This is a genomic window from Streptomyces thermoviolaceus, assembly GCF_045209695.1.
GTDB classification, from domain to species: Bacteria; Actinomycetota; Actinomycetes; order Streptomycetales; family Streptomycetaceae; genus Streptomyces; species Streptomyces thermoviolaceus.
Window position 1 is genome coordinate 5,717,444 of the sequence record NZ_CP109280.1, and the last position, 55,577, is coordinate 5,773,020.

The following is a 55,577-nucleotide window of genomic DNA, read 5'->3' on the forward strand; positions in this document are numbered from 1 at the left end:
CCTGCTGATGCGCCACCCCTACGTGCTGCAGCTGATCATGGACTCGCTGCGGTACTGGGTGACCGAGATGCACGTCGACGGCTTCCGCTTCGACCTGGCCGCCACCCTGGCCCGGCAGTTCCACGAGGTCGACCGGCTCTCGGCGTTCTTCGACCTGATCCAGCAGGACCCGGTGATCAGCCGGGTCAAGCTGATCGCCGAGCCCTGGGACGTCGGCGAGGGCGGCTACCAGGTCGGCAACTTCCCGCCGTTGTGGTCGGAGTGGAACGGCAAGTACCGGGACGCCGTACGGGACTTCTGGCGGGGCGAGAAGCACACGCTCGGCGAGTTCGCCTCCCGGCTGACCGGCTCCGCCGACCTGTACGCGCACCACCGGCGCCGGCCGCGCGCCAGCGTCAACTTCGTCACCGCGCACGACGGCTTCACCCTGCGGGACCTGGTGTCGTACAACGACAAGCACAACGAGGCCAACGGCGAGGGCAACCGGGACGGCGAGAACGTCAACCGGTCCTGGAACTGCGGCGTCGAGGGAGACACCGACGACCCGGCCGTGCTCGCCCTGCGCGCCCGCCAGCAGCGCAACTTCCTCGCCACCCTGCTGCTCTCCCAGGGCATCCCGATGCTCTGCCACGGCGACGAACTGGGCCGCACCCAGCGGGGCAACAACAACGCCTACTGCCAGGACAACGAGATCTCCTGGGTGGACTGGAACCTCACCGAGGAGCAGCGGGAGCTGACCGCGTTCACCCGGTACGTCATCGGGCTGCGCGCCGCCCACCCCGTGCTGCGGCGCCGCCGCTTCTTCCAGGGCGAGACGGCCACCCGCGACGACCAGCCGCTGCCCGACCTGGTGTGGCTGCGGCCGGACGGCCGGGAGATGACCGAGGCGGACTGGCAGCGCTCGGACGCGCACTCGGTCGCGGTCTTCCTCAACGGCGACGCGATCGCCGAACCCGACCGGCAGGGCCGCCGCGTGGTGGACGACTCGTTCCTGCTGCTGCTCAACGGCTACTGGGAACCGGTCGACTTCCGCCTGCCCGGCCCGCTGTACGGCGAGCGGTGGACCACCCTCATCGACACGGCCGAGGACCAGGGACTCGTGGACGAGGCCGAGCACAAGCACTCCGCCGTCCTGCGCCTGGAGTCCCGCAGCCTGGTCGTGCTCTCCCGCCCGCCCCGCACGCGCCGCTGAGCCCGGCCCCGTGGGCCCGCCGCACGCGGGCCGGGGCCGGGGGCGGGACCGCTCAGACCTCGCGCCGGGACGTCACCGTGAACTGGGCGCCGTCGGCGTCCCGCAGCACGGCCTCCTCGGCGTCCTCGCGCAGCACGCTGCCGCCGTGCTGCTCCGCCGCCCGCGCGCAGGCGGCCACGTCGGCGACCCGGAAGTGGATCTGCCAGTGCGGCCGGATCGTCGGATCGGGCGCCGACTCCAGCGCCCCGGACTCGATGCGGGCCACGATCTGCCCGTGGCTGCGCAGCACCACCTCGTCGCCCTCGTAGCGGACCTCGACGCAGCCGGGCCGCTCCCGGGCCCAGTCCAGCACCTCGCCGTAGAAGATCGCGGCGTCGAAGGCGTCACGGGTGTGCAGCCGGATGAAGGCCGGCGAGGCCTTGCGCCAGGTCTCCCAGTCGGTGAACAGCTCGCCCTCCCAGACGCCGAAGGTGGCACCGTCCCGGTCGGCCAGCAGCGCGGCCCGCCCGGGCGGCAGGGAGATCGGACCCACCGCCGCGGTGCCGCCGCGTTCCTGCACCCGGGCGACGGCGTCGTCGGCGCTGGGCACCGCGAAGTACGGCGTCCAGGCGACCGCCATCTGCCACATCGAGGCCACCGCCGCGATCCCGGCGATGGGAGCACCGTCCACCAGGGCGATCCGGAAGCGGTCGCCGAGCCGGGCCCTGCGCCACTGCCAGCCCAGCACCGCCTGGTAGAAGTCCTGCGTGGCCTGCAGATCGCGACTGGTCAGGCTGACCCAGCAGGGGGCGCCGCACACCGCATGGGTGGACACCACGCCGGTGCCGCGGCGGGAGGGTTTCGTGTCGTGGTTCATCACACGTCCTGGTCTCGTCCACCGGTGGCCACCGGTACCAGTGTCCGGCCTCACCCCTGCGGCCGCCTGCCGAGTACCCTCCGGATGCCGCCGTCACGTCACCGTCCGGCTCAGCGTGTCTCGGCGAGCAGCTCCTCGCGCAGCTGGGCGAAGCAGCCGCTGAGCAGGCGGGAGACGTGCATCTGCGAGATGCCGAGCTGCTGGGCGATCCGGCTCTGCGTCATCCCCCGGAAGAAGCGCAGGTACAGGATGGTGCGTTCACGTTCCGGCAGAGCCTCGAGGCAGGGCCGCACCGCCACCCGGTCGACCACCAGGTCGTACCGCGGGTCGGCCTCGCCCAGCCCGTCACCGAGCGCGTAGCCGTCGGTGCCGGGGACCTCCGCCTCCAGTGACAGCGCGGCGAAGCAGTCCAGGGCCTCCATGCCGGTGCGCACGTCGCTCTCGCTCAGACGGGTGTATGCGGCGATCTCCGCGACCGTCGGCACGCGGCCCGGCGTCGTCTGTGCCAGCTCCTTGGCCGCCCGCCGCACCCGGTTGCGCAGATCCTGCACCCGGCGCGGCACGTGCAGGGTCCACATGTGGTCGCGGAAGTGCCGTTTGATCTCCCCGGTGACGGTGGGCACCGCGTAGGCCTCGAAGGCGTAGCCGCGCCGGGGATCGTAGTGGTCGACGGCCTTGACCAGGCCGAGCGCCGCCACCTGGTACAGGTCCTCCAGGGCTTCGCCGCGCCCCCGGAAACGGACGGCGATCCGTTCGGCCATCGGCAGCCACACCCGGACCAGCTCGTCGCGCAGTGCCTTGCGCTCGGGCCCGTCGGGCAGGCGTGCCAGGCGCTCGAACGCCGCCGCGGTATCCGGGGCGTCGTCGTGCGGGTGGGTCCTCGTTCTGCCGGTGGTACGCATACGCTGCGCCTCCCTCAGCAGGTGCTGGATGGACGGACACCATGGGAGGCGCGCGGCTCGGACCTTCCGGCAGAGGCATCGGGGCCCGGCGCGCCGGCTCCCACGGACGTGCCTCCTGTCCGAAGCACTGAAGAGCGCATTCCCGAACCGGGCATTTTCGAAACAATCGGGTCGAATCGGTCACGAAGTGCGACCGGGTGGTTCTCTTCTGTCGGTCGGGTGGAAAGGGAAGGTGTACCGGTACGCGGCGCGGGTGTGCCCGCTGTTTCCGCGCCGGCCGTCCGTGCGGGCCGAAGGGGGGCACCGACGGATCTTGACCGTCTCTTTGACCGCCGCCCATGGTCGTTACCTCTGCTACAGAGGTAACCTGCCGCGCATGGAACCCCCGTCGTACGCCGAGGAACTGGCCGACACGCTCAGCGCCCTGCAGCGCTCGCTCCGCCGCCGACTGCGCGCCGGATCGAGCGGCACCCACGCGCGCGGCGCCGAGATCGAGCTGCTGCGCCTGGTCGAGTCCCGGCCCGGCATCGGCATCTCGGAGGCGGCCAAGGAACTGCACCTGGCCGGCAACTCCGTGTCCACCCTGGTCAACCAGCTGGTCAAGGACGGGCAGCTGATCCGCCGGACGGACCCCGCCGACCGGCGGGCCGCACGCCTGAGCCTGACGGAGGCGGCCGGGGCACGGCTGAAGAACTGGCGCGAACGCCGCGCCGCGCTGGTCCGCCGCCAGGTCGAACGGCTCGACACCGCGGACCAGGAGGCGCTGCGCGCGGCGATCCCCGCACTGCGCCGGCTGGCCGAGAACCTGCGCGAGGAGACCGACCGCTCATGACCTGCGACCCCACGGACCGGCCGACCGAACCCGACGCCGTCACCTGCACCGGACTCGTCCACACCTTCGGCGACACCCGCGCCGTCGACGGCCTGGATCTGTCCGTGCGGCAGGGGGAGGTGTTCGGGCTGCTCGGACCGAACGGCGCCGGCAAGACCACCGCGATCCGCTGCATCACCACGCTCCTTCCGGTCCCTGCCGGTCAGATCCGCGTCTTCGGACACGACCCGGCCGTGGACCGCATGGCCGTCCGCCGCCTGCTCGGCTACGTGCCCCAGCAGCTGTCCGCCGACGCGAGCCTCACCGGCCGGGAGAACGTCATCCTGTTCGCCCGCGTCTTCGACGTCCCGCGCCGTGAGCGGGCCGAGCGTGTCGCCCAGGCGCTGGCCGCCGTGAACCTCACCGACGCCGCCGACCGCCTGGTCAAGACCTACTCCGGCGGCATGGTCCGCCGTCTGGAACTGGCCCAGGCCCTGGTCAGCGCACCCCGCCTGCTGATCCTCGACGAGCCGACGATCGGCCTGGACCCCATCGCCCGCACCGGCGTGTGGGAGCACATCGACGCCGTACGCGCCGTCACCGGCATGACCGTCCTGGTCACCACCCACTACATGGACGAGGCCGATCAGTACTGCGACCGGGTCGCCCTGATGCACCGCGGCCGGATCCGCGCCCTGGGCACCCCGGCCGAGCTGCGCCGGGGCCTTGCCGAGCGGCGCCGCGCCCGGGGCGAGACCGCCGACGGCGATCCGACGCTGGAGGACGTGTTCCGTGACGTGGCCGGCAGCGGCCTCGACGACACCTCAGGAGACTTCCGCGATGTCCGAAGCACCCGCCGCACCGCCCAGCGCCTCGGCTGACCGTGCCGCCGCGGACGGCGGCATCGGTCTGCTGGTGCGCCCGCCCGCGCCCCGCCCGGGCTGGCGGCTGCTGCCCGCCCGCATCGGCGCCATGTGCGCGGTGGAGCTGCAGAAACTGCGCCACGACCGCACCGAGCTGTACACCCGCGCCGTCCAGCCCGCGCTGTGGCTGCTGATCTTCGGTCAGACCTTCACCCGGATCCGGGCGATCCCCACCGGCGGCATCCCGTACCTGGACTTCATGGCGCCCGGCATCATCGCCCAGTCCGCGATGTTCATCGCCATCTTCTACGGCATCCAGATCATCTGGGAACGCGACGCGGGCGTGCTCAACAAGCTGCTGGTCACCCCGACCCCGCGCTCGGCCCTGGTCACCGGCAAGGCGTTCGCGGCCGGGGTGAAGTCGCTGGTCCAGGCGATCGTCGTGATCGTCATCGCCGCGCTGCTCGGGGTCGCGCTCACCTGGAACCCGCTGCGGCTGCTGGGGGTCGCCGTGGCCGTGATCCTCGGCTCGGCGTTCTTCTCCTGCCTGTCGATGACCATCGCCGGGATCGTGCTCAGCCGCGACCGGCTGATGGGCATCGGCCAGGCGATCACCATGCCGCTGTTCTTCGGCTCCAACGCCCTGTACCCGGTGGCCGTCATGCCCGGCTGGCTGCAGGCCGTCAGCAAGGCCAACCCGCTCAGCTACCAGGTCGACGCGCTGCGCGGTCTGCTGCTGGGCACCTCCACCCACCTGGCTCTCGACTTCGCCGTCCTCGTCGTGGCCGCCGCGGCGGGCATCACCGCGGCCTCCTCGCTGCTGGGCCGGCTCGCCCGCTGAGTGCGCCGAACGGAGTGATGTGCGGCACCCCGGCCACCGCACCGGCCGGGACCGCACACCGGTCCGCGGAAAGGGTTTGTCCAGCACACGGCTTGATCAACGATCACCTGACGGTCACATCACGGGAACACGCCGCATTCGGTTCATTTGACAGTCCGCTCGGCGCCCGGATAGGAAGCAGCTTCCGGTAGTCGAGAGGTGGACTGTGTACGAGCCGAACGTGGTCGGTGACTGGCATGAGTACGACGAGCATGCCGGTCTGCGGGTCCGCGTCCACCGGCTGGAGCCGGCCGAGCCGCCGCGCGGACGCGACGACGCCGCCGAGGGGCTGACGTACTTCCGGCTGCGGATCACCGCGGAGAACCGCGGCTCCCGCCCCTGCGGCATCCACCTGGAGGACGGCCAGATCGACGTCCGGACCGGCCCGGACGGCGAGGCCGCCTTCGTCGACTGGCGCAGCTCGCAGTTCATCGAGGGCTACGACCTCTATCCGCTGCGCCGCGCCACCGCGGTGGTGTACGCGGCGGCCCCGGAGGCCTCCCTCGCCCTCGTCGACGTCCAGATCCAGCTGCGCGTCGACGACGAGTGGACCGATCGCCGGCTGTGGACCGGCGGCATCGGCGTGGTCGAGGAGACCGTCGGGGCGAACGCCGCGGGCTGCGGAGGCCAGGGCGAGCTGGCGCACCAGGTCGCCGACTTCCTGCGCGACCAGGCCGGGCCGGGCACCACCGGCTGACCCCGGCCGCCCGCCGCGTGAGCGACCGGCGGACCGGGGCGCGCCGTCAGTGGGCGATGCCGTCGATGATCTCGCGGGCGCCCTGTCGCAGCAGCGCCACCGCGACCGAGGTGCCCAGCGTGGCCGCATCCAGCCGGCCCGCCCACTCGTGGGCGTTGAGCCGCGTCTTGCCGTCCGGAGTGAACACGCAGGCGCGCAGCGACAGTTCACCGCTGCGGTCCACCTGTGCGTAGCCGGCGATCGGGCTGTTGCAGTGCCCCTGCAGCACATGCAGGAACATCCGCTCGGCGGTGGCCGCGCGGTGGGTGTCCGGGTCGCCGAGCCCGGCGACGGCCTCGATCAGGTCGGTGTCGTCCTCCCGGCACTGCAGGGCGAGGATGCCCGCGCCGATCGGCGGCATCATCGTCTCCGGGGAGAGCACCTCGGTGATCACATCGGTCCGGCCGATGCGCTCCAGCCCCGACACGGCCAGCAGCAGCGCGTCCGCCTCCCCGGCGGCGAGCTTGTCCAGCCGGCGGTTGGCGTTGCCCCGGAACGGCACGCACGTCAGATGCGGGTGGGTCGCCGCGAGCTGCGCGCTCCGGCGCACCGCGGAGGTGCCGATCCGGGTCCCGGGCGGCAGCTCGTCCAGGCGGAGCCCGCCGGGATGCACCAGGGCGTCGCGGATGTCGTCCCGCTTGAGGAACGCGGCGAACGTCGTCCCCGCCGGCAGCGGCCGGTCGGCCGGCACGTCCTTCAGACAGTGCACCGCGAGGTCGGCCTCGCCGGCCAGCAGTGCCGCGTCGACCTCCTTGGTGAAGGCGCCCTTGCCCTCCACCTTCGACAGCTCGCCGAGCCACTTGTCGCCGGTGGTCTTCACCGGGACCACCTCGGTGCGCATCCCGGGGTGCAGCGCGGCCAGTTCGGCCCGGACCCGCTCCACCTGGGCCAGCGCCATGGGCGAGTCGCGGGAGACGATACGGATCAGTTCGGGGACGGACATGCGGACACGATAGACCCGCACACAGGACGCCCATGCGGCAGGCGCGCCGCCCCCGGGGGGCCGCGCGGACGTCCGTGCACCGGTGGCGTGCGCGCACCGGTGGCGGTGTCCGTGCGTCGGCGCGGCGGCGCCCGTGCACCCGAGGCCGTGAACCCGGGTACATGCCCGGCCGCGCCTCACCCCGCCGCGTCGTCCGGCAGATCCGCCGCCGACTCCTCCGGGGTCAGGTCCGGGCGCAGCCGCTGCCAGGACGGCTGGCGCAGCAGGCCCGCCCGGGTCCGCACGCTGTAGCGCACCTCGCCGACCAGGCGGGGGAGCACCCAGTGCGCCCCGCGGACCGTCGGCACCGGATCGAACGGGCACACGTCCGTCGCCAGCCGGGCGAGCAGTGCCGCCAGCTGCGCACGCTCCGCCTCGCTCCAGCCGGTCCCCACGCTGCCCACGCAGCGCAGTCGGCCACCGCCGCGCTGCCCGACCAGCACGGCGCCCGGCAGCCCCGTCAGCCGCCCCTTGCCCGGCAGCCAACCGCCCACGATCACGTCCTCGCTGCGCATGTTGCGGATCTTGATCCAGGCCCGCGAGCGCACCCCCGGCTCGTACACCGAGTCCAGCCGCTTGCACACCACACCCTCCAGGCCGTGCTCGCGGGTGGCGGCCAGGGCGCGCTCGCCGTGGCCGACGAGGGCGCGGGGCGTGGACCAGTGCGGCCCGTGCAGCTCAAGCGCCTCCAGATGCGCGCGGCGCCGGTGGTAGGGCCACGCCAGCAGCGACTGCCCGGCCAGGTGCATCACGTCGAACAGCACCAGGTGCACGGGGATCTGCGCGGCCCGCCGGAGCGCACGGCCGGGGGAGTGGGCCAGCCCCATGCGCTGCTGCAGCAGCTGGAAGCTCGCCCGGCCCGACGCGTCCAGCGCCAGGATCTCGCCGTCCAGCACCGCCGGTGTGGTGCCCAGCACCGAGCCCAGCGGCCGCAGCTCGGGATAGGCGCCCGTGATGTCCTCCCCGGACCGGGAGCGCAGCACCACGGTGCCGTCCCCGGCGAGATAGACCACCGCGCGCTGTCCGTCCTGCTTGGTCTCGTACGCCCAGCGGGCGTCCTGCGCGGGCGGCGGGAGCGACCCGGGCGTGGCGAGCATGGGCGGGATCGGCGGGAGGGTCACGGCTGGAATGTGCACGGCGTGCCGCGACCGCACGCGGACGTGGCCGGAATTTCCCTCCAAAGGTTCTCCCTCCGAGGCCCGCTGCCCGCCGGGGGTGCCCCGGCGCAGCCACATACTTACCGTTCAGTAGCATGCGGGGGCGTCATCCGCAGAAGGAGGAACCGTGTTCCGGTCCGCACGCTCGTCCCGGGTGCTCGCCGGCCTGCTGGCCACCGCGGGCGTCGCCCACTTCGCCGCTCCCCGGCCGTTCGACTCCATCGTCCCGCGCGCCCTGCCGGGCCGCCCCCGCACCTGGACCTACGCCAGCGGCGCCGCCGAGCTGGCGCTGGCCGCCGGTCTGGCCGTCCCCCGGACCCGGAAGGCCGCCGCGCTGGCCGCGTCCGCGTTCTTCGTGGGCGTCTTCCCGGCCAATGTGAAGATGGCCGTGGACTGGCGCCACCGTCCCGTCGCACAGCGGGCCGTGGCCTACGGCCGGCTGCCCCTCCAGGTGCCCCTGGTGCTCTGGGCCCGCGCCGTCGCCGCCGGAGCGGACAAGGGCGGCCAGCCGAAGACCTGACCCCGTCCCCGGCCCGCGGCACGTCGCGCACCGCGCGGAACGTCACCGGGCGGAACGTCACCGGGCGGCACGGCCGCGCTCTGTCGCCCGGCGGCGCATCGCTGCCACGATCGGGTGGAGCGTCACCGAGAGCAGCATCCGAGCGATGGAGCGGAGCGCAGATGACGACGAGCACGGGCACGGCGGGCGGGCCGCGAGCCGGCAGGATCGAGGTGCGTCCGGTCGCCGGGCACATCGGAGCGGAGATCAGCGGCGTCGACCTTTCGGCGGACCTCGACGACGCGGTGGTGTCGGAGATCTGGGAGGCGGTGCTGCGCTGGAAGGTGGTGTTCTTCCGCGGGCAGCACCTGGACCACGCCGCGCACGTGGCGTTCGCCCGCCGGTTCGGCGAACCGGTCGTGCTGCCGCGGCGCGGCAGCACCTCGCCGGCCGACGTCCCCGAGGTGGAGACCACCGCGGACCGCCTGGAGCTGGGCGGGCGGTACGGGATGGACCACGACGAATGGCTGCACCGGCGCCGGCACACGCTGCTGCGCGGCTGGCACTGCGACCACGGTGCCCGCGTCGACCCGCCGGCCGCGACGATCCTGCGGGCCGAGACCGTGCCGCCCTACGGCGGCGACACCACCTGGTCCAACCTGGCCGCCGCCTACGCCGGCCTGTCCGCCCCGGTGCGCGCCTTCGTCGACGGGCTGCGCGCCGAACACCGGCTCGGCGTCGGCTACCAGCCGCGGCCCGGCGACGACGCCTACGTCCGGCATCTGCTGGACCATCAGATCGCCACCGTCCACCCGCTGGTGCGCCTCCACCCCGAGACGGGGGAGCGGGTGCTGTTCGTCAACGGCTACTACGTCGAACAGATCGAAGGGCTCTCCCGAGCGGAGAGCGCCGCGATCCTGCAGATGCTGCTGGAACAGGCGGTGCGGCCCGAGTACACGGTCCGCTTCCGCTGGGAGCCGGGCAGCGTCGCCTTCTGGGACAACCGGGCCACCATCCATCTCGCGCCCGCCGACACCGCCCACCTCGGCTTCCCGCGCATCATGCACCGCGTGATGATCCAGGGCGAGGTGCCCGTCGGGGTGGACGGCACCCCCTCCCGGCCACTGACCGGCAGCCGGCCGGGCCGGTGGTGAGGGTTGGGCCGGCCCGGGGCAGCGCCCGCGCCGTCAGAGGGTGCGCCGGAGCAGGCCGAGCAGGGCCTCCCAGTGGCGCTCGGCCGCCTGCTCGTCGTAGGAGGCCGTGTCGGCCTGCGTGTAGCCGTGCGCGGCGCCCGTGTACAGCTCGCTGCGAAAGCGCACACCCGCCGCGCTCAGCGCGTCCTCCAGGCGCTTGATCTGCTCCGGCGACATGGACGGGTCGTCGTCGGCGTGCCCGAAGTACAGCTCGGCACGGACGTGTTCGGCGATCCGGTGCGGGCTGTCCTCGTCGTCGGTGGCCAGTCCGCCGCCGTGGAAGCCGGCCGCGGCGGCGACCCGGTCGGGGTGGAAGCCGGCGGTCAGCAGCGCCAGCCGGGCACCCATGCAGTACCCGGTCAGTCCCACCGGGCCGTCGGCGGCCAGCGGGCTGTCGGCCAGCCAGTCCAGAAAGGCCTTCGCGTCACGGCGCACCACGTCCCAGGTCAACTCCTGCATCATCGGCAGGATCCGCTGGAACCACGCGGGCCGCTCGGACAGGTCGATGAACTCGGGCAGCTCCACCACGGGGGCGCGACCGTGCCGGTAGAACACGTTGGGCACCAGCACCGTGTAGCCGGCTCCGGCGAGCCGGTCGGCCATGCCCTTCAGGTGCGGACGCACACCGAAGGCGTCCTGGTAGAGCACGACGGCCGGGTGCGGCCGGCCGTCCGCGGGGTGGGCGAGGTAGGCATCGGCGGTGCCGTCCTCCGTCGGGATGTCGATGTCCTGTCCCTCTACGGCGGTCATGGGCATGCTGCCTCTCTGCGCGAAGCCGCCGGCGAGAGCCCCTCGCCGGCGGAGGGGATTCCCCGGCTCGCGATGCGGCCGGGGAAGTGGATCACCACCATGCTCGCACGCGGCGTCCGCGCCCCCGCGCCGGCCCCGTGGCCAAGGCCGCCGGCGGTACCCGGCACCGGCGGCGCTCACCCGGACGAGGCCCGCCGCACGGGCAGCGGGACCCCGCTCACGCCGCGCGGGACCCCGCTCACTCGAAACGGGAGGCGTCGCCCGCACCCCGCCGGACGATCTCCGGTCGGCCCGAGGAGAAGTCGACGACGGTGGTCGGCTCGGTGCCGCAGTCACCGGAGTCGACCACCGCGTCCACCACATGGTCGAGCCGGTCCTTGATCTCCCAGCCCTGCGTCATCGGCTCCTCCTCGCCGGGCAGCAGCAGGGTGCTCGACACCAGCGGTTCGCCCAGCTCGGCGAGGAGCGCCTGGGTGGCGACATGGTCCGGGATGCGCACCCCGACCGTCTTCTTCTTCGGGTGCTGCAGCATGCGCGGCACCTCCCGGGTGGCCGGAAGGATGAAGGTGTAGCTGCCGGGGGTGGACGCCTTCAGCGCGCGGAACACGTCGTTGTCGAGCCGCACGAACTGCCCGAGCTGCGCGAAGTCCTGGCACACCAGCGTGAAGTGGTGCCGGTCGTCCAGGTGGCGGATCGTCCGGATGCGGTCCATGCCCTCGCGGTTGCCCAGCCGGCAGCCCAGGGCGTAGCAGGAGTCGGTCGGATACGCGATCAGGGCACCCTCGCGGACGCTGTCCGCGATCTGACGGACGGCCCGCGGCTGGGGGTTGTCCGGATGGACGTCGAAGTACTTCGCCATCCGCCGAGCTTATGCCGAGTGATCGCCGCCTCGCCGCGCGCGCCGCCCGACGCGCCTGCGCGCGTCGGCGCCGTGCACGTCCGGACGCACCCCGCCGGCCGCCGTGATCACCGCTGGATCCCGCCGGCCGCCGTGACGACCGGGGCGACCATCGGCGGATCCGGCACCGCCCCCGGCATGCTCCCGCCGGCGCCGTGCGGGCTCCGCGGCGGAGCCCCTGTGATCGACGCGGCGTCACCGCGCCGTACCCCTGCGCGGCCGCCGCTGATAACGTTCCCGGCCGACGGAGCCGGGTTCGGCATATGCAGACCACACGGAACGAGACGGAAGAGGAGAGCGCCCGCATGGCCGGCCGAGAGCACGGGGCCACCGCGGTCCAGGAACAGGACCGGCGGCAGACGTCCTGGGCCGAGGAACTGCTCAGCCACCTGCGTCCCGCCGGACAGGACGTACGCCGGGTGGTGTCCTGGCTGGCCGACGCGGTCCAGGGCACGGCCTGCCTCCTGGACGGCACCGGCGCCCGCCTCGCCGGCCGGTCCCTGCCGCTGAACGAACAGCTGCTCGCGGACGTCGGATCCGGTCGGCTCGCCTCCGCGGCCCTGCAGGACGGGGGCCGTCATCTGCGCGTGGTGCGGGTCGGCGGCCCGCACTCGCCCCCGCTCGCCGTGCTGGTCGTCGCCCGTACGGCCCCCTTCGACGCGGAGGCCGCGGAGATGGTCACGCACACGGCTACCGTGGTCGGACTGCTGCTGCGCGCCCGCCAGACCCAGGAGACCGGGCACCGGCTGCGGCAGGCGACGTCCGCGCTGCGCCTGGCGATCCTGCAGCTGTTGATGGTGGAGGACACCGTCTCCGCCCGCCGGGTGGCCGCCGGGCTGTGGCCCGGGCTGCTCGACACCGACACCGTGCACCTGTACGTCGTGCAGACCCGGCCCGAGGACCGGGAGCGGCTCGCCGAGGAATGCCTGGAGCTGGTCGGTGAGCAGGCCCTCGTTGTCCGCTGCCCGGCGGAGGACGGCCATGTCATCGTGCTCGCACCCGCCGAGGCGACCTGCCGGGCGCTGCGCTCGTACGTCGCCGCCCGGCCCGGCACCTGGCTCGGCGGCAGCACCCGGCAGAGCCTCGCCCGCACCTCGACGGCGTACGGGCAGGCCGTCAGCGCCCTCGCCCTCGCCCGCTGCCACCCGGACGGCACGGCCCTGTACGCCGAGCGCACCCACCCCGAGCGGTTGATGGACCGCGGTGCGCTGCACGCCTGGTCGGCCCGGCTGCTGCGGCCGCTGGACGTCCTGCCCCACCATGTCCGCGCCGAACTGATCGGCACCACCCGGCTGGGGCTGGAGTTCACGGCCGTCCGGGCCGCCCGGATCCTGGGGGTGAGCCGGAACACCGTGCGGGCCCGCATGGACCGGACGGCCTGCCTGCTCGGCGCGGACCTGTCCCGGCTCAGCGTCCGGGCCGCGGTCCACCTCGCGCTGAACACCCAGGCGGGCCGGGACACGTCGGCCGCCGCGGAGCCGGCCGTACCGCCCGGCGGAACGGTTCGCCTGCGTGATCTCCTCACCGAGCCCGCCCTGCGCACCTGGGCGCAGGAACTCCTCGGGCGGCTGTCGGCGGAACCGCGGAAGAACCTGCGCGGCACCCTGCGCGCCTGGATCGCCGCCGACGGCAACGCCGAACGCGCCGCGCAGCAGCTCGGCGTCCACGCCCAGACCGTCCGCGGCCACCTGCGGGGCGTGGAGCCGGTGCTGCAACGCCGGGTCCTCGCCACCGGAAGCGACCTGTACGAGGTCGTGCTGGCCCATCTGGCGGCGGGCGATCTGGACGCCCCGACCGTCGACGCGGACGAATGAGGGCGACCGAGGACAACGCGGACTCGGTTGTGCACACGTGAGTCCTTCGTGCGCCCCGAGTGGGCACCGGCACGCTTTCCGGTCACCGTGGTGATCACATAGGTTCGACGCGCCGCAGGGGCGGGACCGGAACGGGGGACCGGTCCCGCCTTCGGATTCTGCGAGCCGCATCACATGCCCCGCCCCGCACGGCCGGGGCTCGGCCCCTGGTGTGAGCAACACCACCGCAGGGCCGACTGCCGTGTCCCGCACGCCAGTTGAGGCGCGGGGCGGGCACGGTCGGCCACCGCGGCCGCCGACCGTGCCCGTCCGTCTGTGAGGATGGGCAGCCGCTGTGCCCGGCCGCGCCTCACCGTCGAGCCGCCCGGACGGCCGACGGCACAGCACGGAACGCTGTCCGGCTCCCTCACGCAAAGCGTCTTCCCGTGGCCTCATCCCCTTCCCTCACCTCTGCCCCCGCGCCCGCTCCGCGCCGCGTGGCCCCGACCGTCCGCCGCCTGCTCGGCCGTGGGCCGGGCCGCCGAGCGGCGGCGGAGGAGAACCGCGCCCCCTGGCGGGCGCTGCGCCACCGCGACATGCGCCTGTGGTCGGTGGCCAACCTGGTCTCCAACGCCGGCACCTGGATGCAGCTGACCGCGCAGAACCTGCTGATGCTGCAGCTGACCGGCTCCGCCGCGGCCACCGGCCTGTCCCTGTCCGTGCAGGCCGCGCCCGGACTGCTGCTGGGACTGATCGGCGGGGCCGCGGTCGACGCCTGGCCGCGCCGGCTCACCGCCGCGACGAGCCAGGCCCTGCTCGCCCTGGTCGGCCTGCTCACCGCCGCCCTCGTGGTCACCGGCCATCTCACCGTCCCGGTGCTCATGGCGCTCGCGGCCGTCACCGGTCTGATCGCCACCGTCGACGGGCCGGCCTGCTCCCTGCTCGGCAACGACCTGGTGCCGGTCGAGGACGTGCCCTCCTCCATCGCGCTCGGCTCGGTGGTCAGCAGCGTCGGACGGGTGGGCGGCACCGCGCTGGCGGGCGTGGTGATCGGCTGGTGGGGCCCCGGCGCGGCCTACGCCGCCAACGGCCTGTCCTTCCTCGCCGTGGCCGCGGTGATCCCCTTCCTGCGCCCGCATCCCGCCGCCGGCCGGCCCGCCCGTCCCGCCGCGGCCCGCTCCCGTCCCGCCGCGGCCCGCTCCCGTCCCGCCGCCGCGGCACCCGCCCGGCGCGGCACCGGCGCCCGCGACGGCCTGGCGTTCTTCCTGCGCCGGCCACGCCTGGTGGCCCTCGCCGTCGTCACCGCGCTCAGCAGCGTCTTCGGCCGCAACTACGGATTGACGCTCGCCGTGCTGGTCACCGGCCCGCTCGCCGGCGGCGCCGGCGCCTTCGGCACCGTCTCCACCGTGCTGGCCGTCGGCGGGGTGGCCGGTGCGGTGCTGGCCGGCCGGCTGCGCCGCCCCTCGGTGCGCCTGGTCGGCGGCCTGGCCGCCGCCGGTGCCGTGCTGCAGATCGCCGCCGGGCTGTCCCCGCAGTTGTGGGTGCTGCTGCTGATCGTCGCCCCGATGGCCGTGGTGGAGTCGGTGAGCGACACCGCCGGGACCACGGTTCTGCAGACCGACCCGCCGGCCCATATGCGCGGACGGGTGCTCGGTGTGTGGCGCACCCTCTCCACGGGCTGGAGCCTGATCGGCCCGCCGCTGCTGGGCCTGCTGATGCAGCTCGCCGGAGCCCGGGGCGCCCTGGTGGCGGGCGGTGTCCTCATCGCCGGCGCGGTCGGCGCCGGTGCCGTGCTGCGGGAGCGCCGCGCACGCCGTGCCCAGCAGGCCCGGACCCTCGGTGTCCCGGCCGACGGCGAGCTGGAGCCGACCGGTCCGGCAGGCCTGCCCGCGCACCTCCTGCCTGCCCAGCGGTCCGCCCCCGCTGGCCGGCCGGCCCCCGTCCACGAGAACGCGGACACGGCCTGCGCCCCGGCGGCCTGAACCTGTGCCCGGAGCCTGAGCCCGTCCCCGGCGGCCCGGACCCCGGCAGCGGTCAGCGGGCCGTGGGCGGGCCGTCGGGCGGGCAGGGGATGAGGACGAGGATGGTGACGTCGTCGCGCACCGTCCCGCAGTGCGCGAGGACATCGGCGAGAACGCGGTCGGCGACGTCGGAGGGGTTCTCGTCGGCCAGCCGGGGCAGCCGCTGCAGCACGGGGTAGAACGCGCCGTCGGCGTCACGGGCCTCGAAGACGCCGTCCGACGCCAGGAACAGCACGTCACCCGGCCGCAGCGCCACCCGGCGCCCGGCCTTGCGCGGCACCCCGCCGGACAGGCCCAGCCCCAGCGGAGTCCAGGGCTCCACCCCGATCTCGGTGGCCCGCCCGTCCCGCAGCAGGACGGGCGGCGGATGCCCACAGGTGATCACATGCACCGACCGTGCGTCGGCGGTGAACTCCAGCAGAGCGGCGGTGGCGAACAGCTCCGCCTGCCGCTCCTCGGACGTGTCCACCGCCAGACGCCGGTCCAGAGCGGCCGCGACCGCCGTCAGCTCGCTCCGGTCCAGGACCGCCTCACGGAAGCTGCCGAGCAGCGCGGCGACCGTCGCGACCGCCGCCAGCCCGTGCCCCTGCACATCGCCGAGCACCGCGCGGACGCCGTACGGTCCCGCACGCACGTCGAAGAAGTCCCCGCCGACCAGGGTCCCGCGCTGGGCCGCCCGGTACAGGCCGGCACAGCGCACCGGGCCGACCCGCGGCGGCAGCGACGGCATCACGGCCCGCTGCGCGGCCTCCGCGATCGTGCGCTCCAGGTCCAGCTGGGCGTCCCGGCGGCTGCGCACGAAGGCGAGGAACACGCTGAGGACGGCGACGAAGCACACGGTCTCCAGGTCGGTGTCACCGGGATGCCCCAGCCGGAACACCGGTGCGGTCAGCAGGACCAGCGCGACGGCACCCATCAGCGCGGTCGCCACCGGCCCGTACGACAGCACCGCCAGCGGCGGGATGGCGCCCAGCACGAAGCCGATGTCCATGGGCTCGGGGCTCAGCACCGCCACCGCGCACACCACGGCGGTCAGGCCCACCGGCAGCGCCCGGATCCAGCGGGGCGGCGGGGCTCCGCGCAGCCAGCCGCGCCGGCCGGGGTCCCGGCGCGCCGACAGGTCGGACAGCATGCGCACGCTCTTACGCTGCAACGTCCGCCCGCACCGCGCACGCCGGACCCCGGCGCGCGACCCGGCCGGTCGGCACACGCCGGCACTCGGCGCACAGACCGGCCGGCCCGCGCACGCCCGCCTTTCGGCACACGGCCCGGCCGGCCCGCCTCCGGGCTGTGCGCCCCGGCCGTCAGAACGCCGTGATCGTCACCTTGATGCCCGTCGGCGCCGAGTCCTCGATGTACGAGGCGAAGCCCGCCACGTCGTCGAAGGCGAAGCCGTAGGCCTTGCCGTCCGCGGTCACCCGGTGCATGGCCCGGGCGTAGTGGTTGGTGATGTCGTCCAGGTAGAAGGCGGAGGCGTCGGTCACCGGCTGCTCGGTGCCCGACAGCAGCGTCGAGCGGTTGAAACCGGCGCCGAGCACCGCCGCCACCGGGCCGCTCGTCCCGTCGTTGGGCGCGGCCAGCGCACCGTCGCAGAACAGCACGTCCCGGGTGGAGGGCTTGGCGAAGGAGACGTCGGCCGGTCCGGTGAAGACCAGCCGGTCGCCCTGCACCCGGCCGGTGAAGCGGCCGGCGTCGGTGGTGACCTGCAGGTCCTGGCCCGTGTACCGGTTCCAGACCGCGTCGATGTACGAGGCGTAGTAGTCCTGGGGGAACAGCCCGGCGTCCAGCCCGTGGCCGGGGGCGACGACCCGGGTGTCGTCGATGACGAGCCGGGAGAACGCGTCGATCTGCCGGACGGCGGCGAACGCCTCGGCCCGCCCGCCGTCGCGCACGGTGCCCGTGGTCTGCTGCGCGGCGCCGGTCAGGTCGATGCTCAGCGGCACGCTGAACATGTCGACCATGGTCGTGTTGCAGTACATGCCGGAGGCGTTGTACGTGAACTCCACGCAGTCGTGCAGGACCGGGTAGTTCGGGTCCGAGGAGACCCAGCCCGCCGGGTACTGCAGGGCCGGGTTGCCGTTGCCGTCGGCCACGGCCTTCAGCTTGAGCTTCTCGCCCAGGGACACGTAGATCCGGCCGGACATGTAGGGCAGGTTCAGGCTCTGCCCGCTGCCCGCCAGAGGGATCGCGTAGTCGGTGAAGCCGTCCGCGCCGTTGTCCGACAGCTCGATCGGGGCGAGCGTCCCGTCCGGGGTGACCCGCACCTGACGGCCGTCCTGGTTGCCCACGATGTACACGTGGACGGAGTCGTCGCCGAAGCTGCCGCTGTTGTTGACGACCGTGAGCGGGAGGCCGCCGCCCGCGGCGGCCGCGGAACGCTTCGCGGGGGTGTCGGCCAGGGCCTGCGGACCGATCGCGGCGACGACGGGCGCCGCCACGGCCGCCCCGCCGAGAGCGGCCAGGAACGTCCGGCGGCCGACGGTGCGCTGATGACGAGGTGCCATGTGGGGGGTGTCTCCTTGCGCTCGGCAAAGGGGGATGCACGCCGACGGCGGGCGCCTTCTGAGAGCGCTCTCACGCCGCCGGTGGGCCTGCATGGTATGCAGCGCGGCAGCCCTGGCCAAACAGTCCGGCCCCGCCCGGCACCCGCTTCGTCCGCCCTTGTCGGGGATTCCGGTCGGCCGCACGCAGCTGCTCGACGAAGTGTTAAGCCCCCTTTAAGGCGCGGGCCCGGGCGCGGAAGCACCGTGCGCCCGCCCCGGCTCGCCACGGCCGGGGGGAGAGAACCGGCGGGCGGGAGCGTGGGCTCGCCTCGCACGCGCACGGGGCCCGTCTTCACGCCCGGACCGGCCGCGCGGCGTGAAAAATACGTGACGATCGGGCACTTGGGGAGCAAAGGCGGGGCCGTTGTCCGTGCACGCTTCCGATTTGGCAGACCGCGGCTTTCCCAAGCTGTACGCTCTGTCGCACCGGCCCCGATGGTGCGGTGGATCCGGCGAGTTGGGGGAGCGATGTCCACGGAGAACCGGCTGTCCACGAAGATCGACGAGAACGTGCCGACCGCCGCGCGCATGTACGACCACTACCTCGGCGGCAAGGACAACTACGCGGCCGACCGTGCGGCCTGCGAGGAACTCGACAAGGTCGTTCCGAGTACCCGACGGCTCGCCCTGAACAACCGCCGCTTCCTCAAGCGCGCGGTGAGAACGATCGCCGAGGAGTACGGCATCCGGCAGTTCCTCGACCACGGGTCCGGCCTGCCCACCCAGGACAACGTCCACCAGGTGGCCCAGCGGGTCGATCCGGCGACGCACGTGGTCTACGTCGACAACGACCCCATGGTGCTGGTGCACGGCCGGGCCCTGCTGCAGCAGGACGAGCGCACCGCGGTCATCCAGGCGGACATGCGCAGCACCGACGAGATCTTCGACCACCCCGAGACCCGGCGTCTGATCGACTTCTCCCAGCCGGTGGCGGTGCTGTTCAACTCGGTGTTCCACTGCATCCCGGACAGCGACACCGACGGCCCGCTCGCCGTGGTCCGGCGGGTCCGCGAGCGGCTCGTGCCCGGCAGCATCATGCTCATGTGCCAGCTGGTCAGCGACGACCCCGAGGTCCGCTCCTTCGTGACCGACTTCATGGACCAGGTCACCCAGGGGCACTGGGGCCGGGTGCGGGAGCAGAAGGACGTCGACGAGTGGTTCGAGGGGCTGGACATCCTCGAACCGGGCCTGGTCGAGGTCTCCACCTGGCGCCCCGACAACGAGGTGGCGCCCCGCCAGCTGACGCACGAGTGGATCGAGTACGGCGGCATAGGCGTGGTCCGCTGACGGACCGGGCGCGCACCGCAACGGGGGATCGAGCGCGAACCGGTTCACGGTGCGCGCTCAGGACGGCGCGTACCGCTCCTCGATCGTCCTGCGCACCAGCTCGACGGACTCCTGCGGAGTCAGCGCCTCGTCGGCCAGCCGGTCCAGGACGATCCGGTACTCCTCCGTCTCGTCCCGGTCCTCGAGGAAGGTGGCGCTGCGGATGTGCTCGAGGTAGACGACGTCCGGCAGGTCGCTGCCGCCGAAACGCAGATAGGTGAGGGGGGTGTTGGGCGCGCACGCGTCGGTCACGTCCAACGGGACGATCTGTACGGTCACATGGGGCAACCGGGTCATGCGCACGAGATGTTCCAGCTGCTCCCGCATGACGTCACGGCTGCCCAGCACGCGCAGCAGCACCGACTCGTCCAGCACCGCCCACAGCTGGGGCGCGTCGGGACGGGTGAGCAACTGGGCGCGCCGGTTGCGCAGTTCCACACGCCGCTGCACCTCGCCGGCCGGGGCGTTCGGCAGACCCCGCTCCACCACGGCCCGGACGTACGCCGGGGTCTGCAGCAGACCCGGAACGTACTGGATCTCGAAGGTGCGGATCGCCGCGGCGGCCTCCTGCAGCCCGACCAGCCGGTCGAACCACTCGGGCATCAGCCGCTTGTCGTACCGCTGCCACCAGCCCGGTTCGCCCGCTCTGCGCAGCAGCTTGAGCATGACCGCGCACTCGTACTCGCCCGTGTTGTACAGCCGCAGCAGGCGACGCACGTCGGCCTCGGCGGGAGGTCTGCGCCCCTTGCCGGACTCTATGCGGGAGAGCTTCGCGGCACTGAAGCCGAGCACGCGGGCCGCCTGGTCCTGCGACATGCCGGCGTCCTCGCGGAAGCCGGCCAGCTGGACGCCGATCAGCATCTTCAGCAGCGTCGGGGCCGGCTCCGACCGGTCCAGATACGGTTCGAGACGGGAGACGCGATGCGGCTCGGCGGACATCCAGACCCCCCTGTGGACCGGCAGACTTGGGACCCACACTAGCGCACCCCTGTGCCGTCGGAGCGGCACAGGCGAAGGGTCCCAAGCCGCCAAGTCCCCTGTGTCTCACACCAGATGGTCGAACTCGCCGTCCTTGGCACCCGCCAGGAACGCCGCCATCTCCGCCGGGGTGTAGATCAGGGCGGGGCCGTCGGGGTCCCGCGAGTTGCGCACCGCGATGCCGCCGCCGTCCAGTGCGGCGATCTCCACGCAGTTGCCGGTGGCATTGCTGTGCCGGCTCTTGACCCAGCTGACGTCCAGCGAACTGGCCCGTACTCCGTTCGGTACCGCTGGCACCGCATCCTCCTTGCTGTCGCGTCGGTCCGTGCACCGTGCCCGGCCTGCCGCCGGACACCGCTCGCCGTTACTCTTCCCCGTCTCGCGCACTTTCACGAGAAATTTCGCCTGCAATTGCACGCGGTTGCGGTCGGCGTGGATAATAGCCGGGGCGTCGATCCACCTGAAGGCGCCCCGCACAGACCGATCTTGACGAGCCATCAGCTGCCGTGCCGCGTATCGCCCGCGAGCGGCGGGCCGCGGCGGCGCGGAGCCCGGAGGCCGGGCCCCGCTGCGGCGGCATCCCCCGTACGACCGCCTCGGAAAGGCCCGACGCCATGCGCACCGCACCGACGGAGCAGCCGAGCACGCACCGCACCGGCTGTGCCCTGTCCCCCGGCGGCCCGACCGCCGAGGGGGCGCTGCCGGCTCTGGGTCAGGTGCCCTGGAGCGACCTGAGGGACTCCACCGGTTCCGCCGCCGGCATCCCCCGGCTGCTGCGGGTCGTGGCGGGCGGCGACGCCGGGGCCGCCGGGGAGGCGCTGCGGGAGCTGCGCAACCGGATCTGCCAGTACGGCTTCGTGGTGGAGCAGGCCACCGCGGCCGTGGTTCCCTTCCTGTGGGAGCTGGCCCGGCTGCCCCAGGTGACCTGCCGGCCGCAGATCGTCCGGCTGCTGCGGAGCATCGCCGAGGCGCGGCAGTGGGAGTCCGTCGCCGCCGTCTACCCCAAGCTCCTCAACCACCGCGAGAACCCGGTGGTGTGGGAGCAGCGTGCCCGGCAGGCCGTGCGCGCCCGGCAGGACGTGCTGCGGATGCTGCTGACCGAGGAGGACGACGAGCTCGTCCGGGCCGCCACGGACCTCGCCGCCGTCCTGGCCGGCTGAACCGGACCCGGCCCGATCGCCCGCACGCCCGACGGTGCGGCTCCCTGTGGGCCGCTGCGGCGGACGGTCACGGGACGATGCGGCGGGCAGTCGCGGGACGAGGAGACGCGGCAGCGTACGCAATCGGCCACCTGGCGCGTGCTCCGTTCCGGAGGAGGCCGAAAAGGCCGCCGTCCAACCGCCGCTTTCGCCGCAAGACGTCCGTCGTGAGCGGCTCATGACGGCCCGTTCTCCTGTGTTCCGGCTCCGGATCGCTCCTTCGAGCTTGGCTGAACGCCCGAAAAACCCCTATATTGCGGGTACTCTGCCGGGACACGCGGTGCCCTGTCGCCGCGGACGGGGGCTGCCCGCGCAGAGGCGGCCGAGTGTCCAGCGGAGGCCACTGTGGGCTTCACCCGAGGAGATCAGCACGGCGCGCGGCCCGGCCGCGCGCCGTTTCGTCCGTCCGGCGCCGCAGCGTGCACCGGCGGGGGCCGGTCGTGAGCCGGCGCGACCGCCGGATCTGCCGCCCGGCCCGCCCCGCATCCTCCCGCCCGCCCCGTGACGGAGCGCTGTCGCCGCACCGGATAGAACGCGCCCGCGCGGCGCGCCGCCCCTGTCGTCCTGTCACGGCCCTGCCGGGCCCGCTCGCCGCCTCGGTGCGAGCACGGGCGGCAGTCGGCGGCCCGCGCGCGGGCGAGCGCCGGACGGCGGCGTTCAACAGACGCCTCACCTGCGGTCTTTGACGGCCGCCCACCCCGGCGTCGCACCACGGCCGACTTGTTGGCCGATCGTCTGGAAATCGACTGTTTCAGGACAACTATCTGCCGCGATGCGGTCGGTATGCATGGCACGGCGTGCCTGGGGCATACGCAGGAAAAATTCGAGAGAGGGGCGCTCCGTGCTGGTTCCGGACCCGAAGGTCGTCAGGACGTTGCTGACTCGCTACGCATCGCTGAAGATCGCGCAGGCGGAGAGGGAGCGGGCCGAGACGGCCCGCGAGCTGGAGGACGTCAGTTACACCTTGTGCGTCATGATGGGCACCACCAGCATCCACGACGCCATCGCCCGGGCCGACGCGCTGCTGCTGCAAACCAGTGGCACACCGGGCGGTACCGCGCAGACCGACGGGGAGGGCGATCTGTCGCTGGCCGTCTGACCGTCCGACCCCTCGGGCGATGCAGCGGGGACCTCTGCGGCCGTCTCGTGGCACTCCGTGCCGTCGCTCCTCGGCGGGGAGGGTCATGATCCGGCCACAGAGGTCCCCTTTCTTCATGCTGTGCCCGCCAGCCACGCGGCGATGGTGCGCGCGATCGGCTGACCGGTGTCCACCTCCACGAAACCGAACTGACCCGACTGATTGCACTCCAGGAACCACCAGGTCCCCTCGGCGTCCTCGACGAAATCGAAGGCACCGTAGGCGAGGTGGGCCCGCTGCAGATAGGCGTGCACGCACCGGGCCGTGTCCGCGGGCACCTCGGCCGGACGCCACGGCCCGCCCGGTGCCGCGAAACGCACGTCCACCTCGTCGGGATCCGCGTCGGGCGGGATCTCCTTGCGGGCCGCCAGCAGCGTCGTGCCGACGGCGGTCAGACGTATGTCGGCCCGCTTGGCGATGCGGCGTTGCAGCAGCGTGGGGCCGTAGGCGACGGCGGCGAAATCGGTGCCCGGCGCGACCCGGCTGGTGGGCACCGCCCGCGGCGGCTCCTGCGGGTGCGCGCCGGAGACCGGCTTGACCACCAGATCCGGAAAGCGCTCGGCGAACTCCCGCGCGGTGCCCGGCACGGTGGTGATGACGGTGGCGGGCACCGGCAGGCCGCAGCGCTGCGCCAGCCTGAGCTGCCACGGTTTGTGCCGGGCCCGCCGGGCCGCGTCGGGATCGTTCATCCAGCGCGCCCCGCAGTCGCGGAGCACCCCGTACAGGGCCTGCGCCGCCTCCTGGGTGAGCCAGGGCGACGGTTCGGCCGCCCGGGCCGCCGGCTCACCGGGCCGGCGCACCCAGACCGACCGGATCCCGTCCACGCTCACCCGCCGCCTGCCGGAGGACAGATGACCGCGGACGACGCCGTGGCCGTACTCCACGGACAGTCCCGCACCCGCCGTCAGATCGGCCGGATCGAGCCGGACGACCGGGACGTCGGAGGCGTTCAGGTGGGCCACCACCATGTCCGCCGTCACGTCCTCCTCGCCCGTGAGGATCAGTACCGTCATCGTCGGCGGCCGGGTTCAGTCGTCGAAGTGCGTCTTGGAGCCCGCCGTGGACGTGGTGGTGCCCAGCTCCCTCAGCAGCGCGTGGTCGAAGGCGGCGATACGGCCGTCGAGGAGCACGTTCAGCTGCAGTCCTGCGTCGTAGACGTACGGCGTGGCTGTCTCCCGTTCCGCTGCCGGACGGGCGTAGTTGAGCGCGAACGGTTGCATCGTCTCTCCCCTGTCGGTGCAGCCGCGATCAAGCGGTGGGTCGTCCTTGCGGTGTCGCTTGGCCCGCTGACTTCGTTTCGGGTTCCGGAGACTTATACGATTCGAACGAGTGAATGGTTTCCTTACAGAGAGTGAGAATTGCCGCGAACGGCCCTCGGGGTCCGGTCCGTCACCCCGGTGCCGTGCGTGAGTGGTCTACCCGCTGAACGTGCCCTTGTAATGGTCCGGGTAAGTCGCGTGTCTCACTCGGGGCGCGCGGGCGCGGCCGCACCCCCGTCAGGGAGCCGAGATGACCATCCGTTTCGCACCGACCCCGCAGGAGCCGTCCGTCGCCGTCGCCGAGGACACCGGCCGCGACGGCCCGGCCGCCGGCGACGAGGCCCCGGCCGCCGACGGCCCCGAGACGGACCACCCGGCCGGCCGGGCGTCCGTCTGGCCGGCCCGGATCGCCGCGGCGGCCCTCATGGTCTGCGGCGCCGCCCACGTCCCGCTGCACCGGCAGGGCGTACCGCTGCCGGTGTGCGCCCTCGCCCTCGCCGTGTCGGTGCTGTGCGCGGCACTGGCCCTGCTGCTGGCCGTGCGCCCCGGCGTGGGCGTGCTCGTCGCCTCGGCCGTGGGGCCCGGACTGCTGGCGCCGCTCGGCTGGGCCGAGGAACGGTTCGCCTCCGCCGGGTTGTCCCGCATGCTGTCCGTCCTGGCGGCTCCGCCTCCCGGCGCCGGGCTCACCGCCGCGTGCGCGTCCCTGGCCTCGCTGGCGGCCCTGTCGCTGCTGCTGATGGTGCAGGCCGCCGAGCACCCCGCGTCGCGGTCCGGGGACTGACCCGGCCGCACCGGGCGCCGCCGTCAGCCCGGCAGCGCCTCGAGCACCCGGTCCGGCGTCAGCGGCAGCCGGCCCACGTCGACCAGGGCTCAGGGCTGCTCCACCCCGAGCTTCATCAGGTCCACCAGGTCGGTGCCGCCCGCCGGACAGTGCGCCCCGGGACGCGCGGGCGAAGGCCCGGCGGGCCCGGGGGTCAGTCCTGCGTCCGGGGCGGTTCGCCGTCTCGCGCGGGAGCGTCGTCCCGGGCGGGAGCGTCGTCCCGGGCGGGCGCGGGGTCCGCGGGCGGGTCGGCCTGCGGGGCCGTGGCGCCGTCCGAGGCGTCCGTGCGTGTCGTCTCCTTCGCCGTCTCCGGCGGGGCGGACGCCGGCGCGGTGCCCGTGGGCGCGGGCTCGGCGGTGCCGCCCGGGCGGAGCGAGAGAGCCGTCTCCTTCAGCCGTCCCAGCCCGCGGGCCAGCTGCTGGAACGGCGACCCCGCGGCGGGCCGCCCCGGCTTGTCGACCGTGAGCGCGCCGGACGCCTCGGCCTCCCGATAGGCGGCCAGGGCCTCGTTGGCCCGCTCGGCGGCCTCCCGGTACAGATCCCGGGAGCGTGTCATCGCCTCCAACGCCTCGGCGTACATGGCGACCAGCTCTCGGGCGCGGGCCAGCTCCTCCTCCAGGGTCCGCAGATGCCACTGCTCGCGCAGCGCGGTCAGGGCCTGCTCGCCCTCCGGCGGCAGCGGCCGGCGCAACGCGGCGAAGCGGGTGACGGCGTCCAGCAGCTCCGCCGGCTCGGTGCCGTCCAGGAACACGCTGCGCACGGAGAACGCCTCCTGGTCGTACCCGGCCGGCGGCGGACTGCCGGGCAGGACCACGGCACCTCCGCGGGGCACCCGGGTGCCGAAGTCGTCCAGCACCCAGTTGACCGCCCGGAACCGGTGCGGGGCGGCACGGTGCTCCACGACCCGGTGCCGCAGGCTCTCCGGCAGCGACCGCAGCACGCAGGCCCGGCCGCGCTCGTCCGGCGTCATGGCCTCGTGCACGACCACGTGCACGCACCACGGGTCCCGCACCGCGTGCCGCAGGATCCGCCGCAGGTCCTTGTCGTCCTCGGGCAGCGGGTTGACATCGCCCAGCCGCAGCCCGGTGCCGGCCTCGTTGGCCCAGTCGGCGGCCTGCTCCCGCGGCCAGAACATCGTCGCCGGGGACGGCCACCGCGGATCCCAGGGTGCCTCCGCCTCCGCCGTCAGCAGCCACTGCTGGTGCCCGCCGCGCATCGGCGTCAGGGCCAGCCGGGCCCGCACGGTCACCTCGCCGGGTGCCAGCCATCGGGCCTCGAAGACGTGCTCGCGCGACCGGTCGACGTCCTCCGGTTCCAGGTGGCTGTGCAGGACGCCGTCGGCCGTGAGGTGCTCCAGGTGGCGCCGTACGGCGTCCGCCGCGGCGGGACCGGTGTGACGGCCGCGGGCCGACCAGACCGTGGGCGGGGCCGCGGGACGGGAGGTGGCAGAGTTCGACATGGGCCAATCTGCGAGCTGGGACGGCGTGTGGCTTCCAGTATCGCCGCAGCGGATCATGTCCTGTCCACGGGGCGGGCCGTCGGGGAGGGCGCTTCGGACCGGGCGTGCCCGGACGCCGGTGCGGTCCGCTGCCCCGTTCGGCCGTACCACCCTCCCGGTGAGGCTGAGATCGCTGCTCCGTTCGGCCCTGCACTGCTGTTCCCCGGTACCGGAGCGGATCACTGTGAAGACACGTGCTACTTCAAGCGACAGGAGTGCTTCATGAGGATCCGCATGACGGCCGCCGCCGTTCTTGCCGGTACCGCTCTGATGACGTGCGCGGGGACGGCCGCGGCCGACGCCACCGGCAGCGCCTCGGCGAGCAACAGCCCCGGGCTGCTCTCCGGCAACGCCATCACGGTCCCCCTCGACCTCGACCTGAACCTGTGCGGCAACTCGATCAACGTGATCGGTCTGCTCAACCCGGCGGCCGGCAACGCCTGCGCGAACAAGTAGCGCCGGCACCCGGCCCCCGGACGAGCCGCGCCCCCGCGAGCGGGCGCGGCTCGTCCGCGTCCGTGGTCGCTGCGGACGCGGAGGCTTCGACCGGTGGTGCCGACGCGCCGGTACGGCACCGCTGCCGGCGGTCGCACGTGGGGGGGCCGTGCGACCGGTGTACCTCTTCCCCTCGGCCTGCAGGCGCATGACACTGGTGCGGCTCGAGCCCGACACGGAGCCGAACCGGTCCGTACCCGAACCCGACGGGCCGCTCGCGTCGCCTGCGCGCACGCAGGCACGTGACGGCCCCTGCGCGAAAGGCCGTCGATGACCTCGTCCCGCTTCGCCGACCGCCGTACCGTCCTTTGGGGAGCGCTGTCCGCCGGCGCCGGTGCCGTGCTCGTCCCGACGCTCCTCACGACAGCCGCCCGGGCCTACCCCTGGTCGCGCACGCTCCGTCAGGGGGCGACCGGCGCGGACGTGACCGAACTGCAGATCAGAGTCGCGGGCTGGGCCGCCGACAGCCCGAGCCACAGCATCGTCGCCGTCGACGGAGACTTCGGCCCGGCCACCGCCGCCGCGGTGCGCCGGTTCCAGGCGGCCTACGGGCTCGACGCCGACGGCATCGCCGGTCCCGCGACGCAGGCGCAGCTCAATGCCCTGGAGCAGGCGGACGGCTCCACCGTGCACTTCGACTTCAGCGAGTTCACCGACCGGGTCAGCGGCACCTTCTCCGGAGGAAAACTGAGCGCCGCCGCGACCAAGGAGAACGTCCGGCGCGCGATGTACAAGCTGGAGGCCCTGCGCAAGAAGCTCGGCAACGTGCCCATCACCATCAACTCCGGTTTCCGCAGCATCGCGCACAACGCCGAGGTCGGCGGCGCGTCCGACAGCATGCACCTCTACGGCACCGCGGCCGACCTCAGCGTGCCCGGCGTGTCCAACCGGACCGTCTATCAGAAGGCCGAGACCTGCGGTTTCTCCGGCCTGGAGACGTACACCGCGGACCACCAGCACGTGGACAGCCGGGCCGATCTCGGCCGGGCGTGGTGGTGGCAGGACGGCACGATCTGACGAGCCGCGCACCCACCTCCGCGTCCTGTGGGCAGCTCGAGGCAGCGAGCCGCGCGGGCGTCACCGGTGTGCGGGCACGACGTGCCGGCCCACCGGTGACAGGGGCGGCAGCGGCATCCGGCCGGCCTTCGCGGGGGCCCGGCCGTCATCCCGAGGTCACGGCGCACCGTCCCCGGTCGGCGGTGCGCGGGCCCTGCGCGGTGGGGCGGACGTCGAAGTCGAAGATCCGCGTGGGGACGTAGAGGGTGCAGCAGGCGTTGGGGATGTCGACGATGCCGCTGATGCGTCCCTCCACCGGGGCGGAACCGAGCAGCAGGTAGGCCTGTTCCCCGGAGTAGCCGAACTTCGTGAAGTACGCGATGGCGTTGAGGCAGGCCCGGCGGTAGGCCAGCGTCGCGTCCAGGTAGTGGTTGGTGTCGGTGTCGTGATCGACGGAGACGCCGACGAAGCTGAGGAACTCCGAGTAGCGGGGCTCGACGTTGCCCGGCATGAACACCGGGTTGGTGGTGATGCCGTACGTCTCCATGCCGCCCTTGATCAGGTCCACATGGAGGTCGATGAAGCCGCCCATCTCGATGGCGCCGCAGAAGGTGATCTCTCCGTCCCCCTGGCTGAAGTGGAGGTCTCCCGCCGACAGCTTGGCGTGCGGGACGTAGACGGGGAAGAAGACCCTGCTCCCGCGCGTGAGGTTCTTGATGTCCTGGTTGCCGCCGTTCTCCCGTCCGGGCACGGTACGGGCGCCTTCCACGCATATGCGCTGCGCGTCCTGTCCGGTGGCCGTGCCGGCGAGGGCGTTGTCGGCCGTGGGCGGCAGACCGAGCGGAGGAACACGGTCGGGGTCGGTGTCGATCAGCGCCTGCTCGCGGCGGTTCCACCGGGCGAGCAACTCCGCGGACGGAGCGGTGCCGATGAGCCCGGGGTGGGTGATGCCGGTGTAGCGGATCCCGGGCAGATGACGGGACGTCGCCTGCTGGCCGTGCATGTCCCAGACCGCCTTGTAGGCGTCCGGGAACCAGTCGGTGAGAAAGCCGCCGGCGTTGCTCCTGGCGAAGATGCCCGTGTATCCCCAGCCCTGTCCCGGGGCGTCGCCGACCTGCTGGGGGACGGGGCCGATGTCGAGGATGTCCACGACGAGCAGGTCGCCGGGCTCCGCGCCGTGGACGCCGACGGGCCCGCTGAGCATATGGGCGTGGGTGAGGTCCACGTCCCGCACGTCGTCGGCGGAGTCGTTGTTGCCGATCTGCGCGTCGGTCCAGTCCCGCGTCTCCAGGCGGAACTCGTCGCCCGGCCGGACCATGGCGACCACGGGTATGTCCGGATGCCACCGGTTGTGCCCGGGAACGTCCTGCTCGCGCATGGACTTCGACTGGTCGACGCTGAAGATGACTTCGGGCATGACAGCTGCCTTTCGTGACGGCGCGCGATCCGGCCGCCGGACGGGCGGTGCCCCGGCCGAAAGGTGTGTCGGACGCCGTGGGCGTCCGTCGGTGCTCGCGGCGTCGCCGGGATCGGACGCGATCGGCGAGGCCGGGGTGATCACCTGCTCCGCGGCAGGCGTGCCAGGGCCGGATGCGCGGGCCGTGCCGTGGGGGCGGCCGCGCTGCCGCGGCGGATCACCTCGGGCTCCTCACGGCTGCGTTCCTCGTGCTCGCGCAACGTGGTGAGACGGGCCGGTGCACGGATCAGGCCCGGCGACGAGTAGACACGTCCGGCCCTGCTGCCGCAGGCGGGGCAGTCGAGCGCGGAGGGAGCGCTGCCCATCGGCAGCCGCTTCACGAACCGGCCGCAGTGCGCGCAGGAGTATTCGTACGTCGTCATCGGCCACCTCCGGTCCGCCGACGGGCACGGCCCGAACGGTACGCCCGCAACGGGAGGCTCCCGGGCACGGGCGGAGCCCCGCTATGCCGGAGTCGTCCCGTCCTCACGGTTCCGCCGGACGCCGCGCGATGCGGACACTCACCCTTTCGACGGAACGCCTCGACGGCCGCATCCGCAACCCGAGCCCCCGCCCGCGTCCCGGCGCGGTCCTCGTCCCGCGCAGAACGCCGGGGCCCGTCCGGCCGCCGACGGGCCGGCCGGACGGGACCGTGCCCGCGTCCGGCCCCGGCCGGACGCGGGCGGACGGGTCAGGCCCCGCTCGCCCGGAGCATGTCCTCCCGCTCGACGATCTTCACGCGCTCCCGGCCCTGCGGCTCGCCCAGCGCCTTCTCCGCCGCGTCCAGCTTGTACCAGCCCTCCCACGTGGTGAACCGGACCTTGCGCTCGGCGAGGAACGCGTCGACGGCCTCGGGCGCGGGCGAGGTGGGCGTGTGCAGCCGCCCGCCTGCGTGGTCGTCCAGCAGGCTGGCCACGGTCTCGTTGGCGTCGCCCTTGGTGTGGCCGATCAGACCCACCGGGCCGCGCCGGATCCACCCGGTGACGTACGCCGACTGCACATGCTTGCCCGACTCGTCGACGATCCGGCCGGCCACGTCCGGCACCGTGCCCGACGCCGCGTCCCACGGCAGCTTCGGCAGCGGGTCGGAGAGGTAGCCGACGGCGCGATAGACCGCGGTGACGTCCCAGTCCTTGAAGGTGCCGGTGCCCTTGACGTTGCCGGTGCCGTCGAGCGCGGTGCGCTCGGTGCGCAGGCCCACCACGCGGCCGTTCTCGCCGAGGATCTCGGCCGGCGCCTCGAAGAAGTGCAAAAACAGCTTGTGGGGACGGTCGCCGATGTCCCGGATCGCCCAGTTCTCCAGCGTCTTGGCGACCATGTCGGCCTGCTTGTTGGCGCGCCGGGTGGCGATGGAGCCCTCGTCGTAGTCGATGTCCTCGGGGTCGACGACGACCTCGATGGTCGGGGAGTGGTCCAGTTCGCGCAGCTCCATCGGGCTGAACTTCGCCTGCGCCGGGCCACGCCGGCCGAAGACGTGGATCTCCCGCGCCCGGTTGGCCTTCAGTCCGTCGTAGACGTTCGGCGGGATCTCGGTGGGCAGCAGCTCGTCAGCGGTCTTGGCCAGGATGCGCGCCACGTCCAGGGCGACGTTGCCGACGCCGAGCACGGCGACCTTCTCCGCGGTCAGCGGCCAGGTGCGCGGCACATCGGGGTGGCCGTCGTACCAGGAGACGAAGTCGGCCGCGCCGTAGGAGCCGTCGAGGTCGATGCCGGGTACGGGCAGCTCCCGGTCGGCCATGGCACCGGTGGCGAAGATCACCGCGTCGTAGAACGCGCGCAGGTCGTCCAGGGTGATGTCGGAGGGGTAGTCGACGTTGCCGAAGAGCCGGATCTGCGGCTTGTCGAGCACCTGGTGGAGCGCGGTGACGATGCCCTTGATCCGCGGGTGGTCCGGAGCGACGCCGTAGCGGATCAGGCCGAACGGCGCCGGCATCCGCTCGAAGAGGTCGATGGAGACGCCGGGCTCGACGGCCGCACCGGACTTGAGCAGGGCGTCGGCGGCGTAGATGCCGGCCGGGCCGGCTCCGACGATGGCTACCCGCAGGGGGCGGGGCATGATCAGGTTCCCTTCGAGCGGTGACGGATCGACTCGTCGGCCACCCTAAACTGAGGCAAACCTAAGTAGGTACGCGGGTCCGCTCTATGACGTCATAAGCCGGATCTATGGAGTGTCGTGGGCGTGGATCCGGGCGGGCAGGGCAGGACGGGACGCGGATCGTCGGGCATGGTGGACCTGTGTTCGTGTTGGCCGCGATGTTCGCCGTCCTGGGAGCCGCCAGCAACGCCGCGGGCACGGCCCTGCAGCGCAAGGCGGCCTCGGCCGTTCCGCGCGGCGGCGGTCTGCGGCTGCTGGCCGCTCTGGCCCGGCATCCCGTCTGGCTGGCCGGGATCTGCGGAGTGGTCCTCTCCGCCCTGTTCCAGGCGCTGGCCCTGGTCAACGGGCCGCTGACGCTGGTGCAGCCGCTGTTCATGATGGAACTGCCGTTCGCCCTGCTGATCGCCGCGCCGCTGATGCACCGCCGGCTGCCGGGCGCCGGCTGGCGGGCGGTGGCGGCCGTGGTCGTCGGCCTCACCCTCGTCCTGGTCTCCTTCGCGCCGTCCGCGGGCCAGGAGCAGGCCTCCATGGCGCGGTGGACGCCCGCGCTCGTGGTGTGCCTGGGGGTGATGGCCGGGGCGGTCGTGCTGGCCCGGACGAAGTGTTCCCCGCTGCTGCGGGCCGCCGTGCTGGCCGCGGCGGCCGCCACCGGCAACGCGCTGACCGCCGCGATGCTGAAGTCGGCGAGCCACACCCTCGAGGCCGACGGGTTCGACGCCTTCCTCGCCACCTGGCAGACCTACGGCTTCGCGGTCGTCGGCATCGGCTCGCTGCTGTTGCTGGAGAACGCCCTGCAGGCGGGCCCGCTGGCGGCCTCGCAGCCGGCCCTGACCATCGGCGACGCGACGGTGAGCCTGGTGCTGGGCATTCTGGTGTTCCGCGAGGAGGTCCGCCTGGGTGTGTGGCTGCTGCCGGAGCTGGTGGGGGCCGGGTTCATCGTGTGGGGGGTGCTCCGGCTGATCCGTGTGGTGCCCCATGCCGCACAGACCCTGACGGGTTCGGCGACGGCCGAGCAGCCGTCCGGCTCCCGGGCCGCATAGCGCCCGGTCGCCCCGCGGCTCACCCGGACCCGGTCGGCGTCGGCTGTGCGCACGGCCGGACCGTTCGGCCCAATCCCGACCGAGACTCCGATGAACGGTGGAAATGTTTACGTATCGGCGTAAACATGGGCAAGTCGGGCACCCGCCTGTCCCGCCGCATCGGACAGCCACCGAGCCGAAGGAGTCCATGGGCATGACGGACGTATCCAGCAAGGGCCCCGCACCGGGCGACGACCGGAAGGTCCTCACCAACCGGCAGGGCCATCCCGTCCACGACAACCAGAACCAGCGCACCATCGGCGCCCGCGGCCCGGCGACGCTGGAGAACTACCAGTTCCTGGAGAAGATCAGCCATTTCGACCGGGAACGCATCCCCGAGCGGGTGGTGCACGCCCGGGGCGTGACGGCGTACGGCTTCTTCGAGGCCTACGGCACCTGGGGCGACGAGCCGATCTCCCGCTACACCCGGGCCAAGCTCTTCCAGGAACGCGGCAAGCGCACCGACGTCGCGGTCCGCTTCTCCACCGTGATCGGCGGCCGCGACTCCTCCGAGGCCGCCCGCGACCCGCGCGGCTTCGCCGTGAAGTTCTACACCGAGGACGGCAACTGGGACCTGGTCGGCAACAACCTCGGCGTCTTCTTCATCCGGGACGCCATCAAGTTCCCGGACGTCATCCACGCCCTCAAACCCGACCCGGTGACCTTCGAGCAGCAGCCGCGGCGGATCTTCGACTTCATGTCGCAGACGCCCGAGTGCATGCACATGCTCGTCAACCTCTTCAGCCCGCGCGGCATCCCCTCCGACTACCGCCACATGCAGGGCTTCGGCGTCAACACCTACAAGTGGGTCAACGCCGAGGGCCGCACCGTGCTGGTGAAGTACCACTGGATCCCCAAGCAGGGCGTGCGCAGCATGACCGAGGAGGACGCGGCCAACGTGCAGGCACGCACCCTCGGCCATGCCACCAAGGACCTGTACGAGGCCGTGGCACGCGGCGACTACCCCGAGTGGGAGCTGCGCGTGCAGATGATGGAGGACCACGACCACCCGGAGCTGGACTTCGACCCCCTGGACGACACCAAGACCTGGCCCGAGCAGGACTTCCCGCCCAAGCCGGTGGGGCGGCTGGTGCTGAACCGGATGCCGGAGAACTTCTTCGCCGAGAACGAGCAGATCTCCTTCGGCACCGGCGTCCTCGTGGACGGCCTGGACTTCTCCGACGACAAGATGCTCGTCGGCCGGACCTTCTCCTACAGCGACACCCAGCGCTACCGGGTCGGCCCCAACTATCTCCAGCTGCCGGTCAACCAGCCGAAGAACGCCCGCGTGCACACCAACCAGCGCGACGGGCAGATGACCTACTACGTCGACGGCGCCGGGGAGAACCCCTCCGTCAACTACGAGCCGTCGATCACGGGCGGGCTGCGCGAGGCGCAGTACCCCACCCACGACGAGCAGGGCCCGGAGATCCGTGGCCGGCTCACCCGCAAGCGCATTGAGCGCACCAACGACTACCAGCAGGCCGGCCAACGGTATCTGCTCATGGAGCAGTGGGAGCGCGACGACCTGGTGAAGAACCTGGTCAACCAGCTCGCCCAGTGCGACCGGCCGGTGCAGGAGCGCATGGTGTGGCACTTCCTGCTGGTGGAGAACGACCTCGGCCTGCGGGTCGGCGAGGGACTCGGCATCGCGCCGGAGGACGTCGCCCATCTGCAGCCGCTGGCGAGCCAGGATCTCACCGACGAGGACCGCAAGCGGCTCGCCAACCTCGGCAAGAACCCGCCGCGGGACGTCGAGGGACTCACGATGACGCACTGCGTGCCCAACGAGCGGTACGTCGTCACCCGCTGAGCCACCCGCTGGACGCGCCGGACCCCGGCCGGGCTCCCACCCGGCCGGGGTCCTCGGGTCCTCTCATGTCATCACGCCTCTGACGCGAGACACCAACCACGCAGGTGTGCGGTCAGCGCGTGGTGAGCAGCTCCGCGCGCAGCCGCGCCAGCAGCCGGCCCAGCAGCCGGGAGACATGCATCTGCGAGATCCCCAGGCGGTCGCCGATCTGCGCCTGGGTCAGCTCCTCCACGAACCGCATGTGGAGGAGCTGCCGGTCCCGCTCGTCGAGTTCCGCCACCAGCGGGGCCAGAGTGTGCAGGTCCTCCACCAGCTCCAGATCCGTGTCCTCGGCGCCGATGAAGTCGGCCAGGACGTTCTCGCCGTCCTCGCTGCCGCCGACCGCCGCGTCCAGGGAGGCGGAGGTGTAGCCGTTGCAGGCCACCATCGCGTCGACGACCTCCTGCTCGGGCAGGTTCATCAGCTCCGCCAGCTCCTTGACGGTGGGCTTGCGGCCCAGCCGGCTGCCGAGTTCCTCGGTCGCCTTGGCCAGCTCGACCCGCGCCTCCTGCAACCGGCGCGGCACATGCACCGCCCAGGAGGTGTCCCGGAAGAAACGCTTGATCTCGCCCACGATGTAGGGCACCGCGAAGGACGTGAACTCCACCTCGCGGGACAGCTCGAACCGGTCGATCGCCTTGATCAGGCCGATCATGCCGACCTGGACGATGTCCTCCATCTCCTGCGGGCCCCTGCTGCGGAAACGACCGGCCGCGTACCGCACCAGGGACATGTTCATCTCGATCAGCGTGTTGCGCGCGTACTGGTACGCGGGGGTGCCCTCCTCCAAGGAGGCCAGCCGGTCGAAGAACAGCCGTGAGAGCGCGCGGGCGTCGCTGGGTGCGACCTGCGAGGGTTCGGCCACCTCCGGCAGCTCCGTCCCGGCTCCCGTCGCCTTCGCCACCGTGGTCACCGCCATCCTGCGGCCCTCCCTGTCAGCCGATGTGTTCGTCGGACCGTGCGTGTCCGCCCCATGATCAGGAACGGGCTCCGCAGCGTGTACCCCCTTCCCCAGGCCTCACACCCCATTATTTCCCCCTCACGGCATCCGCGCGCGGCGTGGCGCAGGCGCCCGGCGGGCGCGGGATCCGGCCGGGGCCGCCCCTGGACGGGGACCGACACGCAATCTCGTGCGGCACCGCACGCCGGCCGACGGCCGGACGCGGGTGTTCCGGCGCGCTGCCGGGGAACGCGCACTCTACGGTGTGCCGGCCCCTGCGGGGCCGGTGTGCCCGACAGCGACCGGAGGAGCGCACGTGAACAGCCAGACACGGTCGGACCAGGGCGGCGCCGGGCTGACGGGCGGGCGGGACCCGCGGCGCTGGCGGGCGCTGTGGGTCACCCTGACGACCGGGTTCATGAGCCTGCTCGACGTGACGATCGTGGCCGTGGCCCTGCCCTCGCTCCAGCGCGACCTGAACACCTCACCGGCCGCGGTGCAATGGGTGGTGTCCGGCTACGCCCTGACCTTCGCCCTCGCCCTGGTGCCCGCGGGCCGGCTCGGCGACGCGGTGGGCCGGCGACGCATCTTTCTGGCCGCCCTCGCCGGGTTCGTGCTGTGCAGCGCCGCCGCAGGCGCCGCACCCACGATCACCTGGCTGGTGGTGGCCCGCCTCGCCCAGGGCGTGTGCGCGGGCTGCCTCGCCCCGCAGAACTCCGCGCTGATCCAGCAGATGTTCCGCGGCGCCGAACGGGGCCGTGCCTTCGGTCTGTTCGGCGCCGTGGTCGGCATCTCCAGCGCCGTCGGGCCGATCGTCGGCGGACTGATCCTCGCCCTGGCACAGGGCACGCAGGGCTGGCGCTGGATCTTCTACGTCAACATCCCGGTCGGTGCCCTCGCCCTGGTGCTCGGCCTGCGGCTGCTCCCGCGGATCGCGCCCGGCCGCCGGGAACGGCTCGACCTGCCCGGTGTGGCCCTGCTCGGCGCCGGGGTGCTGGCCGTGATGCTGCCGCTGGTCTTCGCCGAGAGCGGCGGACTGACCCGGCTGTGGTGGCTGTTCCCCGTCGGCGCCGTGCTGCTCGCCTGCTTCGCCCGCTGGGAGGGCCGGGTCGCGCGCCGGGACGGCCGGCCCCTGCTGGATCCCCGGCTGCTGACCGGCACCCGCGGCTACGCCCTGGGCACCACCCTGGGCACGCTGTACTTCGTCGGATTCAGCGGCGTCTGGCTGGTCTTCGCCCTGTTCTTCCAGAACGGCCTCGGGTACACACCGCTGCTGTCCGGGCTCGCCGTCACCCCGTTCGCGGTCGGCTCGGCCGCCGCCGCGGTGATCTCCGGGCGGCTGGTGGAACGCTTCGGACGGCTGCTGACCGCCTGCGGGCTGCTCGGGGTGATCGCCGGTCTCGGCGCGGCGGCGCTGATCCTCAGGTCGGCGCCGGACGGCAGGGAGGCATGGCTGGCGGCGCCCGCCCTGTTCGCCGGCGGACTGGGCAGCGGCTGCGTGATCTCCCCGAACATCACCATGACACTGCGGGACGTGCAGGTCCGGATGGCCGGAGCGGCGGGCGGCGCCCTGCAGACCGGGCAGCGGCTGGGCGCGGCCGTGGGCACGGCCGCCCTGCCGGGGCTGTTCTACCTGGTCCTCGCGCACACCGGACGGGACTACCGGGCGGCGGTGGCGCTCGCCGTGGGCTCCTCCCTCGTCGCGATGCTCGCCGCCCTGGCGGTGGCCCTCCTGGACTGGCGCCGCGACGGCCGCCGTCGCCCCCTCCAGCAGGTGCCGCCGGCCACCGCCGAGACGGCACGCCATGCCTGCCGCAAGGGCGGCGGCGGGAGATGAACCGAGAAGGAACCGGACCGCCCGCGGCGGCCCGCACACACCCGCGGCGGAGCCGCGCCCGTGCGCGCGACCCCGCCGTGGAGTGCCGTGCCCTCGGTGCCCGGTGACGGGCGGAGGAGTGCGGGCCGAGCCGGTTCACGGCTTCAGCGTGTCCTTGGTCTTCTCTTTCGCCTGGCGTGCGTCGCCCTTGGCCTTCCGGGCCCGGCCCTCGGCGGTCATGCGCTCGTTGCCGACCGCGCGTCCGACCGTCTCCTCGGCCTTGCCCTTCATCTGTTCCTTCTTGGCCCTGGCCTTCTGGTCACCAGCCACGTCGCTCACTCCCGACCGTAGGGGGCTGTGTGTCACCGCTCCGGGTGTCCGGTGCGGTCACCGGCAAACCAGCCGCCGCCGGCGCGCGACAGACGGCCCCGGCGAGGCCCGGCGGTTCACCCGGTCTCCCCGTCGACGGCCCGCACCACGGGGTGTCGCCCGCGGGCAGCGCCCGCGTGACGGCCCGCATCCTCAGCGGCCTGTGCACGTCCCCGCGCCCGGTGGACGCCGTGGGCGTCATCCCGTGAACGTCCTGCCCGCCTGGCGTCTGCGCAGGTCGTCGAGTGTGCGCAGGCGATCCCGGGAGCGCTCCAGCAGCCCGTTGAGCCGGTGGGGCTCCAGACGCGGGTCGCGGTCGGCCAGGGTGCGCAGTGTCTCCCAGGTGCTGATCGCGCTCAGGGTGCCGAGCTGCAGCAGCTCCAACTCCAGCAGGGTGCTCAGCGGAGAACGCCGCAGCAGGGAGCCGTTGGTCTTCAGCCGGCCGGCGCGCTCGCCGAGCCGTCCGGCGTACATCTTGTAGCGCCGTACCGGCACGTTCAGCCGACGCATGATCGCCAGCAGTGCCCTGCGGTCCTCGGCGATCTGCGCGGCGACGGCGGCGACCGCCTCGGCGAGCTCGGGATCGCGGCAGGAGGAGGCCAGGTACCGCGAACGCCCGGCGGTCACCGTCGCGATCGCCAGATGGTCGTTGAGGTAGATCCCCAGCAGGGCACGACCGCCGCTCTGCCCGGCCGAACCCGGCCGGAAGATCCCGGAGGGCCGCTGGTCGTCCATGGGTGTGTCCGGTGCCATGGGTGCGTCCGGGGCGGTCAGCAGGGCAGCTTGGCGCGGATGCAGGCGGCCGCGGCGGCGGGCCGCGCCGGGGTGCGGACGGAACGGCGCAGACGGGCGGCCTCGCGCTGCAGGTCCCGGGCGCGGTGCCGGCCGCGCCACAGCAGCGACGGGGCCCCGCCCGTGTCGTCCGCCGCGATCAGCAGCCCGCCCATCATGGAGAGGTTCTTCAGACAGTGGACGCGCTGCTGCATCCGCTCACCGGGGTCCTCCGCCTCCCAGAATCGGTGGCCGGCCACCGTGGTCGGCGCGAGGGTCGCGGCGAGGGCCAGCGCGGACAGCCGGGGCAGTCGGCCCGTGGCCAGCATCAGACCCGCGACGACCTGCACGCCGCCGTTGAGCCTCACGACCTGCTCGGTGCGCTCCGGCAGCATCGGGAACCGCTGCCTGAGGGGCCCCACCACACGCTCGGCGGCCGGAGCGAGATCGGCGGGGCTGCGGACGGCGCCCAGACCGCCGGCGACGAACATCGAGGCGAGCATCGGACGACCGGCCAGACGCAGCAGACTCATGGTCTCTCCCAGGTGTGAGATGTGCGGCGTTGCCCGGGTTCCCGTTCCCGGACGGCTGCAACCTGGGCCGCACGGCCGCCGCGGCACGTCCTCGCGAGGGCGACATGTGTGCTGCCGTCCGCGCGTGGGTTCGTCGTGCGCTGGTGTCCGCGTCGTCCGTGTGACCGCCGTGGTAGCGGGCCTCAGGGCCTCAGCCGAGGGTTTCGATCTTCATGTCGCCCGTGGTGACCGTGCGGATGTGATCGCTGGCGAGCAGGGCGTGCGGATTGCCGAGGTCGATGGCGCTGACCTCGTCGAGGCGGGCCAGCTGGGAAGGGGTGAGGTCGACCTGCAGAGCACCCAGGTTGTCCTCCAACTGCGCGATGGTGCGGGCGCCGACGACGGGTGCCGTCACACCCGGGGCGTTCAGGGCCCAGGCCAGTGCGACCTGGGCGGGTGTGCGGCGCAGCTCCGAGGCCACCTCCTTCACCGCATCGGCGATGGCGAGGTTGCGGTCGGTGACCCATCCCAGGGCGACATTGAGGCTCTTGCGGTCGCCGGCGGTTTCGCCGACGACGGAGCCCGCCCGGTTCTGGTCCTCCCGGCTGTACTTGCCGGTGAGCACCCCGCCGCCCAACGGGGAGAAGGGGACCACGCCGAGTCCCATCTCGCGTGCCATCGGGATCAGGTCACGCTCCGCGGTGCGCTCGATCAGGCTGTACTCGGTCTCCAGCGCGACCAGTGGCGACCAGCCGCGCAGGTCGGCGATCGCCTGCATGCGCGCCACCTGCCAGGCCGGGGCACTGGAGATCCCCACGTACAGCACCTTGCCCTGCCTCACCAGGTCGTCGAGGCCCCGCAGGATCTCCTCCACCGGCGTCCGGAAGTCCCATACGTTCACGTAGAGCAGATCGATGTAGTCGGTGTTCAGCCGGCGCAGACTGGCTTCCACCGACGCCAGCATGCTCTTGCGGTGGGTCCCCCCGGAATTCGGGTCATCAGGCCGACGCAGCGTCGAGTACTTCGTGGCCAGCACCAGCTTGTCGCGGTCGGCGCGGGCGAATTCACCGAGCAGTCGCTCGGAACTGCCGTCGGTGTAGGTGCTGGCGGTGTCGAAGACATTGCCGCCGAGCTCGGTGTAGCGGTCGAAGAGCTTGCGCGCCTCGTCGCGCTCGGCGCCCCAGCCCCACTCGGTGCCGAAGGTCGCCGTGCCCAGCGCCAGCGGTGAGACCCGGAGTCCGGAACGGCCCAGCAGCCGATACGTGTCGAGAGTGAGTGCCATCGTGTTCTCCTGTGCGGTGCGGTTCATGGCGTTGACGGTGCGGATCCGTGATCGGCCCGCACGGGTTCCAGGCGCGGGCCCGTAGCCGGCGGCCACGGTGATGTCCTGGTCGGTGATGCGGTCGGCGGCGTCCGAGGAGAGGAAGGCGACTGCTGTCGCGACCTCCTGGCTGGCTTTGCAGCGCTCGAAGCGGCTCGGCCGTCGCTCCACCGATCCCGGTCGTCCCCCGGTGATGAGAGCTGTGGGCATATCTGATCTTTCGTCGCTGACGTGATGTGCGGGGGAACAATCGGGGACCTCCCCGGTTGTCTCGCCGTACACTGAACCGGGGACATCCCCGGATCATTCCCGAGCCTCAGCCGACACCCACGATCGCGAACGTCATGACATCTCCCCGCAGCACCCTGCGCGCCGACGCGCAGCGCAATCGCAAGCAGCTGATCGCCGCGGCTGCCGAAGCCTTCGCGTCCGGACACCCGATCTCGCTGGACGCGATCGCCAGACGCGCGGGAGTGGGGAACGCCACCCTGTACCGGCACTTCCCCACCCGGGAGGATCTGATCGAAGAGGTCTACCGGGACCAGATCCGGCCCTTGCGCGAGGATGCACGCACCCTGCTCGCCACCGAGCCGCCCGCTCGGGCCCTCCACGCCTGGATGCTCCGATTCGCCGACTGGACCGGTGAACGACGCGGTATCTGCGAGGCCCTGGTCGCCATGAGCGCGTCCGGCCGCTTCGGTACCGGGCCGGTCTGCGACGAGGTCCAGCAGATCCTGGCGATGATGCTCGAGGCCGGTGCCGCAGCAGGAGAACTGCGCAGCGACATCGACCCGGTCGAGGTGGGCGGCATCCTCGCCGGTTTGCTCTCCGTGGCCGGCGCGCCCGAGCAGCGCCGCCGACTGCACCGAATGCTGGACGTCGTCGTCGACGGACTCAGGCCCCGCTGAGCGGCACACCAGCGGTTCGAGGAGGCGTCGGCCCATGCCGGACGGCAGGGCCGCGGCCGCGACGGTCGCGGCACCCCACACCTGGGTGAGGACCGTCGAGATCACCGAGGCGGACCCGGATGCCGCCAGTCTTGGAACGTGGAGGCGTCAGCGCTTCCCGCGGGCGGGCGGCGGGGGTGCGTTCGGCGACGTGCCGGGCGACTGCGTCGACGCTCGGGTTGGGTGCGTGCCGTGGCCCGCCGTTCCACGGGCGTCGTGGTGTGCGCGCCGGAGCGGTGGCGCTCCCACCGGCTCGGTGTGCCTCGCGCGCACCTGCATCACCACATCGGGTGGCCGCACCCGCGTCGGTCGCTCACTTCTTCCCGGGGGCCAGCTCGGCCAGCAGCAGGGTCCGGTCGTCGGTGGCGGCGTCCTGTCCGACGGTGTCCTCCAGCAGGTGCCGGCACAGGGACGGCAGGGCGTCCGGGTGCTCCGGGTCGGACAGCTGTGCGGCACCCTCGTCGAGGGCGCGGGCCAGACGGGTGATGCCCTGGTCGATGTCGCGGGTCCGGGACTCCACCAGCCCGTCGCTGTAGAGCAGCAGCAGACTCGGCTCGGGCACATGCAGCACGGTCGGCTCGTACCGGCCCGCACCCAGGCCCAGCGGCAGGCCGGCCGTGGTCAGGGCGACCCGCCGGGCCGGGCCGCTCGGCCCGCGGACCAGCGGCGGCGGATGCCCGGCCCCGACGAAGGTGCAGGTGCACAGGTCCGCGTCCCACTCCGCATACATGCAGGTGGCGAAGGAGGCACCGGGGGTGTCACCGGCGACCGTGTCCAGGTGGCGCATGAGGTCGGCCGGGTCGAGGTCGAGCGCCGCCAGGGTGCGCACGGCCGTACGCAACTGGATCATGGCGACGGCGGACTCGGGGCCGTGCCCCATCGCGTCGCCGACGACCATGCCGACCCGGCGCCCGCGCCGCGGCAGCACGTCGAACCAGTCCCCGCCGATGACGTCCTGCCCGGCGGGCCGGTAGCCGTGCGCGATCCGGCAGCCTTCGTGGCACTGGCCGGCCTCGGGCAGCAGCGAGCGGCGGATGGCCAGCGCGGTGAGCCGTTCCCGTTCGTAGCGGCGCGCGTTGTCCAGTGCCACGCAGGCACGGGCGCCGAGCACCTCCACCGCCACCGCGTCGCCACGTGTGAACGGCGTGCGACCGGGCCCCCGGGTGCAGGCGATGAACCCCACCGCCGTGCCGCGCAGCCGCAACGGGACGATCAGGAAGGAGGCGCTGCGCACCAGGGCTTCCACGGACGCATCGCCCCGCCCGGTCCGCCGCAGGCGCTGCACGGTGTGCCCGTCCACACCGTCGAGCAGCTGGCTCTGCCCCGTGGCCACGGCCCGCGCGTACGGCGTCTCGCGGGGGAAGACCAGCACCTCGCCGACCGGCAGCAGCGACTCCCAGTTCTCCGGATTCTGTGCGCCTATGCGCAGGGCGAGACGGCGCGCCTCGATCTGGGGCGGGTCGGGCAACTGGCCGCCGTGCTCCTGGAGAAGCCAGCGCTGCAGCAGATACACGGAGGCCGCGTCGCAGAAGTACGGCGCCAGGGCGTGCACCACATGGCGGCCCGTCAGCTGCAGGTCGAGCTCGGAGCCGATGGCGTCCGCCGCGGGGGAGAAGCGCCCGCGGTGACTGCCCGGCGACGCCGCAAGGGCGTCGTCGTGATCGGGGGACTCGCTGTGTTCTGTGTACCGCAGGGTGATTGCCTTCCGGGTGGGGCAGGTCGTGGCGTGACGGGCCGGGAGGTCCTCGTCGACGTGTTGCGGGGGCGGTGCGGGGAAGGGCCATGGCGGGGCGGCACGGACGAGGAGTATGCCGTAGGCAACTATATGATTCCCAGTCAGTAATGCGGAGTCGCGAGGGAGTTGACCATGACGGACGACAGCGGGCTGCCGCGGGGCGTCGATCCCGGCAAGGCCAGTGTGGCGCGGATGTACGACGCCATGCTGGGCGGAGAGCACAACTTCGCCATAGACCGTGAGGCGGTGGCCGCCTTCACCGCCATCGACCCTCAGGTGCGCACCCTCGCCCGCGCCAACCGCGCCTTCCTTCAGCGCGCGGTGCGTTTCCTGGTGGACGCCGGTGTACGTCAGTTCATCGACCTGGGCTCCGGCATCCCCACGCAGGGCAACGTCCACGAGGTCGCCCAGTCCGCCGCCCCCGGCTCACGGGTGGTCTACGTCGACAACGATCCCGTGGCGGTCGCCCACAGCGAGGCGCTCCTCGACGGCAACCCGGACGCCACGATCGTGGCCGCCGACATCCGCCGCCCCGCCGACGTCCTCTCCGCACCCCAGGTGCGCGACCTGATCGACTTCGAGCAGCCCGTCGCCGTCCTGATGATCACGATCCTGCACTTCATCACCGCCGAGGAGGATCCGGGCGGCATCGTGGCCGCCTTCCGGGACGCTCTCCCCCCGGGCAGCTGGCTGGCGCTGACCCACGCCACCGACGACGACCGTCCCGACACGGCCGCCGCCGTGGGACAGCTGTACCGCGACCGGGCCACCTCTCCCGTCACCGCCCGCTCCCACGCCGAGATCATGGCCCTCTTCGACGGCTTCGAGCTGGTCGAACCCGGCCTGGTGCATCTGCCGCTGTGGCGCCCGGACCCGCAGGAGCGGATACCCGACGACCCCCGCCGGTACTGGGTGTACGCCGGAGTGGGACGCAAGACCGCCTGACCACCGCCGGGCCCGGGCCGGCCGCCTCCCGGCGGCCGCGCGGGGGTGCGCCCGGCCGCGGACCGTCGGCCGGGCGTGGCACCCTGAACTCATGTGCGGCCGCTATGTGTCCACCCGCGCCCCCGAGGACCTGGTCCGCCACTTCCGGGTGACGGCCTGGCGCCCTAAGGAGGCCCTGGCACCCAGCTGGAACATCGCGCCCACCGACCGGGTGTGGGCCGTCCTGGAACGCGTGCCCCGCGAGGACCCCGAAGCCGACGCGACACCCCGCCGCGAGCTGCGGCCGCTGCGCTGGGGACTGGTGCCCTCCTGGGCGAAGGACCCCCGCACCGGCGCCCGGCTGATCAACGCGCGCGTGGAGACCGTCCACGTCAAACCCGCCTTCCGCCGCGCCTTCGCCCGGCACCGCTGCCTGCTCCCCGCCGACGGTTTCTACGAATGGCAGCGCGTCGAGGACGCACACACCGGCCGGGTCCGCAAGCAGCCCTGGTTCATCCACCCCGAGGACGGCGGCATCATGGCCCTCGCCGGCCTCTACGCCCACTGGCGCGATCCGCATGTGCCGCGGGACGACGATCCCGCGGCGTGGTTGACGACCTGCACCATCATCACCACCGACGCCACCGACGCGGCCGGCCGCGTCCACCCCCGGATGCCGCTCGCCCTGGACGCCGAGCACTACGACGCCTGGCTCGACCCGCGGTGTCAGGACACCGGCGAGCTGCGGGCGCTGCTCGACACCCCGGCGGGCGGCCACCTGGACGCCCGGCCGGTCTCCCCGGCCGTCAACGACGTCCGCGCCGACGGTCCCGAGCTGGTGGCCGAGGCCGCGCCGTGACGGCTCAGCCGGCCGCGTGCTCGACGCGCATCCGCACCTGCTCCTCCAGCCGCTGCAGGCTGTCGTCGAGAGCGGACCGGGCGGCCTGTTCTCCCGGGTCGTGGCTGTCCTCGAGGAAGGACAGGTGCACGGTCACCTCGCTCGCGCCCCCGCCGATGCCGGCGATCTGCAGCCAGCCCGCGTAGCTGCCCTGCTCACGGGTGCCCCACTCGATCCGCATCTGGTCGCGCTCGGCGCGCAGCAGCGCGGGCGTGTCCTGGTCGGTGCGGTCCTCGTGCACGGTCACGGCGGGCGGGGCCGCGCCGCGCACGTGCAGCTCGTGCGGCAGCCATGCGTCGAGCTGTGACACATTGGCCGCCTGATCGAAAACCTGCTCGGGCTGGGCGGGCATTGTGCGGGAACGTTCGTACTCGGTCATCACGGCACCCATTTCGTGTGCTCTGCGGTCGTACCAGCAACCGCGTGCCCCGCCTGACGCGGCTGAAAAGCTGCTCCGCGTCCGCGGCGGTGCGCACGCCGGGTGGCCGTCCTCCTGCACAGACGACGGTGTGCGGTCCGAGGTCGGACCGCACACCGTGCTGGGTCGTCGAGATGATGTCAGGACACCGGACGGGCCGGATCAGTAGCCGCCGTGACCGCCGTGACCACCGTGTCCGCCACCGTGACCGCCGTGTCCGCCGCCGTGTCCGCCACCGTGGCCGTAGCCGCCGTGGCCGCCGTGGCCGTGGTCTCCGTCCCATCCGCCATGGCCGTAACCGCCGTGGCCGCCGTGTCCGCCACCGTGGCCTCCGCCGTGGCCGTAGCCGCCGTGGCCGCCGTGGCCGTAGCCACCGTGTCCGTCACCATGGCCTCCGCCGTGGCCGTAGCCACCGTGGCCGCCGTGTCCGCCACCGTGGCCTCCGCCGTGACCTCCGCCGTGGCCGCCCTGATACAGGGTGCTGTACCCGGAAGCCTGGTGGGAGTCGTAGCCCGACGCCGCTGCGGTACCCGCGGTGCCGATCGCGGCGCCACCGGCCATGAGGACGCCGGCCGCAGACACGGCAAAGAGGCGCTTGACGCGCTGTGCTCGCATGGGTATTACCTTTCCTTTCCACCGTCTCGCGCGGAATTGCACGCAAGATGGACGGCCGCGCTGCCTGGTCGGGGAAAGTGCGGCGCGGTCCAGAGCGTCGCCGCTCGATTGTGAAAGCACGTCTCGGTCTCCGACCGCCGCGGTGCCATCTGAGAGACTCCGCGGCTTCGGCCCCCTGAGGAGACCTCGCCGGTCGGGGCGTGCCCGTTGCGGCTGTCATTTCCCGACGCTAGTCGCCGATTCCACCATCGGCATCTCGGGCACGGTCCGCGGGAGGGGCGCACGCGTGTCCGTGGGGAAACACGCCCTCCGCGGCCGCTCGGCGAACCGTCGCCACGCAGCGGATGAGCCACTGTTTCCCCGAGGTTGCCCCGTCGTCTTCCACGGGTTGCTCCGCCGTGCGCATGAAGCGCGCCAGGCAGGGCACGCGGAGCAGTGCCCAAGGGGGTGTGTCACATGTCAACGGGAACACTTCTCGCGATCATCATCCCGGTCGTCGTCGTCCTCGCTCTGATCGCCGTCGGTGCTTCGCTGCTGACACGGCGTCGTCGGCTGCGCCGGCGCTTCGGACCCGAGTACGACCGCACGGTGGAGGAGGCGGAGAGCAGGCGGGCCGGTGAGCGCCATCTCAGGGAACGCGAAAAGCGGCACGACGAGTTGGACATCAGGCCGCTGTCCGCCGACGCGCGCGAACGGTACGCCCGCGAGTGGAGCGGTGTGCAGGAAGAGTTCGTGGACCGGCCCGAGGACGCGGTGCACGACGCCGACCGGCTGGTGACGTCGCTGATGCACGAGCGCGGCTACCCGACCGAGGGCTTCGAGCAGCAGGCCGCCGACTTGTCCGTGGAGCACAGCCGCACCCTCGACCACTACCGTGCCGCTCACGACATCGAGACGCTCACCACCCGCAGCCAGGCCACCACCGAGCAGTTGCGCGGCGCGATGGTCCACTACCGGGTGCTCTTCGACGAACTGCTCTCCGACGGAAACCGCCCTCGGCACGCCCCGTCCTGACCACCGGCCTGCCGTCGCGGCCGGCGTCCGGACACCGCTCAGCCCGGCACGGAGGAAGCCATGCACAGCGACAAGGAACCGAGCCGCAGCAGCGGCCTGTCCACCGAGGATCTTCTGCGGGAGCGGTCCGGCGGGCCGGCCTCGCGATCGGCGCCGCCGCAGACGGACGCCCCGCCGCCGGTCTATCCCGGCGAGAGCACGGGCGAGGCACCGCCGCGCCGCTCCGGCACCGGCGAGCCGTCAGGGACGCGTGAGTCGTCCGGGACCCGTGAGCCGTCCGAGACGCGTGAGCCCTCCGGGACCCGGGAGCCGTCCGAGACGCGTGAACCGTCCGCCGCCGGTGACCGGGCCGCCGCGGCGCCCGCCGCCTCCGGCGCACCGTCGGCGGAGTCCGAGACGCAGCCGCAGGACACCACGCGCTCCCCGGACGCAGGGAAGGCCGCCACCGCGGAGGAGGAGAGCCCGCGCCTGCTGAGCCCCGAGGACGAGCAGGGCTTCCGCGACCGCTGGAAGGAGGCCCAGAGCAGATTCGTGGACGACCCGCGCGAGGCGGTGCACACCGCCGACACCCTGGTCGCCGAGGTGATGCAGACCCTGGCGGCCACCTTCGCCCAGCACAAGCAGGAACTGGAGAGCCAGTGGAGCCAGGGGGAGCAGGCGGACACCGAGGCCCTGCGCAGGGCCCTGCGCCGCTACCGCTCCTTCTTCAACCGCCTGCTCAGCACCTGACGCGTCCAGCCGTCCGCCCGGCACCGACCGACGGCAGGGCGAGGGCGGCCACCGATGTGTCCGGCGTGTCGCGCGGCGGCCGGAGACGGCCACGGACGACCATGGGGTGTCCTGCACACAGCCATCAGTCCGGGCGTGGAACGGAGGGTCCGCATGGGCCGGCGGGTCGCGGAACGCGGGACGGAGCAGGAACCGGACGAGGACGGCGCACAGCCGTGCGTCACCGGCGCCGCGCTCGGTGACGCACGCCGCCGCATCCCGCGCACCGACGCGGTGTTGAAGGACCCGCGCCTCGTGGCCGCCGTCGGCCGACTGGGGCCGGGCACGGTCAAGGCGGCGGTCCGGCAGGCACAGGAGCAGGCCAGGCACGGCACCGTGCCGCCCGAGGCGGTGGCCGACACCGCGGTCGCCCTGCTGCCGCGCACCGCCGGCGGACTGCGTCCGGTGATCAACGCGACCGGGGTGCTGCTGCACACCAACCTCGGCCGTGCGTCCTTGTCGGCGGCGGCCCGGCTGGCCGTGCTGGACGCCGCCGGACCCACGGACGTGGAACTCGACCTGGTCACCGGTGTCCGGGCCCGCCGCGGCCGCAGCGTGCTGCAGGCGCTGCGCGAACGGGTGCCGTCCGCCGACGCCGCACACGTCGTCAACAACGGTGCCGCCGCCCTGGTGCTGGCCGCCACGGCGCTCGCCACCGGCCGGGAGATCGTCGTCAGCCGGGGCGAGCTGGTGGAGATCGGGGACGGCTTCCGGCTGCCGGACCTGCTCGTCTCCACCGGCGCCCGGCTCCGCGAGGTCGGCACCACCAACCGCACCCGCGTCGAGGACTACGCCGCCGCGATCGGCCCCGAGACCGCCTTCGTGCTCAAGGTCCACACCTCCAACTTCCGCATCACCGGTTTCACCCGTGCCGCCTCGGTGCGCGACCTGGCCGGGCTGGGCGTGCCCGTGGTCGCCGACATCGGCTCCGGCCTGCTCGCCCCGCATCCGCTGCTGCCCGAGGAACCCGACGCCGCCGGTCAGCTGAGGTCGGGCGCGGCGCTGGTGACCGCGAGCGGGGACAAGCTGCTCGGCGGCCCCCAGTGCGGCCTGATCCTGGGCGACGCCGGCCTCGTCGGCGCCCTGGCACGACATCCGCTGGCCCGGGCGCTGCGCGTGGACAAGCTCACCCTGGCCGCCCTGCACGCCACCCTCACCGGCCCCGAGACCCCCACCGCCCGCGCCCTGAACGCCGATCCGCGCACCCTGACCCGCCGCGCCGAACGCCTCGCCTGCCAGCTGCGCGGCCCCGGCCTGGACGTCCACGCCGTTCCCAGCGCGGCCACCGTCGGCGGGGGCGGCGCACCCGGGGTGACGCTGCCGAGCGCCGCGCTGTCCCTGCCGGAGGCCTGGGCGTCCGCCCTGCGCACCGGCCCCGTCCCGGTGGTGGGCCGGATCGAGAGCGGCCGGTGTCTGCTGGATCTGCGGGCCGTGCCGGAGGAGGACGACGCCCTGCTCGCCGAGGCCGTCCGCACGGCGGCCCGGGCACGGAGGTAGCCGGGATGCGGGTGCTGGCCACCGCGGGCCATGTCGACCACGGCAAGTCCGCGCTGGTGCGGGCGCTGACCGGGATGGAACCCGACCGGCTGGAGGAGGAGCGGCGCCGCGGACTGACCCTGGACCTGGGCTTCGTGTGGACCCGGCCCGAGGACGGTGGCGAACCGCTCGCCTTCGTCGACGTGCCCGGCCACGAGCGCTTCGTGGCGACCATGCTGGCCGGCGTCGGACCCGTGCCCGCCGTGCTGTTCGTGGTGGCCGCCGACCAGGGCTGGCAGCCGCAGTCCGAGGAGCACCTGGCGATTCTCGACGCGCTCGGTGTCCGCCACGCCGTGCTCGCCGTCACCCGCAGCGACCTCGCCGACCCCGCCCCGGTGTGCGCCGAGGCCCGGCAGCGGATGGCTCGCTCCAGCCTCGGCACCGTGCCGGCGGTCGCGGTCAGCGCCGTCACCGGCAGCGGGCTGGACCGGCTCCGCGCCGAGCTGGACCGGCTGGCCGCCGCCCTGCCCGTGCCGCCCGCCGACGCCGACGTGCGCTTCTGGCTGGACCGCGCCTTCACCGTCCACGGCCACGGCACCGTCGTCACCGGCACCCTCGCGGCGGGAACCCTGCGCGTCGGCGACCGGCTGGTCACGGGCGACGGCACCGCCGTCGCCCGGGTGCGCTCCCTGCAGTGTCTCCACCAGGAGCGGACCGCCGTCAGCGGGGTCGCCCGGGTCGCGGTGAACGTGCACGGCTGCCCCGATGGCGTGCTGCGCCGCGGCCAGGTCCTGCTCACCCCCGACCGCTGGCTGCCCACGGGGGTGACCGACGTCCGGATCACCGGGGAGCCGGCTGCCGACCTGCCGCGGGCGGTCATGCTGCACATCGGCACCGCGGCCGTTCCCGTGACCGTCCGCCCGCTGGGCGAGGACACCGCCCGACTGACGCTGAGCCGGCCGCTGCCGCTGCGGGTCGGCGACCGCGCGGTGCTGCGCGAACCCGGCGGCACCCGCCCGCCCAGCGCCGTGACCGTGCTCGACGTGTGCCCGCCGCCGCTGACCCGCCGGGGCGCCGGCCGGGCCCGGGCCAAGGAGCTGGCCACGATGACGGGATGCCCCGACCCCGCCGCCGAACTGCGCCGCCGCGGCCTGGTCCGCCGGTCGCAGCTGCGCGCGATGGGTGTGCCCGCGTCCGGCGATCCCGTCACCGGCGACTGGCTGGCCGACCCCGCCCACTGGGCGCGGCTGCGGGAGCGGCTGGCCGCCGAGGCCGAGGAGCACGCCCGGCGCAACCCCCTGGAACCGGGCCTGCCCACCGAGGCGGCACGCCGGCTGCTGGAGCTGCCCGACCGCCGCCTGGTCGACGCCCTCGCCGCCACCCCGGGACATCCCGGACTCACCTGCCGGCAGGGCCGGCTGTACGTCTCCGGCAGCCTGCGGCCCGCCCTGCCGCCGACGGTCCGGGAAGCCGTCGACGCGGTGCGCCGCGACCTGGAGAAAGCGCCGTTCCGGGCACCCGACGCCGGCCGCCTCGCCGAACTCGGCCTGCACCACAAGGCGTTGGCCGCCGCTGTCGCCGCGGGCGCGCTGCTGCGCGTCACCGACGGCATCGTCCTGCTCCCGGGCGCGGACGAGCAGGCCGCCGCCGTGCTGCGGAGCCTGCCGCAGCCCTTCACGCTCAGCGAGGCCCGCCGGGCCCTGGACACCACCCGCCGGGTCGCGGTGCCGCTGCTGGAACATCTCGACGCCCGCGGCTTCACCGAACGCGTCGACGACCAGCACCGGCGCTGCCGCGAGGACGATGACGCACGGCAGCCGGGCCCGGCCTGATCCGGGCGCGGCCTAGGGCAGTTTCGGCGGCACCGACTCGTTCGCGCTGCTCAGGGCGTCCTTGTCGTGCTCGAGGACCCGACGCAGCGCCTCGGCGTAGGCGTCCGGCGGCAGCTCGGCGCACCCCGGCGCGCCCTCCTTCCTTTCGAGGAGTGCCTCGGTGCACGCGGCGATCTCCTCCGGGGAGGCACTGCGCGTCAGCAGACTCCAGTCGGGCTCCGGCGTGGGGGTGGAGCTGCGGGTACAGGCACCCACGGCGAGACATGCGGCGACGAGCAGGACAGCGGCGGTGCGGCGCATCTTCCCCCCGTTCCGACGCGTTTGACGGTGCGTGAGGCGGGTTACAGGTCGGCGCAGACACGCTGCGGCAGCGGAGGCGGACGGGAATCGAACCCGCCTGCCCGAGATCCTCGGGCACCTCGGTTTTGAAGACCGGGAGGGCCACCAGGCACCCACACGCCTCCACCGCCCGTCAGGCTACCGGAAGGATCCGCCATGACCACCACCCGCGCAACACCCGTACGGCTCACGCAGTTCGCCCACGGCGGCGGCTGCGCCTGCAAGATCCCGCCCGGCGAACTGGAGGACGTGCTCACCGGCCTCACCGCCACGACGTCGGCCGTCGGCGCCCCGCTGCTGGTCGGGCTCGCCACCGGTGACGACGCGGCCGTCGTCCCCCTCCCCGCGCCCGCAGGCGGCCCGGCCCGGGCCCTGGTGTCCACCGCCGACTTCTTCACCCCGGTCGTCGACGACCCCTACGACTTCGGGCGCATCGCCGCCGCCAACGCGCTGTCCGACGTGTACGCCATGGGCGGCCGTCCCGCGGTCGCCGTCAACCTGCTGGCCTGGCCGCGCGACGTGCTGCCCTTCGACCTGGCCCGCGAGGTGCTGCGCGGCGGACTGGACATCGCCGCCGAGGCCGGCTGCCCCGTCGGCGGTGGGCACAGCGTGGACGACCCCGAACCCAAGTACGGCATGGCCGTCACCGGACTGGCGGACCCGGCGCGGCTGCTGCGCAACGACACCGGCCGGCCCGGGACGCCGCTGTCGCTGACCAAACCCCTCGGCATCGGGGTGCTGAACAACCGTCACAAGGCCACGGGGGAGCGCTTCGAGCAGGCGGTCGCCGCGATGACGACGCTGAACCGGGAGGCGTCCGAGGCGGCCCTGGCCGCCGGCGTCACCTGCGCCACCGACGTCACCGGCTTCGGACTCCTCGGCCACCTGCACAAACTGGCCCGCGCCTCGGGTGTGACCGCCGTGGTGGACACCGCGGCCGTGCCGTACCTGGACGGTGCCCGGGAGGCCGTCCGGGACGGCTACGTCAGCGGCGGCACCCGGCGCAACCTGGAGTGGGTCGCCCCGCACACCGACTTCGGCGACACGGACCCGCACACCCGCCTGCTGCTCGCCGACGCCCAGACCTCCGGCGGTCTGCTCGTCGCCGGGGAGATCCCCGGCGCGCCCGTGATCGGGGAACTCGTGCCGCGCGGACCGCACTCGATCGTGCTGCGGTGAGACGCTCGCGACTCCCGGCGCCCCGTCACATCTCGGTGCCCGTCCGGTCGTCGATGCCCGCCCGCACCCGGTAGGCGCGCACCAGAGCCGGGGCGGCCGGACCCCGGGGACGGCGCCCGGGGCGGATGTCCACGGCGAAGGCCTTCGCCTCCTGGATGTGCGTGTTCGGATCCAGGGACAGATGCAGCAGCTCGTTCGCCGCGTCACCGATGCTGTGGCCGTTCGGCCCCCAGTGGTAGGGCAGGCCCACCTGATGCAGGGTGCGGCCGTGCACGGTCAACGGGGGCATGCGGTCGGTCACCAGCACCCGCGCCTCGATCACACCCCGGGCGCTGACGATCGTCGCCCACCCGGTGTGCTCCAGCCCGCGCTCGGCGGCCAGTTCGGGGGGTACCTCGCAGAAGAACTCGGGCTGGAGCTCCGCGAGATACGGCTGCCAGCGCGACATGCCGCCGGCCGTGTGATGCTCGGTGAGCCGATAGGTGGTCGCCACGTACGGGAACACCTGCGCGCCGGGCTCGTCGCCGCTGGGCTGGTAGCGGTTGTCGGGCAGGGACGGCGTCAGATGGCGCACCGGGTTGCGCTGCTGCCGGTACAGCAGGTTCACGAACGGCGAGTCCTGCGGCTCGTAGTGGGTGGGCAGCGGGCCGTCGGTGAGCCCGGACGGCACGTACAACCAGCCCTTGCCGTCGGCCTGCATGACGAAGGCGTCGGTGCCCGACAGCGCCTCGGCGGCCCGGGCACCGGGCGGTGGCTGCCAGGACGGAGGACGCTCCGCGGGGAAGTCCGGGATGTCGTGGCCGGTCCACTGCCCCCGCTCCGCGTCCCACCACACCAGCGCCTTGCGCTCGCTCCACGGCCTGCCGTCCGGATCGGCCGAGGCCCGGTTGTACAGGATCCGGCGGTTGGCGGGCCACGCCCACCCCCACTCGTCGGCGACCCAGTTCTGCTCCCGGCCCGGGGTGCGGCGGGCCGCCTGGTTGACGCCGTCGGCGTGGACACCGCAGTAGATCCAGCAACCGCACGTGGTCGACCCGTCGTCCTTGAGCTGCTCGTAGGAGGCCAGCGGGTTGCCGTCGGCGTCCCATCCGTTGATCTCGGCGAGCACCGCCTCGGCGTCCGGTTCGGCGATCGCACCCTTCACCGGGTAGTCCCACGTCAGGTCGAGCACGGGCCGGTCCATCGGGTCGGTGGAGCCGGCCAGCTTCTCCCGGACGATCCGGCCCAGGTGGTAGGTGAACCACAGGTCGCTGCGGGCGTCGCCGGGCGGTTCGACGGCCTGGTGGTGCCACTGCAGCAACCGCTGGGTGTTGGTGAAGCTGCCGTCCTTCTCGGTGTGCGCGGCGGCCGGCAGGAAGAACACCTCGGTGCGGATGTCCTCGGTGCGCAGCTCGCCCGACTCGATCTCCGGGCCGTCCTTCCACCAGGTGGCCGACTCGATCAGCGAGAAGTCGCGCACCACCAGCCAGTCCAGGTTGGCCATGCCCAGCCGCTGCAGCTTGGCATCGGCCGAGCCCACCGCCGGATTCTCCCCGTACAGGACGTAGCCCTTGCAGACGCCGTCCAGCTGGGCCAGCACCGTCTCGTAGGTGGAGTGCGAGCCGGTCAGCCGCGGCAGATGGTCGAAGCAGAAGTCGTTGTCGGCGTCGGCGGCGTCGCCCCAGTACGCCTTGAGCAGGCTGACCAGGTAGGCGCGCATGTCGCCCCAGAAACCCTTGCGCTGCGCCTCCGCTCGCACGAACGACTCCAGATCCTGGTGTTCGTGGGCGTGCGGCATCGGGATGTATCCGGGCAGCAGGTTGAACAGGGTCGGGATGTCCGTGGACCCCTGGATGGAGGCGTGTCCGCGCAGCGCGAGGATGCCGCCGCCGGGGCGGCCGATGTTGCCGAGCAGCAGCTGCAGCACGGCGGCCGCACGGATGTACTGCACGCCGACGGTGTGCTGGGTCCAGCCGACCGCGTAGGCGAACGCGGTGGTGCGGTCCCGCCCGGAGTTCTGCGTGACCCACTCGCACACCTGCCGGAACAGGTCCTGCGGCACCCCGCAGATCCGCTCGACCGCTTCGGGTGTGTAGCGGGCGTAGTGACGTTTGAGCACCTGGAACACGCACCGCGGGTGGGTCATCGTCTCGTCCCGCTCGGGTTCGCCCTCCCCGATGTCCGCGCCGCCGGACCCGTGCGTCTCCCCGCGGGCCGCCTCGTCGACCGAGCGTCCGCGGCCGGTGCGCCGTTCGTCCTCCGCGTCGCGCTGTCCAGCGGCCGCCTGCACCTCCATGCCCTGGTACTGCCAGGAGGCGGTGTCGTAGCTGCGGTGCTCCGCGTCGAGCCCGGAGAACACGCCGTCGAGGTCCTCGGTGTCCCGGAAGTCCTCGCGGAGCACCACGGGCCCGTTGGTGTAGGCCACGACGTAGTCACGGAAGTACAGGTTGTTGCTCAGCACGTAGTTGACGATCCCGCCGAGGAAGGCGATGTCCGAGCCGGCCCGCAGCGGCACATGCAGATCCGCCAGCGCACTGGTCCGGGTGAACCGCGGGTCGACGTGGATCACCTTCGCGCCGCGGGCCTTCGCCTCCATCACCCACTGGAACCCGACCGGATGGCACTCGGCCATGTTCGAGCCCTGGATGACGATGCAGTCCGCGTTCTGCAGATCCTGCTGGAAGGTGGTCGCGCCGCCGCGGCCGAACGAGGTTCCCAGACCGGGAACGGTGGAGGAGTGTCAAATACGGGCCTGGTTCTCGATCTGGATCGCCCCGAGCGCGGTGAACAACTTCTTGATCAGATAGTTCTCTTCGTTGTCCAGGGTGGCTCCGCCCAGGCTGGCGATGCCCAGGGTGCGCCGGGTGCGCACCCCGTCGGCCTCCCACTGCCAGCCCGCACGCCGGGCCGCGATCACCCGGTCGGCGATCATGTCCATCGCCGTGTCCAGGTCCAGATGTTCCCACTCGGTGCCGTACGGCCGCCGGTGGAGCACCCGGTGCTCACGGGCGTCGCCGGTGGTCAGCTGCAGACTGGCCGAGCCCTTGGGGCACAGCCGGCCCCGGGAGACGGGGGAGTCGGGGTCGCCCTCGATCTGCGTGACCCGCCCGTTCTCCACGTACACGTCCTGGCCGCAGCCCACGGCGCAGTACGGGCACACCGACTTCACCACCCGGTCGGCCGAGGCCACCCGCGGGGTCAGCCGCGCGGTCCGGTCGCTTCGGGCCGCGGCCCCACGGCCCAGCGGGTCGGTGCCGGTGAGCTGGCGGTACACCGGCCAGGAGCCGATCCAGGTGCGTACGCCCATGACGTGAGCCCTTTCGCGTGCGTCCTCGCGCCGGACGCCCGGTCCGTGCGTCGTCCTGCCGACGATGGTCGCGCGGCACGTGGCGGCCGGCATCCGCGACGCCGGCGGTCGCCCCGGCCCCACTGCCGGTGCGGCCGCCGGACCCCGCTC

52 protein-coding genes and 1 tRNA gene (1 of these 53 cut by a window edge) are annotated in these 55,577 nt (G+C 73.2%); 27 read left to right on the plus strand and 26 right to left on the minus strand.

The features are described 5' to 3' along the window. Positions 1–1,192, plus strand: partial view of a glycogen debranching protein GlgX gene (gene glgX, locus OG899_RS24965; protein ID WP_168132493.1) — the 3' portion only. 956 nt of this gene lie to the left of the window's left edge; 1,192 of the gene's 2,148 nt are visible here — the last part of the coding sequence; its start codon lies beyond the left edge, outside the window; it ends in the stop codon at positions 1,190–1,192. A gap of 52 nt (positions 1,193–1,244) precedes the next feature. On the opposite strand, the gene OG899_RS24970 is transcribed toward glgX, so the two are convergent. Together OG899_RS24970 and OG899_RS24975 are read right to left on the minus strand one after the other, a co-directional pair. Further along, positions 1,245–2,048, minus strand: coding sequence for a VOC family protein (locus OG899_RS24970; RefSeq protein WP_125496443.1), 804 nt, complete (start codon positions 2,046–2,048; stop codon positions 1,245–1,247). 110 nt (positions 2,049–2,158) lie between these two features. Next, a complete protein-coding gene (locus OG899_RS24975) occupies positions 2,159–2,950 on the minus strand; it encodes a SigB/SigF/SigG family RNA polymerase sigma factor (protein WP_125496442.1) in 792 nt (263 codons plus the stop codon). Between the two features lie 376 nt (positions 2,951–3,326). Between OG899_RS24975 and OG899_RS24980 the strand changes: the two genes are divergently transcribed. The 4 genes from OG899_RS24980 to OG899_RS24995 all read left to right on the plus strand — a co-directional run bounded on the left by OG899_RS24980 (position 3,327) and on the right by OG899_RS24995 (position 6,201). Beyond that, a complete protein-coding gene (locus tag OG899_RS24980; protein ID WP_125496441.1) occupies positions 3,327–3,782 on the plus strand; it encodes a MarR family winged helix-turn-helix transcriptional regulator in 456 nt (151 codons plus the stop codon). Continuing rightward, the gene (locus tag OG899_RS24985) at positions 3,779–4,642 is read left to right on the plus strand and encodes an ABC transporter ATP-binding protein (RefSeq protein WP_406311163.1); all 864 of its coding nucleotides are present in this window, start codon (positions 3,779–3,781) and stop codon (positions 4,640–4,642) included. The genes OG899_RS24980 and OG899_RS24985 overlap by 4 nt, the downstream gene beginning before the upstream one ends. Then, positions 4,602–5,465, plus strand: coding sequence for an ABC transporter permease (locus OG899_RS24990; protein WP_125496439.1), 864 nt, complete (start codon positions 4,602–4,604; stop codon positions 5,463–5,465). Before OG899_RS24985 ends, OG899_RS24990 begins: the two co-directional genes overlap by 41 nt. Before the next feature lie 205 nt (positions 5,466–5,670). Further along, positions 5,671–6,201: a hypothetical protein gene (locus OG899_RS24995; protein WP_125496438.1), complete on the plus strand. Its 531-nt coding sequence runs from the start codon at positions 5,671–5,673 to the stop codon at positions 6,199–6,201. Positions 6,202–6,247: 46 nt separating this feature from the next. Here OG899_RS24995 and hemC read toward each other — a convergent pair whose 3' ends face one another. Continuing rightward, complete coding sequence (gene hemC / locus OG899_RS25000) at positions 6,248–7,183, minus strand: hydroxymethylbilane synthase (protein WP_125496437.1); 936 nt, start codon at positions 7,181–7,183, stop codon at positions 6,248–6,250. A 176-nt stretch (positions 7,184–7,359) separates the two neighbouring features. Next, entirely contained in the window at positions 7,360–8,319 is a 960-nt protein-coding gene (gene ligD, locus OG899_RS25005; protein WP_125496456.1) for a non-homologous end-joining DNA ligase, read from the minus strand. A 187-nt stretch (positions 8,320–8,506) separates the two neighbouring features. Between ligD and OG899_RS25010 the strand changes: the two genes are divergently transcribed. Then, positions 8,507–8,899, plus strand: coding sequence for a hypothetical protein (locus OG899_RS25010; protein ID WP_125496436.1), 393 nt, complete (start codon positions 8,507–8,509; stop codon positions 8,897–8,899). A gap of 161 nt (positions 8,900–9,060) precedes the next feature. Beyond that, on the plus strand, positions 9,061–10,032 hold the full coding sequence (locus OG899_RS25015; protein WP_125496435.1) for a TauD/TfdA family dioxygenase: 972 nt from the start codon (positions 9,061–9,063) through the stop codon (positions 10,030–10,032). A 33-nt stretch (positions 10,033–10,065) separates the two neighbouring features. On the opposite strand, the gene OG899_RS25020 is transcribed toward OG899_RS25015, so the two are convergent. Both OG899_RS25020 and OG899_RS25025 read right to left on the minus strand, forming a co-directional pair. Further along, positions 10,066–10,821 (minus strand): dienelactone hydrolase family protein, encoded by a 756-nt coding sequence (locus tag OG899_RS25020; RefSeq protein ID WP_356847962.1) that lies wholly within the window; start codon positions 10,819–10,821, stop codon positions 10,066–10,068. A gap of 238 nt (positions 10,822–11,059) precedes the next feature. Next, positions 11,060–11,680, minus strand: a complete 621-nt coding sequence (locus OG899_RS25025; protein ID WP_125496433.1) for an L-threonylcarbamoyladenylate synthase — start codon at positions 11,678–11,680, stop codon at positions 11,060–11,062. A gap of 344 nt (positions 11,681–12,024) precedes the next feature. Here OG899_RS25025 and OG899_RS25030 point away from each other — a divergent pair, with 344 nt between their 5' ends. Continuing rightward, positions 12,025–13,533 carry a helix-turn-helix domain-containing protein gene (locus OG899_RS25030; protein WP_125496432.1) on the plus strand — a complete coding sequence of 503 codons (1,509 nt, stop codon included), beginning with the start codon at positions 12,025–12,027 and terminating at the stop codon, positions 13,531–13,533. A gap of 575 nt (positions 13,534–14,108) precedes the next feature. Further along, positions 14,109–15,494, plus strand: a complete 1,386-nt coding sequence (locus OG899_RS25035) for an MFS transporter (protein WP_399415642.1) — start codon at positions 14,109–14,111, stop codon at positions 15,492–15,494. Between the two features lie 52 nt (positions 15,495–15,546). Here the strand turns inward: OG899_RS25035 and OG899_RS25040 are convergent, their stop codons facing one another. After that, on the minus strand, positions 15,547–16,665 hold the full coding sequence (locus OG899_RS25040) for a PP2C family protein-serine/threonine phosphatase (protein ID WP_189428484.1): 1,119 nt from the start codon (positions 16,663–16,665) through the stop codon (positions 15,547–15,549). 172 nt (positions 16,666–16,837) lie between these two features. Beyond that, positions 16,838–18,037 (minus strand): beta-1,3-glucanase family protein, encoded by a 1,200-nt coding sequence (locus OG899_RS25045; RefSeq protein WP_125496430.1) that lies wholly within the window; start codon positions 18,035–18,037, stop codon positions 16,838–16,840. Between the two features lie 507 nt (positions 18,038–18,544). Between OG899_RS25045 and OG899_RS25050 the strand changes: the two genes are divergently transcribed. Next, entirely contained in the window at positions 18,545–19,363 is an 819-nt protein-coding gene (locus tag OG899_RS25050) for an SAM-dependent methyltransferase (RefSeq protein WP_125496429.1), read from the plus strand. Between the two features lie 57 nt (positions 19,364–19,420). On the opposite strand, the gene OG899_RS25055 is transcribed toward OG899_RS25050, so the two are convergent. Then, entirely contained in the window at positions 19,421–20,341 is a 921-nt protein-coding gene (locus OG899_RS25055; protein ID WP_125496428.1) for a helix-turn-helix transcriptional regulator, read from the minus strand. Positions 20,342–20,446: 105 nt separating this feature from the next. Next, the gene (locus OG899_RS25060) at positions 20,447–20,677 is read right to left on the minus strand and encodes a DUF397 domain-containing protein (protein WP_125496427.1); all 231 of its coding nucleotides are present in this window, start codon (positions 20,675–20,677) and stop codon (positions 20,447–20,449) included. A gap of 317 nt (positions 20,678–20,994) precedes the next feature. Between OG899_RS25060 and OG899_RS25065 the strand changes: the two genes are divergently transcribed. Continuing rightward, entirely contained in the window at positions 20,995–21,540 is a 546-nt protein-coding gene (locus tag OG899_RS25065) for a hypothetical protein (RefSeq protein ID WP_125496426.1), read from the plus strand. A gap of 880 nt (positions 21,541–22,420) precedes the next feature. Further along, complete coding sequence (locus OG899_RS25070; RefSeq protein ID WP_125496425.1) at positions 22,421–22,678, plus strand: DUF5133 domain-containing protein; 258 nt, start codon at positions 22,421–22,423, stop codon at positions 22,676–22,678. Between the two features lie 113 nt (positions 22,679–22,791). Here the strand turns inward: OG899_RS25070 and tgmB are convergent, their stop codons facing one another. Together tgmB and tgmA are read right to left on the minus strand one after the other, a co-directional pair. After that, complete coding sequence (tgmB, locus tag OG899_RS25075) at positions 22,792–23,730, minus strand: ATP-grasp ribosomal peptide maturase (RefSeq protein WP_125496424.1); 939 nt, start codon at positions 23,728–23,730, stop codon at positions 22,792–22,794. A 15-nt stretch (positions 23,731–23,745) separates the two neighbouring features. Then, positions 23,746–23,937, minus strand: a complete 192-nt coding sequence (gene tgmA / locus OG899_RS25080) for a putative ATP-grasp-modified RiPP (protein ID WP_125496423.1) — start codon at positions 23,935–23,937, stop codon at positions 23,746–23,748. Positions 23,938–24,226: 289 nt separating this feature from the next. Between tgmA and OG899_RS25085 the strand changes: the two genes are divergently transcribed. Continuing rightward, complete coding sequence (locus OG899_RS25085; protein ID WP_125496422.1) at positions 24,227–24,757, plus strand: hypothetical protein; 531 nt, start codon at positions 24,227–24,229, stop codon at positions 24,755–24,757. Between the two features lie 193 nt (positions 24,758–24,950). On the opposite strand, the gene OG899_RS25090 is transcribed toward OG899_RS25085, so the two are convergent. Continuing rightward, complete coding sequence (locus OG899_RS25090) at positions 24,951–26,255, minus strand: hypothetical protein (protein ID WP_251506092.1); 1,305 nt, start codon at positions 26,253–26,255, stop codon at positions 24,951–24,953. 261 nt (positions 26,256–26,516) lie between these two features. Between OG899_RS25090 and OG899_RS25095 the strand changes: the two genes are divergently transcribed. Together OG899_RS25095 and OG899_RS25100 are read left to right on the plus strand one after the other, a co-directional pair. Beyond that, positions 26,517–26,750: a chaplin gene (locus tag OG899_RS25095; RefSeq protein WP_125496421.1), complete on the plus strand. Its 234-nt coding sequence runs from the start codon at positions 26,517–26,519 to the stop codon at positions 26,748–26,750. Between the two features lie 309 nt (positions 26,751–27,059). Further along, positions 27,060–27,806 (plus strand): D-Ala-D-Ala carboxypeptidase family metallohydrolase, encoded by a 747-nt coding sequence (locus OG899_RS25100; RefSeq protein WP_125496420.1) that lies wholly within the window; start codon positions 27,060–27,062, stop codon positions 27,804–27,806. 145 nt (positions 27,807–27,951) lie between these two features. Here OG899_RS25100 and fmdA read toward each other — a convergent pair whose 3' ends face one another. The 3 genes from fmdA to OG899_RS25115 form a co-directional block, all read right to left on the minus strand. Then, complete coding sequence (gene fmdA / locus OG899_RS25105; RefSeq protein WP_189428417.1) at positions 27,952–29,202, minus strand: formamidase; 1,251 nt, start codon at positions 29,200–29,202, stop codon at positions 27,952–27,954. Positions 29,203–29,342: 140 nt separating this feature from the next. After that, the gene (locus tag OG899_RS25110) at positions 29,343–29,624 is read right to left on the minus strand and encodes an FmdB family zinc ribbon protein (RefSeq protein ID WP_168131969.1); all 282 of its coding nucleotides are present in this window, start codon (positions 29,622–29,624) and stop codon (positions 29,343–29,345) included. A 308-nt stretch (positions 29,625–29,932) separates the two neighbouring features. Then, positions 29,933–31,297 (minus strand): FAD-dependent oxidoreductase, encoded by a 1,365-nt coding sequence (locus OG899_RS25115; RefSeq protein ID WP_125496417.1) that lies wholly within the window; start codon positions 31,295–31,297, stop codon positions 29,933–29,935. A gap of 179 nt (positions 31,298–31,476) precedes the next feature. On the opposite strand from OG899_RS25115, the gene OG899_RS25120 reads away from it, so the two are divergent. Then, on the plus strand, positions 31,477–32,376 hold the full coding sequence (locus OG899_RS25120) for a DMT family transporter (RefSeq protein ID WP_168131970.1): 900 nt from the start codon (positions 31,477–31,479) through the stop codon (positions 32,374–32,376). A gap of 193 nt (positions 32,377–32,569) precedes the next feature. Next, positions 32,570–34,228, plus strand: coding sequence for a catalase (locus OG899_RS25125; protein WP_125496415.1), 1,659 nt, complete (start codon positions 32,570–32,572; stop codon positions 34,226–34,228). Between the two features lie 112 nt (positions 34,229–34,340). Here the strand turns inward: OG899_RS25125 and OG899_RS25130 are convergent, their stop codons facing one another. After that, the gene (locus tag OG899_RS25130; RefSeq protein ID WP_125496414.1) at positions 34,341–35,186 is read right to left on the minus strand and encodes a SigB/SigF/SigG family RNA polymerase sigma factor; all 846 of its coding nucleotides are present in this window, start codon (positions 35,184–35,186) and stop codon (positions 34,341–34,343) included. A gap of 337 nt (positions 35,187–35,523) precedes the next feature. On the opposite strand from OG899_RS25130, the gene OG899_RS25135 reads away from it, so the two are divergent. Continuing rightward, positions 35,524–37,044, plus strand: a complete 1,521-nt coding sequence (locus OG899_RS25135) for an MFS transporter (protein WP_229814367.1) — start codon at positions 35,524–35,526, stop codon at positions 37,042–37,044. A gap of 135 nt (positions 37,045–37,179) precedes the next feature. Here OG899_RS25135 and OG899_RS25140 read toward each other — a convergent pair whose 3' ends face one another. The 4 genes from OG899_RS25140 to OG899_RS25155 all read right to left on the minus strand — a co-directional run bounded on the left by OG899_RS25140 (position 37,180) and on the right by OG899_RS25155 (position 39,957). Then, positions 37,180–37,353: a CsbD family protein gene (locus tag OG899_RS25140; protein WP_125496413.1), complete on the minus strand. Its 174-nt coding sequence runs from the start codon at positions 37,351–37,353 to the stop codon at positions 37,180–37,182. Between the two features lie 237 nt (positions 37,354–37,590). Further along, complete coding sequence (locus tag OG899_RS25145) at positions 37,591–38,145, minus strand: hypothetical protein (RefSeq protein WP_229814366.1); 555 nt, start codon at positions 38,143–38,145, stop codon at positions 37,591–37,593. Positions 38,146–38,162: 17 nt separating this feature from the next. Continuing rightward, entirely contained in the window at positions 38,163–38,696 is a 534-nt protein-coding gene (locus tag OG899_RS25150) for a DoxX family membrane protein (RefSeq protein ID WP_251506098.1), read from the minus strand. A gap of 190 nt (positions 38,697–38,886) precedes the next feature. Beyond that, entirely contained in the window at positions 38,887–39,957 is a 1,071-nt protein-coding gene (locus OG899_RS25155) for an aldo/keto reductase (RefSeq protein WP_406311198.1), read from the minus strand. Positions 39,958–40,340: 383 nt separating this feature from the next. On the opposite strand from OG899_RS25155, the gene OG899_RS25160 reads away from it, so the two are divergent. After that, positions 40,341–40,904 carry a TetR/AcrR family transcriptional regulator gene (locus OG899_RS25160; RefSeq protein ID WP_406311164.1) on the plus strand — a complete coding sequence of 188 codons (564 nt, stop codon included), beginning with the start codon at positions 40,341–40,343 and terminating at the stop codon, positions 40,902–40,904. A gap of 352 nt (positions 40,905–41,256) precedes the next feature. On the opposite strand, the gene OG899_RS25165 is transcribed toward OG899_RS25160, so the two are convergent. After that, entirely contained in the window at positions 41,257–42,642 is a 1,386-nt protein-coding gene (locus tag OG899_RS25165) for a PP2C family protein-serine/threonine phosphatase (protein ID WP_168131999.1), read from the minus strand. A gap of 168 nt (positions 42,643–42,810) precedes the next feature. Here OG899_RS25165 and OG899_RS25170 point away from each other — a divergent pair, with 168 nt between their 5' ends. Both OG899_RS25170 and OG899_RS25175 read left to right on the plus strand, forming a co-directional pair. After that, the gene (locus OG899_RS25170; RefSeq protein WP_125496410.1) at positions 42,811–43,623 is read left to right on the plus strand and encodes an SAM-dependent methyltransferase; all 813 of its coding nucleotides are present in this window, start codon (positions 42,811–42,813) and stop codon (positions 43,621–43,623) included. Between the two features lie 91 nt (positions 43,624–43,714). Continuing rightward, a complete protein-coding gene (locus tag OG899_RS25175; protein ID WP_168131973.1) occupies positions 43,715–44,461 on the plus strand; it encodes an SOS response-associated peptidase in 747 nt (248 codons plus the stop codon). Between the two features lie 4 nt (positions 44,462–44,465). Here the strand turns inward: OG899_RS25175 and OG899_RS25180 are convergent, their stop codons facing one another. Further along, positions 44,466–44,879: an SRPBCC family protein gene (locus OG899_RS25180; protein ID WP_189428413.1), complete on the minus strand. Its 414-nt coding sequence runs from the start codon at positions 44,877–44,879 to the stop codon at positions 44,466–44,468. Between the two features lie 213 nt (positions 44,880–45,092). Here OG899_RS25180 and OG899_RS25185 point away from each other — a divergent pair, with 213 nt between their 5' ends. From OG899_RS25185 to OG899_RS25205, 5 genes are all read left to right on the plus strand, one after another. Continuing rightward, entirely contained in the window at positions 45,093–45,647 is a 555-nt protein-coding gene (locus OG899_RS25185; RefSeq protein ID WP_406311165.1) for a hypothetical protein, read from the plus strand. Between the two features lie 342 nt (positions 45,648–45,989). Further along, positions 45,990–46,547 (plus strand): hypothetical protein, encoded by a 558-nt coding sequence (locus OG899_RS25190; RefSeq protein WP_125496407.1) that lies wholly within the window; start codon positions 45,990–45,992, stop codon positions 46,545–46,547. Between the two features lie 60 nt (positions 46,548–46,607). Then, complete coding sequence (locus OG899_RS25195; protein ID WP_125496406.1) at positions 46,608–47,276, plus strand: hypothetical protein; 669 nt, start codon at positions 46,608–46,610, stop codon at positions 47,274–47,276. A 153-nt stretch (positions 47,277–47,429) separates the two neighbouring features. Next, the gene (gene selA, locus OG899_RS25200; RefSeq protein WP_406311166.1) at positions 47,430–48,812 is read left to right on the plus strand and encodes an L-seryl-tRNA(Sec) selenium transferase; all 1,383 of its coding nucleotides are present in this window, start codon (positions 47,430–47,432) and stop codon (positions 48,810–48,812) included. Positions 48,813–48,817: 5 nt separating this feature from the next. Continuing rightward, a complete protein-coding gene (locus OG899_RS25205) occupies positions 48,818–50,623 on the plus strand; it encodes a selenocysteine-specific translation elongation factor (RefSeq protein WP_125496404.1) in 1,806 nt (601 codons plus the stop codon). Positions 50,624–50,635: 12 nt separating this feature from the next. Here the strand turns inward: OG899_RS25205 and OG899_RS25210 are convergent, their stop codons facing one another. Both OG899_RS25210 and OG899_RS25215 read right to left on the minus strand, forming a co-directional pair. Further along, entirely contained in the window at positions 50,636–50,923 is a 288-nt protein-coding gene (locus OG899_RS25210) for a hypothetical protein (RefSeq protein ID WP_125496403.1), read from the minus strand. Between the two features lie 70 nt (positions 50,924–50,993). Then, positions 50,994–51,087 (minus strand) — tRNA-Sec (locus OG899_RS25215). 31 nt (positions 51,088–51,118) lie between these two features. On the opposite strand from OG899_RS25215, the gene selD reads away from it, so the two are divergent. Then, entirely contained in the window at positions 51,119–52,141 is a 1,023-nt protein-coding gene (gene selD, locus OG899_RS25220; RefSeq protein ID WP_125496402.1) for a selenide, water dikinase SelD, read from the plus strand. Between the two features lie 25 nt (positions 52,142–52,166). Here the strand turns inward: selD and fdh are convergent, their stop codons facing one another. Further along, positions 52,167–55,427: a formate dehydrogenase gene (gene fdh / locus OG899_RS25225; protein WP_406311167.1), complete on the minus strand. Its 3,261-nt coding sequence runs from the start codon at positions 55,425–55,427 to the stop codon at positions 52,167–52,169. Positions 55,428–55,577 lie beyond the last annotated feature (150 nt).

Excerpts from the sequence above, each read along its gene's own strand:
- OG899_RS24970 (WP_125496443.1), bottom strand. The coding sequence starts at position 2,048 with ATGAACCACGACACGAAACCCTCCCGCCGCGGCACCGGCGTGGTGTCC.
- OG899_RS24975 (WP_125496442.1), bottom strand. The coding sequence starts at position 2,950 with ATGCGTACCACCGGCAGAACGAGGACCCACCCGCACGACGACGCCCCG.
- OG899_RS24980 (WP_125496441.1), top strand. The coding sequence starts at position 3,327 with ATGGAACCCCCGTCGTACGCCGAGGAACTGGCCGACACGCTCAGCGCC.
- OG899_RS24985 (WP_406311163.1), top strand. The coding sequence starts at position 3,779 with ATGACCTGCGACCCCACGGACCGGCCGACCGAACCCGACGCCGTCACC.
- OG899_RS24990 (WP_125496439.1), top strand. The coding sequence starts at position 4,602 with ATGTCCGAAGCACCCGCCGCACCGCCCAGCGCCTCGGCTGACCGTGCC.
- hemC (WP_125496437.1), bottom strand. The coding sequence starts at position 7,183 with ATGTCCGTCCCCGAACTGATCCGTATCGTCTCCCGCGACTCGCCCATG.
- ligD (WP_125496456.1), bottom strand. The coding sequence starts at position 8,319 with ATGCTCGCCACGCCCGGGTCGCTCCCGCCGCCCGCGCAGGACGCCCGC.
- OG899_RS25015 (WP_125496435.1), top strand. The coding sequence starts at position 9,061 with ATGACGACGAGCACGGGCACGGCGGGCGGGCCGCGAGCCGGCAGGATC.
- OG899_RS25020 (WP_356847962.1), bottom strand. The coding sequence starts at position 10,821 with ATGACCGCCGTAGAGGGACAGGACATCGACATCCCGACGGAGGACGGC.
- OG899_RS25025 (WP_125496433.1), bottom strand. The coding sequence starts at position 11,680 with ATGGCGAAGTACTTCGACGTCCATCCGGACAACCCCCAGCCGCGGGCC.
- OG899_RS25030 (WP_125496432.1), top strand. The coding sequence starts at position 12,025 with ATGGCCGGCCGAGAGCACGGGGCCACCGCGGTCCAGGAACAGGACCGG.
- OG899_RS25035 (WP_399415642.1), top strand. The coding sequence starts at position 14,109 with ATGCGCCTGTGGTCGGTGGCCAACCTGGTCTCCAACGCCGGCACCTGG.
- OG899_RS25040 (WP_189428484.1), bottom strand. The coding sequence starts at position 16,665 with ATGCTGTCCGACCTGTCGGCGCGCCGGGACCCCGGCCGGCGCGGCTGG.
- OG899_RS25045 (WP_125496430.1), bottom strand. The coding sequence starts at position 18,037 with ATGGCACCTCGTCATCAGCGCACCGTCGGCCGCCGGACGTTCCTGGCC.
- OG899_RS25050 (WP_125496429.1), top strand. The coding sequence starts at position 18,545 with ATGTCCACGGAGAACCGGCTGTCCACGAAGATCGACGAGAACGTGCCG.
- OG899_RS25055 (WP_125496428.1), bottom strand. The coding sequence starts at position 20,341 with ATGTCCGCCGAGCCGCATCGCGTCTCCCGTCTCGAACCGTATCTGGAC.
- OG899_RS25065 (WP_125496426.1), top strand. The coding sequence starts at position 20,995 with ATGCGCACCGCACCGACGGAGCAGCCGAGCACGCACCGCACCGGCTGT.
- tgmB (WP_125496424.1), bottom strand. The coding sequence starts at position 23,730 with ATGACGGTACTGATCCTCACGGGCGAGGAGGACGTGACGGCGGACATG.
- tgmA (WP_125496423.1), bottom strand. The coding sequence starts at position 23,937 with ATGCAACCGTTCGCGCTCAACTACGCCCGTCCGGCAGCGGAACGGGAG.
- OG899_RS25085 (WP_125496422.1), top strand. The coding sequence starts at position 24,227 with ATGACCATCCGTTTCGCACCGACCCCGCAGGAGCCGTCCGTCGCCGTC.
- OG899_RS25090 (WP_251506092.1), bottom strand. The coding sequence starts at position 26,255 with ATGTCGAACTCTGCCACCTCCCGTCCCGCGGCCCCGCCCACGGTCTGG.
- OG899_RS25095 (WP_125496421.1), top strand. The coding sequence starts at position 26,517 with ATGAGGATCCGCATGACGGCCGCCGCCGTTCTTGCCGGTACCGCTCTG.
- OG899_RS25100 (WP_125496420.1), top strand. The coding sequence starts at position 27,060 with ATGACCTCGTCCCGCTTCGCCGACCGCCGTACCGTCCTTTGGGGAGCG.
- fmdA (WP_189428417.1), bottom strand. The coding sequence starts at position 29,202 with ATGCCCGAAGTCATCTTCAGCGTCGACCAGTCGAAGTCCATGCGCGAG.
- OG899_RS25110 (WP_168131969.1), bottom strand. The coding sequence starts at position 29,624 with ATGACGACGTACGAATACTCCTGCGCGCACTGCGGCCGGTTCGTGAAG.
- OG899_RS25115 (WP_125496417.1), bottom strand. The coding sequence starts at position 31,297 with ATGCCCCGCCCCCTGCGGGTAGCCATCGTCGGAGCCGGCCCGGCCGGC.
- OG899_RS25125 (WP_125496415.1), top strand. The coding sequence starts at position 32,570 with ATGACGGACGTATCCAGCAAGGGCCCCGCACCGGGCGACGACCGGAAG.
- OG899_RS25130 (WP_125496414.1), bottom strand. The coding sequence starts at position 35,186 with ATGGCGGTGACCACGGTGGCGAAGGCGACGGGAGCCGGGACGGAGCTG.
- OG899_RS25145 (WP_229814366.1), bottom strand. The coding sequence starts at position 38,145 with ATGGCACCGGACACACCCATGGACGACCAGCGGCCCTCCGGGATCTTC.
- OG899_RS25150 (WP_251506098.1), bottom strand. The coding sequence starts at position 38,696 with ATGAGTCTGCTGCGTCTGGCCGGTCGTCCGATGCTCGCCTCGATGTTC.
- OG899_RS25155 (WP_406311198.1), bottom strand. The coding sequence starts at position 39,957 with ATGGCACTCACTCTCGACACGTATCGGCTGCTGGGCCGTTCCGGACTC.
- OG899_RS25160 (WP_406311164.1), top strand. The coding sequence starts at position 40,341 with ATGACATCTCCCCGCAGCACCCTGCGCGCCGACGCGCAGCGCAATCGC.
- OG899_RS25170 (WP_125496410.1), top strand. The coding sequence starts at position 42,811 with ATGACGGACGACAGCGGGCTGCCGCGGGGCGTCGATCCCGGCAAGGCC.
- OG899_RS25175 (WP_168131973.1), top strand. The coding sequence starts at position 43,715 with ATGTGCGGCCGCTATGTGTCCACCCGCGCCCCCGAGGACCTGGTCCGC.
- OG899_RS25180 (WP_189428413.1), bottom strand. The coding sequence starts at position 44,879 with ATGACCGAGTACGAACGTTCCCGCACAATGCCCGCCCAGCCCGAGCAG.
- OG899_RS25190 (WP_125496407.1), top strand. The coding sequence starts at position 45,990 with ATGTCAACGGGAACACTTCTCGCGATCATCATCCCGGTCGTCGTCGTC.
- OG899_RS25195 (WP_125496406.1), top strand. The coding sequence starts at position 46,608 with ATGCACAGCGACAAGGAACCGAGCCGCAGCAGCGGCCTGTCCACCGAG.
- selA (WP_406311166.1), top strand. The coding sequence starts at position 47,430 with ATGGGCCGGCGGGTCGCGGAACGCGGGACGGAGCAGGAACCGGACGAG.
- OG899_RS25205 (WP_125496404.1), top strand. The coding sequence starts at position 48,818 with ATGCGGGTGCTGGCCACCGCGGGCCATGTCGACCACGGCAAGTCCGCG.
- OG899_RS25210 (WP_125496403.1), bottom strand. The coding sequence starts at position 50,923 with ATGCGCCGCACCGCCGCTGTCCTGCTCGTCGCCGCATGTCTCGCCGTG.
- selD (WP_125496402.1), top strand. The coding sequence starts at position 51,119 with ATGACCACCACCCGCGCAACACCCGTACGGCTCACGCAGTTCGCCCAC.